Source organism: Streptomyces sp. NPDC031064 (assembly GCF_055570965.1).
This window is the reverse complement of the sequence record NZ_JBVIGF010000007.1, coordinates 51,455-103,769: the sequence shown is the minus strand read 5'-3', so window position 1 is coordinate 103,769 and position 52,315 is coordinate 51,455. Positions and strand designations below refer to the sequence as shown.

The 52,315-nt window shown below is 72.5% G+C and carries 49 protein-coding genes and 1 riboswitch; of the genes, 31 read left to right on the top strand and 18 right to left on the bottom strand.

Going from position 1 to position 52,315, the window contains the following annotated elements; genetic code table 11:
• Positions 1-222 precede the first annotated feature (222 nt).
• From ACZ46W_RS24765 to ACZ46W_RS24735, 7 genes are all read left to right on the top strand, one after another.
• The gene (locus tag ACZ46W_RS24765) at positions 223-678 is read left to right on the top strand and encodes a hypothetical protein (RefSeq protein ID WP_468341400.1); all 456 of its coding nucleotides are present in this window, start codon (positions 223-225) and stop codon (positions 676-678) included.
• Positions 679-684: 6 nt separating this feature from the next.
• Complete coding sequence (locus ACZ46W_RS24760; RefSeq protein ID WP_468341397.1) at positions 685-2,070, top strand: hypothetical protein; 1,386 nt, start codon at positions 685-687, stop codon at positions 2,068-2,070.
• Between the two features lie 26 nt (positions 2,071-2,096).
• Positions 2,097-2,378: a hypothetical protein gene (locus ACZ46W_RS24755; RefSeq protein ID WP_468341394.1), complete on the top strand. Its 282-nt coding sequence runs from the start codon at positions 2,097-2,099 to the stop codon at positions 2,376-2,378.
• 301 nt (positions 2,379-2,679) lie between these two features.
• The gene (gene rpe, locus ACZ46W_RS24750) at positions 2,680-3,363 is read left to right on the top strand and encodes a ribulose-phosphate 3-epimerase (RefSeq protein ID WP_366130747.1); all 684 of its coding nucleotides are present in this window, start codon (positions 2,680-2,682) and stop codon (positions 3,361-3,363) included.
• Between the two features lie 85 nt (positions 3,364-3,448).
• Positions 3,449-4,495, top strand: a complete 1,047-nt coding sequence (locus ACZ46W_RS24745) for a sugar-binding transcriptional regulator (protein ID WP_366130748.1) — start codon at positions 3,449-3,451, stop codon at positions 4,493-4,495.
• A gap of 235 nt (positions 4,496-4,730) precedes the next feature.
• Positions 4,731-6,173: a GuaB1 family IMP dehydrogenase-related protein gene (locus ACZ46W_RS24740; RefSeq protein WP_468341390.1), complete on the top strand. Its 1,443-nt coding sequence runs from the start codon at positions 4,731-4,733 to the stop codon at positions 6,171-6,173.
• Positions 6,174-6,332: 159 nt separating this feature from the next.
• Positions 6,333-7,181: an RNA polymerase sigma factor SigF gene (locus tag ACZ46W_RS24735; protein ID WP_468341387.1), complete on the top strand. Its 849-nt coding sequence runs from the start codon at positions 6,333-6,335 to the stop codon at positions 7,179-7,181.
• A gap of 634 nt (positions 7,182-7,815) precedes the next feature.
• Here ACZ46W_RS24735 and ACZ46W_RS24730 read toward each other — a convergent pair.
• The 8 genes from ACZ46W_RS24730 to ACZ46W_RS24695 form a co-directional block, all read right to left on the bottom strand.
• Positions 7,816-8,187, bottom strand: coding sequence for an ATP-binding protein (locus tag ACZ46W_RS24730; protein WP_468341385.1), 372 nt, complete (start codon positions 8,185-8,187; stop codon positions 7,816-7,818).
• 69 nt (positions 8,188-8,256) lie between these two features.
• Positions 8,257-9,531, bottom strand: coding sequence for a PP2C family protein-serine/threonine phosphatase (locus tag ACZ46W_RS24725; protein WP_468341382.1), 1,275 nt, complete (start codon positions 9,529-9,531; stop codon positions 8,257-8,259).
• A complete protein-coding gene (locus ACZ46W_RS24720; protein WP_468341379.1) occupies positions 9,528-10,562 on the bottom strand; it encodes a SpoIIE family protein phosphatase in 1,035 nt (344 codons plus the stop codon). The genes ACZ46W_RS24725 and ACZ46W_RS24720 overlap by 4 nt, the downstream gene beginning before the upstream one ends.
• Positions 10,547-11,146, bottom strand: coding sequence for an ATP-binding protein (locus tag ACZ46W_RS24715; RefSeq protein WP_468341376.1), 600 nt, complete (start codon positions 11,144-11,146; stop codon positions 10,547-10,549). Before ACZ46W_RS24715 ends, ACZ46W_RS24720 begins: the two co-directional genes overlap by 16 nt.
• Positions 11,130-11,540 carry an STAS domain-containing protein gene (locus tag ACZ46W_RS24710; protein ID WP_468341373.1) on the bottom strand — a complete coding sequence of 137 codons (411 nt, stop codon included), beginning with the start codon at positions 11,538-11,540 and terminating at the stop codon, positions 11,130-11,132. Before ACZ46W_RS24710 ends, ACZ46W_RS24715 begins: the two co-directional genes overlap by 17 nt.
• The gene (locus tag ACZ46W_RS24705; protein ID WP_468341370.1) at positions 11,537-12,421 is read right to left on the bottom strand and encodes an STAS domain-containing protein; all 885 of its coding nucleotides are present in this window, start codon (positions 12,419-12,421) and stop codon (positions 11,537-11,539) included. Before ACZ46W_RS24705 ends, ACZ46W_RS24710 begins: the two co-directional genes overlap by 4 nt.
• Before the next feature lie 216 nt (positions 12,422-12,637).
• Positions 12,638-12,868: a DUF5133 domain-containing protein gene (locus ACZ46W_RS24700; RefSeq protein WP_468342320.1), complete on the bottom strand. Its 231-nt coding sequence runs from the start codon at positions 12,866-12,868 to the stop codon at positions 12,638-12,640.
• 126 nt (positions 12,869-12,994) lie between these two features.
• The gene (locus tag ACZ46W_RS24695) at positions 12,995-14,011 is read right to left on the bottom strand and encodes a GDSL-type esterase/lipase family protein (RefSeq protein WP_468341368.1); all 1,017 of its coding nucleotides are present in this window, start codon (positions 14,009-14,011) and stop codon (positions 12,995-12,997) included.
• A gap of 292 nt (positions 14,012-14,303) precedes the next feature.
• On the opposite strand from ACZ46W_RS24695, the gene ACZ46W_RS24690 reads away from it, so the two are divergent.
• Together ACZ46W_RS24690 and ACZ46W_RS24685 are read left to right on the top strand one after the other, a co-directional pair.
• A complete protein-coding gene (locus tag ACZ46W_RS24690) occupies positions 14,304-15,767 on the top strand; it encodes an amino acid permease (protein WP_468341366.1) in 1,464 nt (487 codons plus the stop codon).
• A gap of 10 nt (positions 15,768-15,777) precedes the next feature.
• A complete protein-coding gene (locus ACZ46W_RS24685) occupies positions 15,778-16,233 on the top strand; it encodes an Lrp/AsnC family transcriptional regulator (RefSeq protein ID WP_064067061.1) in 456 nt (151 codons plus the stop codon).
• Positions 16,234-16,244: 11 nt separating this feature from the next.
• Here the strand turns inward: ACZ46W_RS24685 and ACZ46W_RS24680 are convergent, their stop codons facing one another.
• The gene (locus tag ACZ46W_RS24680; protein WP_468341363.1) at positions 16,245-16,814 is read right to left on the bottom strand and encodes a Repetin; all 570 of its coding nucleotides are present in this window, start codon (positions 16,812-16,814) and stop codon (positions 16,245-16,247) included.
• Positions 16,815-17,104: 290 nt separating this feature from the next.
• Between ACZ46W_RS24680 and ACZ46W_RS24675 the strand changes: the two genes are divergently transcribed.
• Positions 17,105-17,902, top strand: a complete 798-nt coding sequence (locus tag ACZ46W_RS24675; protein ID WP_468342317.1) for a carbon-nitrogen hydrolase family protein — start codon at positions 17,105-17,107, stop codon at positions 17,900-17,902.
• 50 nt (positions 17,903-17,952) lie between these two features.
• A complete protein-coding gene (locus tag ACZ46W_RS24670) occupies positions 17,953-19,647 on the top strand; it encodes a flavin monoamine oxidase family protein (RefSeq protein WP_468341360.1) in 1,695 nt (564 codons plus the stop codon).
• On the opposite strand, the gene ACZ46W_RS24665 is transcribed toward ACZ46W_RS24670, so the two are convergent.
• From ACZ46W_RS24665 to ACZ46W_RS24655, 3 genes are all read right to left on the bottom strand, one after another.
• Entirely contained in the window at positions 19,608-20,357 is a 750-nt protein-coding gene (locus tag ACZ46W_RS24665) for a DUF5995 family protein (RefSeq protein ID WP_468341357.1), read from the bottom strand. The genes ACZ46W_RS24670 and ACZ46W_RS24665 overlap by 40 nt on opposite strands.
• A gap of 76 nt (positions 20,358-20,433) precedes the next feature.
• Positions 20,434-21,825: a uracil-xanthine permease family protein gene (locus ACZ46W_RS24660; RefSeq protein ID WP_468341354.1), complete on the bottom strand. Its 1,392-nt coding sequence runs from the start codon at positions 21,823-21,825 to the stop codon at positions 20,434-20,436.
• Positions 21,826-22,011: 186 nt separating this feature from the next.
• Positions 22,012-23,220, bottom strand: coding sequence for an MFS transporter (locus ACZ46W_RS24655; protein ID WP_468341352.1), 1,209 nt, complete (start codon positions 23,218-23,220; stop codon positions 22,012-22,014).
• Between the two features lie 110 nt (positions 23,221-23,330).
• Here ACZ46W_RS24655 and ACZ46W_RS24650 point away from each other — a divergent pair, with 110 nt between their 5' ends.
• Positions 23,331-24,500, top strand: a complete 1,170-nt coding sequence (locus tag ACZ46W_RS24650) for an ROK family transcriptional regulator (RefSeq protein WP_468341349.1) — start codon at positions 23,331-23,333, stop codon at positions 24,498-24,500.
• A 189-nt stretch (positions 24,501-24,689) separates the two neighbouring features.
• On the opposite strand, the gene ACZ46W_RS24645 is transcribed toward ACZ46W_RS24650, so the two are convergent.
• The 3 genes from ACZ46W_RS24645 to ACZ46W_RS24635 form a co-directional block, all read right to left on the bottom strand.
• The gene (locus tag ACZ46W_RS24645) at positions 24,690-25,436 is read right to left on the bottom strand and encodes an SDR family oxidoreductase (protein WP_468341346.1); all 747 of its coding nucleotides are present in this window, start codon (positions 25,434-25,436) and stop codon (positions 24,690-24,692) included.
• A gap of 43 nt (positions 25,437-25,479) precedes the next feature.
• Positions 25,480-26,370 (bottom strand): RNA polymerase sigma-70 factor, encoded by an 891-nt coding sequence (locus ACZ46W_RS24640; protein WP_468341343.1) that lies wholly within the window; start codon positions 26,368-26,370, stop codon positions 25,480-25,482.
• 83 nt (positions 26,371-26,453) lie between these two features.
• Entirely contained in the window at positions 26,454-28,811 is a 2,358-nt protein-coding gene (locus tag ACZ46W_RS24635; RefSeq protein WP_468341341.1) for a chitinase C-terminal domain-containing protein, read from the bottom strand.
• A 242-nt stretch (positions 28,812-29,053) separates the two neighbouring features.
• A riboswitch (FMN riboswitch) is annotated at positions 29,054-29,184 on the top strand.
• A gap of 215 nt (positions 29,185-29,399) precedes the next feature.
• Here ACZ46W_RS24635 and ribD point away from each other — a divergent pair.
• From ribD to ACZ46W_RS24585, 10 genes are all read left to right on the top strand, one after another.
• Entirely contained in the window at positions 29,400-30,482 is a 1,083-nt protein-coding gene (gene ribD / locus ACZ46W_RS24630; RefSeq protein ID WP_468342314.1) for a bifunctional diaminohydroxyphosphoribosylaminopyrimidine deaminase/5-amino-6-(5-phosphoribosylamino)uracil reductase RibD, read from the top strand.
• A 2-nt stretch (positions 30,483-30,484) separates the two neighbouring features.
• Positions 30,485-31,093, top strand: a complete 609-nt coding sequence (locus ACZ46W_RS24625) for a riboflavin synthase (protein WP_468341338.1) — start codon at positions 30,485-30,487, stop codon at positions 31,091-31,093.
• Between the two features lie 62 nt (positions 31,094-31,155).
• Positions 31,156-31,743 (top strand): nicotinamide mononucleotide transporter family protein, encoded by a 588-nt coding sequence (locus ACZ46W_RS24620; RefSeq protein ID WP_468342311.1) that lies wholly within the window; start codon positions 31,156-31,158, stop codon positions 31,741-31,743.
• Between the two features lie 91 nt (positions 31,744-31,834).
• Positions 31,835-33,115, top strand: a complete 1,281-nt coding sequence (locus ACZ46W_RS24615; protein WP_468341335.1) for a bifunctional 3,4-dihydroxy-2-butanone-4-phosphate synthase/GTP cyclohydrolase II — start codon at positions 31,835-31,837, stop codon at positions 33,113-33,115.
• A 33-nt stretch (positions 33,116-33,148) separates the two neighbouring features.
• Entirely contained in the window at positions 33,149-33,634 is a 486-nt protein-coding gene (ribH, locus tag ACZ46W_RS24610; RefSeq protein ID WP_468341332.1) for a 6,7-dimethyl-8-ribityllumazine synthase, read from the top strand.
• Positions 33,635-33,668: 34 nt separating this feature from the next.
• Complete coding sequence (locus tag ACZ46W_RS24605; protein WP_031078175.1) at positions 33,669-33,941, top strand: phosphoribosyl-ATP diphosphatase; 273 nt, start codon at positions 33,669-33,671, stop codon at positions 33,939-33,941.
• 48 nt (positions 33,942-33,989) lie between these two features.
• On the top strand, positions 33,990-34,838 hold the full coding sequence (gene hisG / locus ACZ46W_RS24600) for an ATP phosphoribosyltransferase (protein ID WP_468341329.1): 849 nt from the start codon (positions 33,990-33,992) through the stop codon (positions 34,836-34,838).
• 16 nt (positions 34,839-34,854) lie between these two features.
• On the top strand, positions 34,855-35,307 hold the full coding sequence (locus ACZ46W_RS24595; protein WP_468341326.1) for a PH domain-containing protein: 453 nt from the start codon (positions 34,855-34,857) through the stop codon (positions 35,305-35,307).
• A 233-nt stretch (positions 35,308-35,540) separates the two neighbouring features.
• A complete protein-coding gene (locus tag ACZ46W_RS24590) occupies positions 35,541-36,875 on the top strand; it encodes a hemolysin family protein (RefSeq protein WP_468341323.1) in 1,335 nt (444 codons plus the stop codon).
• Positions 36,872-38,059 (top strand): hemolysin family protein, encoded by a 1,188-nt coding sequence (locus ACZ46W_RS24585; RefSeq protein WP_468341320.1) that lies wholly within the window; start codon positions 36,872-36,874, stop codon positions 38,057-38,059. The genes ACZ46W_RS24590 and ACZ46W_RS24585 overlap by 4 nt, the downstream gene beginning before the upstream one ends.
• Positions 38,060-38,084: 25 nt before the next feature.
• On the opposite strand, the gene ACZ46W_RS24580 is transcribed toward ACZ46W_RS24585, so the two are convergent.
• Entirely contained in the window at positions 38,085-40,055 is a 1,971-nt protein-coding gene (locus ACZ46W_RS24580) for an AAA family ATPase (protein ID WP_468341317.1), read from the bottom strand.
• A 432-nt stretch (positions 40,056-40,487) separates the two neighbouring features.
• Complete coding sequence (locus tag ACZ46W_RS24575) at positions 40,488-41,099, bottom strand: uridine kinase family protein (RefSeq protein WP_468341314.1); 612 nt, start codon at positions 41,097-41,099, stop codon at positions 40,488-40,490.
• Between the two features lie 154 nt (positions 41,100-41,253).
• Here ACZ46W_RS24575 and ACZ46W_RS24570 point away from each other — a divergent pair, with 154 nt between their 5' ends.
• The 5 genes from ACZ46W_RS24570 (at position 41,254) to ACZ46W_RS24550 (ending at position 47,147) form a co-directional block, all read left to right on the top strand.
• Complete coding sequence (locus ACZ46W_RS24570; protein ID WP_468341311.1) at positions 41,254-42,714, top strand: peptidase C39 family protein; 1,461 nt, start codon at positions 41,254-41,256, stop codon at positions 42,712-42,714.
• Positions 42,715-42,843: 129 nt separating this feature from the next.
• On the top strand, positions 42,844-42,990 hold the full coding sequence (locus ACZ46W_RS24565; protein WP_366130778.1) for an SCO1431 family membrane protein: 147 nt from the start codon (positions 42,844-42,846) through the stop codon (positions 42,988-42,990).
• 219 nt (positions 42,991-43,209) lie between these two features.
• The gene (locus tag ACZ46W_RS24560) at positions 43,210-44,382 is read left to right on the top strand and encodes an acyl-CoA dehydrogenase family protein (RefSeq protein WP_468341308.1); all 1,173 of its coding nucleotides are present in this window, start codon (positions 43,210-43,212) and stop codon (positions 44,380-44,382) included.
• A gap of 399 nt (positions 44,383-44,781) precedes the next feature.
• Positions 44,782-45,891, top strand: coding sequence for an Rv3169 family protein (locus tag ACZ46W_RS24555; RefSeq protein WP_468341305.1), 1,110 nt, complete (start codon positions 44,782-44,784; stop codon positions 45,889-45,891).
• A 155-nt stretch (positions 45,892-46,046) separates the two neighbouring features.
• The gene (locus ACZ46W_RS24550; RefSeq protein ID WP_468341302.1) at positions 46,047-47,147 is read left to right on the top strand and encodes a phosphotransferase family protein; all 1,101 of its coding nucleotides are present in this window, start codon (positions 46,047-46,049) and stop codon (positions 47,145-47,147) included.
• 33 nt (positions 47,148-47,180) lie between these two features.
• Here the strand turns inward: ACZ46W_RS24550 and ACZ46W_RS24545 are convergent, their stop codons facing one another.
• Positions 47,181-47,579, bottom strand: a complete 399-nt coding sequence (locus ACZ46W_RS24545) for a hypothetical protein (protein WP_468341299.1) — start codon at positions 47,577-47,579, stop codon at positions 47,181-47,183.
• Positions 47,580-47,782: 203 nt separating this feature from the next.
• On the opposite strand from ACZ46W_RS24545, the gene ACZ46W_RS24540 reads away from it, so the two are divergent.
• The 4 genes from ACZ46W_RS24540 (at position 47,783) to fxsA (ending at position 51,803) form a co-directional block, all read left to right on the top strand.
• The gene (locus ACZ46W_RS24540; protein WP_236239047.1) at positions 47,783-48,223 is read left to right on the top strand and encodes an Lrp/AsnC family transcriptional regulator; all 441 of its coding nucleotides are present in this window, start codon (positions 47,783-47,785) and stop codon (positions 48,221-48,223) included.
• A 22-nt stretch (positions 48,224-48,245) separates the two neighbouring features.
• On the top strand, positions 48,246-49,871 hold the full coding sequence (locus ACZ46W_RS24535; RefSeq protein WP_468341296.1) for an amidohydrolase: 1,626 nt from the start codon (positions 48,246-48,248) through the stop codon (positions 49,869-49,871).
• Between the two features lie 539 nt (positions 49,872-50,410).
• Entirely contained in the window at positions 50,411-51,175 is a 765-nt protein-coding gene (locus ACZ46W_RS24530; protein ID WP_468341293.1) for a polyprenol monophosphomannose synthase, read from the top strand.
• Between the two features lie 76 nt (positions 51,176-51,251).
• The gene (fxsA, locus tag ACZ46W_RS24525; RefSeq protein WP_468341290.1) at positions 51,252-51,803 is read left to right on the top strand and encodes an FxsA family membrane protein; all 552 of its coding nucleotides are present in this window, start codon (positions 51,252-51,254) and stop codon (positions 51,801-51,803) included.
• Positions 51,804-52,315 lie beyond the last annotated feature (512 nt).

Genomic DNA, 52,315 nt, shown 5'->3' with positions numbered 1-52,315 from the left:
CGGAGGGGGAGGGGAGGGGGGGGGGGGCCCAAAGGGGAGGAGGGGGGTGGACCCTGCCACCCGGCCAACGTGGCGGGGGGGTGGGACCCCCCCCCGCCCCCGTGGCCGGAGGCATGCCCGTACGGGCCACGCTCAGCCGATCGAGACTCCGCTACAGTCGGATTGATCATGGAATCCGCGCAGCGGTACGCACCGAGCGGAGTGCAGGGGGACGAGGGACGTATGGCGTGGGACGAGTGGGAGCAGTTGAAGGCCCAGGCGGCGGAGCGGCACTCGACGCAGATGCGGCTCAACGAATATCCCGCCGATGCCGGTGGAGGAGGGGGCAGCGGCCCAGGGGCCGAGGGCGATGTGCTCGGCGTCAGCCACAGCTCACTTAACGGGAACGCGAACGCCTTGATCGAGCTGGCGGGGCTCCTCTACGAGGGACGGCCCGACGGTGACCTCTGCACGATGGCGCGCGCGCCGCGCTCACACCCGGACGTGGCGGCGAAGGTCGACCGGTTCGCCCGTTTCGCGGACGACCAGTACCAGGACGTGACGTCACTGCTCGCCGCGTTGTCCACGCGGCTGCGGGCGGCGAACGGCACGTTCGTCAGTTACGACGGTGAGGTGGCCGGGAGCATGATGAACGCCATTCTCGAGCTGGGGCAGTACACAGCCCCGGAAAACAGGTGAGCCCCCATGGCCTACACCTACCGACAGGACGTCAGCTTCCTGGAGGACTGCAACCCTCCGCTCGTGGAGCGCAATGCCCTGGAGTTCAAGAGGCTCCGTGATCTGCTGCTCGCCGTCGAACCCGGCGCGAAGCGGGCCGCCACTCAGACCCAATGGGTGAGCCAGAACCGCAAGCCGTACGACAACCGCCTCCGAGAGGCACGTGACCTCATCACGCATCTGGCCGACGGCTATGACAAGGCTCAGAGCGCGCTGCTGCACTACGCGTCGGCGCTCGAGACCGCCAGGTCCCACTACTCGGACGGCAAGGCGGCGGAGCAGACGCTGGCCGGGCTCATCTCCCAGGTCGCGGAGGCCGAGACCCGTAAGGCGCAAGAAGCCGGGCCGATGCGTCAGTGGGAGGACCTGCGGGGTACGACGGGCTTCCTGGACTGGGCCGCCGAGCTCACGGTGGACATCGACGACATCAAGGATGAGGCGAACCGCGCCCACGATCAGGCCAGTGCGGCCTATCACCGCGCCAAGACGGTGGAGAGTGAGGCCCGGGACGCGTGCACGGCGGCGCTGGACAAGGCGTACAAGGCCCTGCCCGACTTCCGCGGTGGCGACTTCGTCGACGCGAAGAGCCTGATCGACTCCATTCCCGCACTCCGGACCGAAGCCGCGGAAGCGAGCAAGGACTCGCTCACCCATCTTCCCGGCAGCGGATCAAAGGCGGAGTTCACCAAGGCGGTGGGGAAGGACGACGTCTCGCCGGCCCTCATGGACATCAGGATGCGCCTCACCGAGCTTCCCGAGGCCACCGATGCCTACTGGGCCGTGCCGAGGAACGCCGAGGAGCGTCGCGAGTGGATCGCGGCGAACAAGGACATCATCGCCGCGGCGGCGAAACGATCCGACCTGCCGCCCGACATGGTCGCGGGCATCGCCTGGCAGGAGGTGGGCGGACAGTGGGGCTGGATGGACGATGGTGTCGACACCGTCCGTGAACTGGCCAGGGACGGCTGGCTGGAGGACAGCCCGGAGAGCTTGCCCTGGCGGCTCGGAGGCTCCCCGGACGAGACGTCCTTCGGCCCCATCGCCATCCAGGTGCGGAGGGCGGCGGAGGTCCTCGGATACGATCCGGCGCACCTCACCGAGGGGCAACGGGACACCATCGAGGCATCGCTCCAAGATCCCGGGCAGAACATCTTCATCGCCTCCGAGTATCTGGCGATGCTCAAGGAAGAGAGCGACTTCGCCGACGTCCCGGCGGACGAGATGACGCGGGAGCAGCGCCAGGAACTCGCCGCCCGCTACAACGGTGGCCCCTACTGGCAGTCCGACAAGGCCCAGGACTACGGCCGTGGCTTCGACAAGAATCTGGACGACGCGAGGAGCGCCCTGAAGTGAACGCCCTGCTGCGAGGGCCATGGGGAGTGATCCTCATACTGGCGAACCTGCTCACTGCCTACGTCGCCTACGGGGCCCTTGTGACTCAGCCGCAAGGGGCCTGGGACGAGCACACGCTGACGGGTATCGAGTTCGCGTCGGCGCTGCTGGCCGTGCTCGGGGTCAGTACGTCCCTGCTCGCCCTGTTCCCCGTGCGGCGGGGGACCCTCAGCCGCTGGTGGCTGGCGCCGTCGCTGGTCTTTCTGGTGGTGGGCGCGGCGCGCTGGGCGTACATCGTGCACACCTATCCGCAGGGTCCCGGCGGCTGAGTGGTGCCGCGGCCTGCGGGTGCCAGCGGCCTTCCGGCCGGCACCCGCGGGCCCGGTCCGCCTTCGGGCCCGTCACGCCCTCGCCCCGAGACCGGCACCTCGAAACCCGCGTCGAACGCGGCCCTCGCCGCGGCCGGGCGGAGAACGTGGCCGGGCGGAGAACGTGGCCGACCGCGGCCGTGACGGCCGGGGGCCGGAGCGGGTGCTGATACGCCGGGATTGCGGTAAGTGTGCCGGGTCACGCCAAGGTCACCTGGGCATCGGGTAAAAGAAACCCCATGGGACATGGCAGGCTTGGCACATGGCCCAGATCAACCCCAGCATTCTGTCCGCCGATTTCGCCCGGCTCGCCGAGGAGGCGAAGGCCGTCGAAGGCGCCGACTGGCTCCATGTCGATGTCATGGACAACCACTTCGTGCCCAACCTCACCCTGGGCGTGCCCGTCGTGGAGTCGCTCGCGCGGGCGACGGACACCCCGCTGGACTGCCACCTGATGATCGAGGACCCGGACCGCTGGGCCCCGCAGTACGTGGAGGCGGGGGCCGGCTCGGTCACCTTCCACGTGGAGGCGGCCGCCGCCCCGGTCCGGCTGGCCCGCGAGATCCGGGCCAAGGGAGCGCGGGCGTCGATGGCGCTGAAGCCCGCCACCCCCATCGAGCCGTTCGAGGACCTGCTGCCCGAGCTCGACATGCTGCTGATCATGACCGTGGAGCCGGGCTTCGGCGGCCAGGCGTTCCTGGACATCATGCTGCCGAAGATCCGCCGCACCCGGGAGCTGATCTCCAAGCACGGCCTCCAGCTCTGGCTCCAGGTCGACGGCGGTGTCTCGGCGAGCACGATCGAGCGGTGCGCCGAGGCGGGCGCCGACGTCTTCGTCGCCGGTTCCGCCGTGTACGGGGCGGAGGACCCGGCCGCGGCGGTGCGGGCCCTGCGCGAACAGGCCACCGCGGCGACCGCCACGGCCGCGTGGGCGTGCGGCCACTGAGCCACGGGTGAACCACGGGCAGATGAACGCAGCCCAACAGGACCGATCACGGACCGCCGGATCTGCAAGGATGGCGATCCGAAGTGTGAACAGCAGTGAGGAGATCGCGGTGTCTGCTATGTCGGCGGGACGGCCAGCCCTGCGGATGGGACCCGCGGAGCTGGTGCAGGCGGCGGCCATGGCCCGTCGCTTCTATCTCGAGGGCAAGTCCAAGATCCAGATCGCGGAGGAGTTCGGCGTCAGCCGCTTCAAGGTCGCGCGGGTTCTGGAGACCGCTCTGGAGCGTGACCTCGTACGCATCGAGATCCGCGTACCCGCCGAGCTCGACGCGGAGCGCTCCGACGCGCTGCGCGCCCGGTACGGCCTGCGTCACGCCGTGGTCGTGGAGTCCCCGCCGGAGGGCGAGGACGCCTCGCCCGACCCGGAGAACCTGGGCGAGACCGCGGCCGACCTGCTCGGCGAGCTCGTGGCGGAGGGCGACGTCCTGGGCCTCGCGTGGGGCCGCTCCACCATCCACATGGCGGCCGCCCTCGACCGGCTGCCGCCCTGCACGGTCGTCCAGCTCACCGGCGTGTACGACGCGGGCACGGCCGAGCGCGGCTCGGTGGAGGCGGTACGGCGTGCCGCCCAGGTCTCCGGCGGCGAGGCGCACCCGATCTACGCGCCGATGCTGCTGCCCGACCCGGCGACCGCGGCGGCGCTGCGCAGCCAGACCGGGATCGCCCGCGCCTTCGAGTACTTCGACAAGGTGACGGTCGCGGCCGTGTCCATCGGCTCCTGGGAGCCGGGCATCTCGACCGTCCACGACATGCTGACGGACGAGGAGCGGGCGCACTACGCCTCGCTGGGCGTCGCGGCCGAGATGTCCGCCCACCTCTTCGACGCGAACGGGCGCCGGGTGGGACGTGACCTCGGCGAGCGGTGCATCACCGTCGAGGCCGACCGGCTCCGCCGTATCCCCGAGGTCGTGGCCATCGCGGGTGGCGCGCGCAAGGCGGCGGCGATCGGGGCGGTACTGCGGTCCGGGCTGGTGACCAGCCTGGTCACGGACACCACGGCGGCGGACTACCTGCTCACCGAGTTCACGCCCGGTCCCCGCCCGGCCCTGGACCGCGCGGACCCGGACGAGTAAGCCCCGGAGGAGGAGGCCCGGAGGGGTAGGCGCCACGCGTAGGCCCCGGACACGTAGGCCCCGGACACGTAGGCCCCGCCCGGCCGGTTGGAGGATCCTACGAGCGGCTTCCCCAGGGCCTGTGCCTTTCGCCCGGGGCGTACGCCTGTGCGGACATGGGAGAATGAAGTACGTGCGTTTTCCCCCCGGCTGAAATGCCCGGGGGCCAACTCCGAACGACTGGGATGTTCAGCACGTGCGTTTCCTCAATGACCTGAAGCCGCCGTACGACCTCACGTACGACGACGTATTCATGGTGCCTAGCCGCTCGGCCGTGGGCTCCCGCCAGGGCGTCGACCTGTCCTCCCCCGACGGCACCGGGACCACCATTCCGCTGGTCGTCGCCAACATGACCGCCATCGCGGGCCGCCGGATGGCCGAGACCGTCGCCCGGCGCGGTGGCCTCGTCGTCATCCCGCAGGACATTCCGATCGAGGTCGTCACCGACGTCATCACCTGGGTCAAGAGCCGCCACCACGTGCTCGACACCCCGATCGTGCTCGACCCGCACCAGACCGTCGCCGACGCGCTGTCGCTGCTGCCCAAGCGCGCGCACAACGCCGGTGTCGTCGTGGACGCCGACCAGCGCCCGATCGGTGTCGTCACCGACGCGGACCTGAACGGCGTGGACCGCTTCACCCAGCTCTCCGAGATCATGTCCACGGACCTGCTTCTCCTCGACGCGGACATGGACCCGCGCGAGGCGTTCAACACCCTGGACCACCACAACCGCCGGTACGCCCCCGCCGTGGACGCCGACGGCCGCCTCGCCGGCATCCTGACCCGCAAGGGCGCGCTGCGCGCCACCCTCTACACCCCGGCCGTCGACGCCAACGGCCGACTGCGCATCGCCGCCGCCGTCGGCATCAACGGCGACGTGGCGGGCAAGGCCAAGCAGCTCCTCGACGCGGGCGTGGACACGCTCGTCATCGACACCGCGCACGGCCACCAGGAGTCGATGATCAGCGCGATCCGGACCGTCCGCGGTCTGGACCCGCAGGTGCCCATCGTCGCCGGCAACATCGTGGCCGCCGAGGGCGTGCGCGACCTCATCGAGGCCGGCGCGGACATCATCAAGGTCGGTGTGGGTCCCGGCGCCATGTGCACCACCCGCATGATGACCGGCGTGGGCCGGCCGCAGTTCTCCGCCGTCCTCGAGTGCGCCGCCGAGGCCAAGAAGTACGGCAAGCACGTCTGGGCCGACGGCGGTGTCCGCCACCCGCGCGACGTCGCCATGGCGCTCGCCGCCGGCGCGTCGAACGTCATGATCGGCTCCTGGTTCGCCGGCACGTACGAGTCCCCGGGTGACCTCCAGCAGGACGCCAACGGGCGGCTGTACAAGGAGTCCTTCGGCATGGCCTCCGCGCGCGCCGTGCGCAACCGGACGAGCGAGGAGTCCGCGTACGACCGGGCCCGCAAGGCGATCTTCGAGGAGGGCATCTCGCACTCCCGGATGTTCCTGGACCCGACGCGCCCGGGCGTCGAGGACCTGATCGACTCGATCATCGCGGGCGTCCGCTCGTCCTGCACGTACGCCGGTGCGGGCTCGCTGGAGGAGTTCGCCGAGAAGGCCATCGTCGGCATCCAGAGCGCCGCCGGTTACGCCGAGGGCAAGCCGCTGCACGCGAGCTGGAGCTGACGCGCTGTCAGGCCCACTGGAGGGGCCGTTTCTCGCCACGCGCGAGAGGCGGCCCCTCCGCTTTTTCCTTTCGGGCAAGGGTTCGTATGCGTGCTCCGGACTTGGAGGGGTACACGCGCCATGCGAACGCACGCAGAGAAAAGGGAGGGTGCAGAGTCCATGGCGACCACGATCTCGACCGGTACCGCCCCGCAGACGACGAGTGATCTGCCGGAGGTCCGGAACCCCGGCGAGGTGGCTCCGAAGGACGCGAAGGAGCTCTCGAAGCTCTTCTTCGACCGGCTGGCAGTCCTTGAGGAGGGCACCGAGGAATACCAGTACGCACGCAACACCCTCATCGAGCTGAACCTCTCCCTGGTCAAGTACGCGGCCACGCGCTTCCGCAACCGGTCCGACCAGATGGAGGACATCATCCAGGTCGGCACCATCGGCCTGATCAAGGCGATCGACCGCTTCGACCTGAGCCGAGAGGTGGAGTTCACCACCTTCGCCATGCCGTGCGTGATCGGTGAGATCAAGCGGTTCTTCCGCGACACGAGCTGGTCGGTGCACGTGCCCCGGCGGCTCCAGGAACTGCGCATCGACATCGCCCGCGCCACCGACGAGCTGTTCCAGCGCCTCGACCGCTCCCCGACGCCGGCCGAACTGGCCGAGCACCTCGGGATGGAGGAGGACGAGATTCTCGAAGGGCTCGTCGCCTCCAACGGGTACACCGCCGGCTCCATCGACCTGCCCCTGGACGACAGCGGGGACAACTCCTCCGAGACCCTCGGCGACCGGCTCGGCGAGCCGGACCGCGAGATGGAGATCGTCGAGAACGTCCAGGCGCTGAAGCCGCTCATCGAGGAGTTCGACGAGCGGGACCGGCGCATTCTCCAGATGCGGTACGTGGAGGAGATGACCCAGTCCGAGATCGGCGCCGAGCTGGGCGTGTCCCAGATGCACGTCTCCCGGCTGCTGTCGCGGATCACGAAGCGGCTGAGGGAGGGCTTGCTGGCCGTGGAGTGACGGCGACGCGGAGCTACGGAAGAAGCAGGACAGGACGGTCCGTCCGGCGCCCGGGGCACACAGCCCCGGGCGCCGGACGGCGTGGGACGCGGCGTGGGGACGGAGCATAGGGACGGGGTGAGGGCCGCCGCCTGGAGGGCCGCATGAGGGCGCCGCGCGGCCAGGATCGGTGTGGTGAAGGCCGCTGCGGGGCCGGGGACGATGGCGTGAAGGGCGTTGCACGGCCGGGGACGGCGGTGTGAGGCCCGCGCGGGGCCGGGGACGATGGCGTGAAGGGCGTTGCACGGCCGGGGACGGCGGTGTGAGGCTCGTGCGGGGCCGGGGATGGCGGCGTGAATGGCCGCCCGTCGCCAGGGATTGCGGAACGAAGGCTTTGCGGCCGGGGACGGCGGCGTAAGGGTCGCGCGGGGCGGGGGATGGCGGCGGAAGGCCGTCCTTCCGCGGCCGGGCATGCGGCGGGGAGGTCTCGCGGGGCAGGGACGGCGGCCACGGGCGGCGGAACGGAGGCCCTGCGAGGCCACGCGAGGAATGGCGGCCAAGAAGGCCTGCGTGGTCACGCGCGTCCGATGCAACCCTCAGCCGGCCCCGTCCGCCAGTCGGCCCCCGCCGGGCTGGCTGTTGCTGAGAGGGCTGCTCAGGCCGCTTCGGGTTCGCGGGACCAGACCGCGCGGATGGTCTTGCCCTCGGCGCGGGGCTGGACCTCCACCCGGCCGGCGAGGTTCAGCACCATGGGCCAGCCGAAGCCGCCGCCGCCCGCGAAGTCCGGCGCACGCGCCTCGGGCATGGCCGGGCTGGAGTCGTCCAGCTCCACGGTCAGCTCGCCGCGCTCCGCGCGCAGCCGCAGCCGCCACCAGCCACCGGTGTGGCGCAGCGCGTTGGCCGTCAGCTCGGTGACGACGAGCTGCACCGCGTCCAGGTCGGCCCACGGGCAGTGCTCGGCCACGAAGCGCGCGGCCGTGTCACGGGCCGAGGCACAGTCGGCGTACGGCGAAATCACGACAACCACGAGCGGCTCCTTCAGTCATCACCGCTCGCATACCCAGCCCTCGTGCATTAACCACGGACATGGCGTGGATCAGCCCCGCACCCGCCGAACGGTGAGGGCGACGGTGTCGTCCGGGTGCAGGATGACCGTGTGCATTTCGGCCGCGATGGCCGCCGGGACCTCCTCTATCGGCCGGTGCCGGTGTCGGCGGGCCGCCCGTGCCAGCCGCTGCTCGCCCTCCCGGGGGTCGCGGCGGCTCTCGGTCAGCCCGTCCGTGTAGAGCAGCAGCAGGTCCCCGGGGCCGAGGCGGTCGCGCAGCAGCCGCTCGCTGCCGGGCAGCGGGAAGCCGATGCCCCTGCCGCGTACCTCCAGCAGGGACGACTCCCCGCCCTCCCGTACCAGCAGGGCCGGCGGGTGACTGCCGTTGGCCAGCACCAGCTCCCCGCTGGCGGGGTCCAGCCGGACGAGCTGCACGGTGGCCATCAGCTCGTGGTCGAAGGTGGCCAGCACCTCGTCCGTCCTGGCGACGATCGACTCCAGCGGGTGGCCCTCCAGGGCGAGGGTGCGTACGGCGTGGGTGACGTTGAGCGCGCTGCGCGTGCTGGTCAGCCCGTGCCCCAGGGCGTCCACCACCGTGATGTGCACGGTGCCGTCCGGCAGGACGAACCAGTCGTACAGGTCGCCGCCCGTCGGGGCGTGCTTCTCCGCCGGCTCGTAGTGGACGGCCATTTCCAGCCCCGGCACCCTCACCGGCGGCGGGCGCAGCGCGTCCTCCAACTGGCGCAGTATCCGGCCGTGGGCCTGGCGCAACTGCTCGTCGCGCTCCTCCAACTGCACGTACAGGGCCAGCACGCCGCTGTTGGTCTCGGCCAGCTCGTGCTTGAGCCGCTGGTGGTCGTCCGCGAGCGCGTCCACCCGGTCGACCGCCGCGCTCAGCTCCTCCTCCAGCAGCTCGACCAGGCCCGGCGGATCGTCGCCCGCCGTGGCCGACGGGACCGGTGCGGGGACCCGCCACACGATGTCCGTGCCGGGCAGCCGCTCCGCCGGGAGCGGGAGCCCGTCCAGCGACGGGCGGCGCGGCGCGTGGGGAAGGTGGAGCCGCACGGTCAGCCGCCCGTCGGCCCGCCCGTCGGTCCGCCCGTCCGCCCGTCCGTCGGCCTGACCGTCACCCCGGCCGGCCGGCTGGGGCGGCACCGTCTCCAGCAGCACGGGCCGGCCGGCGGTGAGCTCGGCGCGGGCCACCCGGGTCGCCGACAGTGCGAGCCGGTAGCGCAGCTCGACGGGCAGACCCGCCCGGTGGGCGAGGCGGCGCAGGGCGCTGCGCAGTCCCGCGAGCGAGTGCAGGGTGGTGATCTGCGGCTTCATGGTTGCCTCCGCGCCGGTCCGAGGGTGAGGACGGTCGCGTCGTCCCTGCTGCGGCGGTGTTCGTGGACGAGGGCTCCGGCGAGCAGCGGCGCCGGCAGCCCGGTGAGGAAGGGGGCCGGGGCGTGCGTCCAGCGGGTGTCGATGCCGTCGCTGTGCAGCAGGGCGATCGTGCCCGGCTCGGCGGGGACGCGCTGCACGCGCGGCTCGGGCATGTTCCAGCCGACGACCCCCGGCTGGCCGGCGAAGCGCTGGCGGATGCCGTCGTGCGCCAGCAGCAGCGTGCGTACGTTGCCCACCGCGCACTGCTCGATGCCGTCGGCCGACAGCCGCAGCAGCCCGACCGCCGCGCCCCGGCTGCGCCGCAGCGCCCGGTTCATCGCGCGGAGCAGGTGCGGCAGCGGCTGCCCGGGGTCCCGGTGGAAGGCGCGCACCGCCAGCTCGGCCGCCTCGGAGGCGGGCTTGCCGTGCCCGAGTCCGTCCACGACGAGCGCGGTGCGTACGTCCCCGGTGACGGCGAGGCCCCAGGAGTCCCCGCACAGGCTCTCCCCGTCCGCGGGCACGCGCACCGCGCCGACGCCGGGCGTCCCCTCGGCGGGGCCGTCGCCCGGTTCGCCCAGGCGCGCGGAGACCACGGTGCCCGCGCCCTCCTTGGTCCGTACGGTGAACTCGTCGGCGATCCGGCGCACCGCGCCCAGGCCGGAGCCCAGCGTGTTGCTGGTGGTGTACCCGTCGGTGAGGCACCGCTCCAGGTCCGCCATGCCCGGCCCCCGGTCCACGGCGATGATCTCCACGCCGGAGCGCAGCGGCTGCGGCTGGATGTAGAGCGAGCCGTGCAGGGCGTGCTTGGCGACGTTGCCCGCCAGCTCGCTGGCCAGCACCGCGGCCTGGTCGGGCAGGGCCCCCGACAGCCCCTGGTCCAGCGCCGTCCGGCGCGCGGTCGTGGCCGCGAGCTGGACGGCGCTGTAGTGGTCCACCGGGACGTGGACGGTGACGGACGCGGACATCACCGGGCCCATCAGCGGTCGTTCCACCGGGTGACGACCACGGTGGTGCCCTGTCCGGGGCCGCTGTGCACCTGGAACTCGTGCATCAGCCGCCGCGCCCCGCCCAGGCCGTGACCGAGCCCCGTGCCCGTGGTGTACCCGTCGGTGAGCGCCTCCTCGACGTCCGGGATGCCGGGGCCGTCGTCCTGGACCGTCAGCCGCAGCCCCTTTCGGCCGGACCGCGCCAGGATCTGGATCTCCAGGGTGCCGCCGCCTCCGTGGACGTAGGCGTTGCGGGCCAGCTCACTGGCGGCGGTGACGATCCTGGTCTGGTCGACGAGCCCGAAGCCGGCCTCCACGGTGGCGGCCCGCACGGCGTGCCGTACCGTCAGCAGGTCCTCCTCCGAGGCGACGTCGTAACGGGACCCCCTGCCCTGCCGCCCGTCGGGCCACCCGCACTCCGCGGACGTACCGGACGTACCGGACATGCCGCCGGACGTGACCGACGCGCCGGACCCACCGGCGGACGTGACCGACGCGCCGGGGGAGGCGTGTGTGCCGCCGCCCGCCGGGGAGCGCTGGGCGATCAGCTCGGGACCCGGCGTCGCCACCCGTTCACCGCGGAGCGTCACGTCGGACCTCCCCCGGGGGGTGGGGCATACGGTGCCAGCCGAGCGCGGTCAGGCCCTGCTCCGCGTTGAGGGCCGTCTCCACGCCGGTCAGTTGCAGCCCCAGCTCGACGAGGGTGATGGCGACCGCGGGCCGCATCCCGGCCACGATGACCCGGGCCCCCAGGAGCCGCGCCATGGTGGTCAGCTCCATCAGGGTGCGTGCCACGAACGAGTCGATGATCTCCAGCCGGGAGATGTCGATCAGGACGCCCCGGGCGCCGTCCGCCGCGATCCGCTCGGTCAGCTCGTCGGTGAAGGCCACCGCCGACTGGTCGTCCAGCTCGTTGAGCAGCCCGGTGACCAGCACGTCGCCGAGCCGCAGAATGGGTACGCCGGTGGCGTGAGGCGCCGTCACGCGGTCACCGGCCGGACGGCGCCCGCGTCGACGGCGGGCTGGTCGATGAGCTGGATGGCCGCGCCCAGCGCGTCCGCCAGGGTCGCCCGGGTCAGGATGGTCGACAAGTCGATGCCGAGCTGTGCGATGGTCTGGGCGATGGGCGGCCGGATGCCGCTGATCACACAGTCCGCGCCCATCAGCCGTACCGCGTTGACGGTGTGCATCAGGTGCTGGGCGACGGCGGTGTCGACCGCCGGCACGCCGGTGATGTCGATGATGGCGACCTGCGCCTCGTCGTCCTGGATGGCCTGGAGCAGGCTCTCCATCACGACCTGCGTACGGGCGGTGTCCAGCGTGCCGATCAGCGGTACGGCGAGGACGTGCCGCCACAGCCGGACCACGGGCGTGGACACTTCGAGGAGCTGACGGCTCTGCCGCTGGATGATCTCCTCGCGCCCCTCCACGAACGTCTCGAACGAGAGCACCCCGGCGGCGTCCAGCAGCCGGTTGACGAGGATGGCGGCGGAGAACAGCTCGGCCGAGTCGCGGGTGGTGTGCTGTACGGCGGAGAGCAGCGCCTCCTTGAGCGACAGCACGGCCAGCGACGTGGCGGTCGGCGAGGCGCCCGCCCGCGCGCGGCGCAGCGAAAGCTCTATCACCGTCTGGCGCAGTTCATTGCGGGAGGTCACCAGCCGCTCCACCGGCACATCGCTCGCGAGGCCCGCGGCGAGGGCGGAGATCAGCAGGTCGGCCTCCTCGCGCACCTCGTGCTCACTCATGTCGGTGCTGAGTACCGCCTGCTCCAACTGGAGCCGGACCCACCGGTCGGCGATCTCCTCCTCGCGCTCCCGCAGGGCCTCGCAGAGGCGGTCCCGCACGCTCGATTCGCTGGTGTTCACAAGCACCTCTCGCAATCGGAAACGGAACGGGCGGGTTTCCGTGGCAAGGCGCCGGAAACATCGACGAGTTGGCCGCCCGGCCGGTTTCTCATGTTCAACGGCGGTTGGATCGTAATGGCCGCACGGCGCCCGGAAGAAACGTGACTCCGGGCTCTTCGCCGTGCGGACGCCGAGGGCGGCGACCGGAGAGTGCCGGTCGCCGCCCTCCCCGTCCGCTCAGGCCGAGGCCGACGTCGTTGAGACGGCGGCCGGTTCACCGGCGGCCGCGATCACCTGTCTGGCCACCCGCAGCGCGTCGCGTATGTCACGCGTACCGGTGGACACGCAAAGGGTGTAGGCGGTGTCCTCCCGTTGACGCACGAGCCTCGGGTCCCCCGACTCCGCGGCGGGCGCGGCCAGTTCCTCGTATCTGGCCACGAGCTTGCGCAGCATCGACGGGTGCGCCATCAGCACGACAGAACCTCCTTGGGCACTCGATTCGAAAGTCACCGACCGGGATCGAAATTCACCGACCGAGGCCGCCCCTACCCCGCTTTCGCCAGGTCATTCCCCTCGGATGCGAAGCCTGTCCGGTCAAGTACGGGCCAGCGCACGGCCCGTGGCCGGCCACGCGCCCCGCACGGCCGCCACCACCGCCGCCGCGACCCGCGCGTGGCCCGCGTCGTCGGGGTGCAGGCCGTCCGCGAGGTGGCCGGGCTCCAGCAGGTCCCGCCCGGGCAGCAGCACGAGCCGCCCGTCACCGGCCGCGATCAGGTCCCGTACGGCCTCCTCCATGGCCGTGCGCAGCTCGGCGAGCGTCGCGCCCAGCGCGTTGGCCGTGGACTCGGCCTCGGGGCGCAGCAGCGGCGAGAGCAGCAGCAGGGGCGTGTCCGGATGGCCCCGCCGTACGAGCGTGAGGAACGCCCGTGTCGTCTCGTACAGCAGCGGGGCGGAGTGGGGGACGCCGGACCAGCAGTTCGTGCCGAACGCGAGCGTGACGAGCCCGGCGGGCAGGGCGGCGAGCTGCTCGGCGATGGCCGGCTCGCCACGCGCCGAGCCCGCGTACCCGAGGTTGACCGTGTCGACCCCGAGGGCCCGTCCCGCGACGGCGGGCCAGGAGTGGGCGGGGCGGGTGGACCACCAGCCCTCCGTGATCGAGTCGCCGTGCACCAGCCAGCGCGGCCGTGGGGGAGCGGGGGTCAGGGCGCCGCCGACGCCCCGCAGCCCGAGGATCACGGGTCCCTGGCTCTCCGGCGGGTGGACGGTGAACGGTCCCGGGCGTCCGGGCAGGGGGATGGTGACGGTCGTCTCCTCGGCGGGACGGGTGAGCGCCTCGTGGACGCAGGTGTCGCCCTCCCACAGCGCGAAGCAGTGCGCCAGCTCGCGCAGCGCCTGGCTCGGGTCCGGCACTGCCGCGCGGTAGCGGATCTCCACGGCGCGGGTGCCCGGGGACGCCGTGAACTCCAGCCGTACGCCGATGGGCAGCGCGGCCCGCTCGGCGGTGTCCCACGGCAACCGGGCCAGGTCGGCCGGGTCGGCGCGCACCGCGCGGCCGCGGGCGTCCAGCCAGGCCGTACCGCGCAGGAAGGGCACCGGATCGTGCCAGGTCATACGGGTCTCCTCCGGTCGGTGAAAGTCCTGCTCCGGGCCCTCAATGTGTCGATTCGTGCGGCGGGGCGCAATGTTTCCCCGTCTGTGCCCCAAGTGCGCAATGATCATTCGCGTATGCGCAACAACCCTGCATTACAAGAGCGAAGCGCTGCCCTTTAGGCTCGTGCCCCGTACCAGGAGTGGCGGTGACCGCCTGCTCGGCGGTCTCCCTTCCCCCGTGGGCTCCCCCCACGCCCACGAGGCCGCCGCAGGTCGCCCTCCACCGACCCGCAGCGATGAAGGAGCCTCCGCAGTGCTGGACCAAGGCACAGCCCCTCCCGCCACCGAGCCAACCGCGCCCAAGGCGTCCGGGCTCTCCGCCCTCACCCGGCGCAAGCCGGTAGAAGTGCTGGTCGCAGAGGGTGGGCAGGGTGAGGGCGGTTCGCTCCGCCGCTCGCTCTCCATGTGGCAGCTCACCATGATCAGCATCGGTGCCACGCTCGGCACCGGCATTTTCGTCGTCCTCGGTGAGGCCGTCCCGCTGGCCGGTCCCGCGGTCACGCTGGCCTTCGTCTTCGCGGGTCTCACGGCGCTCTTCTCGGCCCTGTCGTACGCGGAACTGGCCGGCACCATCCCCGTCGCGGGCTCGTCCTACTCGTACGCGTACGCAACGATGGGCGAACTCGTCGCCTGGGTCTGCGGCTGGTGCCTGCTCCTGGAGTACGGCGTGTCGGTCGCCGCCGTGGCGGTCGGCTGGGGTGACTACCTCAATGAGCTCCTCGACGGCACCATCGGCGTGACCCTGCCCGCGGCGCTCACCGCGCCGCCCGGCGACGGCGGCATATTCAACCTGCCGGCCCTGATCGTCGTGATGCTCGCGATGGTGTTCCTGCTCGGCGGTGCCAAGGAGTCCGCGCGCGCCAACACGATCATGGTGGTCGTCAAGATCGCCGCGCTCGTCCTGTTCTGCGCCATCGGCTTCATGGGCTTCACGTCCGGCAACTACTCCGACTTCATGCCGCTCGGCGTCAGCAGCGTCGGTGCGGCGGGCGCCATCCTGTTCTTCTCGTACATCGGCTTCGACGCCGCCTCCACCGCGGGTGAGGAGGCCAAGAACCCCAAGAAGGACCTGCCGCGGGCGATCATGCTGTCGCTGGTCATCGTCACGGCGCTGTACGTCCTCGTCGCCGCCGTCGCCGTCGGCGCCTGGGACTGGAAGAAGTTCGAGGGCTCCGAGGCGTCCCTGGCCGCGATCATGAACGATGTCACCGGTCAGAGCTTCTGGGGCACCCTGCTCGCCGCCGGCGCGGTCATCTCCATCGCCAGCGTCGTCCTCACCGTGCTCTACGGCCAGACCCGCATCCTCTTCGCGATGTCCCGCGACGGCCTGGTGCCCAAGGTCTTCGGCAAGGTGAACCCCAAGACCGGCACCCCCCGCGTCAACACGGTCATCGTCTCGCTGTTCTGCGGCATCCTCGCCGCGGCCGTCCCGCTCGGCGAGCTGGTCAACGCCACCAGCATCGGCACGCTGTTCGCCTTCGCGCTGGTCAACATCGCCGTCATCGTGCTGCGGGTCACCAAGCCGGACCTCCAGCGCAGCTTCAAGGTGCCGTTCGGGCCGGTCTTCCCGGTGCTGGGCTTCCTGTTCTGCGGCTACAGCATGTACAGCCTCGACATGATCACCTGGGTGGTCTTCGGTGTCTGGATGGCCGTGGGTCTCGTGTTCTACTTCCTGTACGGCATGAGCCGCTCCCGATTGGCCACCGCAGAGAAGTGACCCACCCGCAGTGCGACTGAACGACCTCGACGAACGCATCGTCCACGCCCTGGCGGAGGACGCCCGCCGTTCCTACGCCGACATCGGCTCGCTCGTCGGTCTGTCCGCGCCCGCCGTCAAGCGGCGCGTGGACCGGCTGCGGGCCGAGGGCGCCATCACCGGGTTCACCGTCCGGGTGGACCCGGCGGCGCTCGGCTGGGAGACGGAGGGGTTCATCGAGATCTACGCACGCGGCAACACCTCGCCCGAGACCATCCAGCGTGGCCTCGAGCGGTACCCGGAGGTCGCGGCCGCGTCCACCGTCACCGGTGACGCGGACGCGATCGTCCAGGTCTTCGCCTCCGACATGCGGCACTTCGAGCGCGTGCTGGAGCGCATCGCGGGCGAGCCGTTCGTGGAGCGCACCAAGTCGGTGCTGGTGCTCTCGCCGCTGCTGCGGCGCTTCTCGTCGGGCTCGCCGGCCTGATCCAGAACGCCCTAGCTCTCCGGGTACTCCGGCTGCCAGGGCAGTACACGGAAGGTCCCGGACCCCGGCTTCGTCTTCTCGAAGGGGGCCGAGCTGATGCACTTCGGCAGGTCGTCCGGGGTGTTCTGGGGCAGGCCCAGGGCCGCCCAGCTGTAGCCGAACCGGTCCTGCCCGCCCAGGTCGTGCACGGAGACGCCGACCCGCTTGCCGACCGCGGCCCTCAGGTCGCCGTCGGCCTGGGTGATGACTCCGGACACGACGGCGACCTTGCCACCGGTGATCAGGCAGTCGACCTTGGCCTCCCCCTTGCCGCCCCAGTCGCCCATGTAGTGGCTGAACCGGAACGTGCCGTGGGCCTTCAGCGGATCGTTGTTGTCCTTGGCATCGAGGTGGGCGTCGAAGGAGAAGGTCACGTTGTCGCCGGCGGGCCGCGCGAGCATCGCCGTGCCGGTCAGCGCCGCCGCCTCCCGGGCGACGCCGGACCGGGCCGGGCCGTCGTCGGTGGCCAGGGCGGGGCCCGTGGCTCCGGCGGCGAGCAGCACCGCCACCCCGACAGCGACGATCTTCATACGACGGTTCATGGTGAAAGCCCTTCCGGCTGGTGATCGGACGCCCCCCACTGTTCCGGCCGGCCCCCTCCCGCCACATCGCGCGCCGGTCGCGACCCTCCTCCGCCGGGTGGGGGAGGCGTCCTCCGACCCCGGTAGCAGTGGCGCGCAATGAATCACCGCCGAAGGCGGTACCCGCGCAACGGATCGATCGCCGGTCCGCAACGGTCACGCCTTGTCCCGGATGAACGCCGGACCGTACCGTTTTGAACGTCTTCTCGACGCCCTCCCCGCCCTCACCGCACCCCGACAGAGGTCTGCCGATGCCGCCGCTGCGCACCGCCCTGCTCCAGAGCTCCGGACAGCCCGGTGACGTCGCCGCCAACCTCAAGGTCCTCGACGAGGCGGCCGCCCGCGCCGCCGCCACCGGTGCCGGCCTGCTGGTCGCCCCCGAGATGTTCCTGACCGGGTACGCGATCGGGGACGACGTCGCCAGGCTGGCCGAGCCCGCCGACGGCGACTGCGCCGACGCGGTCGCCGAGATCGCCGCACGCCACGGCCTCGGCATCGCCTACGGCTACCCGGAACGCGACGGCGAGACGGTCTACAACGCGGCGCAGCTCATCGGGCCCGACGGCGCCCGGCTGGCCAACTACCGCAAGACGCACCTCTACGGCGGTTTCGAGACCGACTCGTTCACGCCCGGCGACCAGCCGGTCGTCCAGGCGGAGCTGGGCGGGCTGCGCGTGGGCCTGATGATCTGCTACGACGTGGAGTTCCCCGAGAACGTCCGCGCGCACGCCCTGGCCGGCACCCAGCTCCTGCTGGTGCCCACCGCGCTGATGCACCCCGCCGAGGTCGTCGCCGAGTCGGTCGTACTGGTGCGCGCCTTCGAGAACCAGATCTACGTCGCCTACGCCAACCGGACCGGCCCGGAGGGCGACTTCGAGTTCGTCGGCCTGTCCGCCCTCGCCGGCCCCGACGGCACCGTCCGCGCCCGCGCCGGACGCGGCGAGGAACTGGTCGTCGGCGACGCCGACCCGGAGCTGCTGACCGCCTCGCGTGAGGCCAACCCGTACCTGCGCGACCGCCGCCCCGGCCTGTACACCTCCCTGACCTGAGCCTCCCCGCTCCACCCCTCTCTTCACCCCGTGCAAGGAGTCCGTACCCCATGACGTCCACGGTGCCCACCGCCGTCCAGCACACCGACGCGCAGCCGCCGATCACCATGTTCGGTCCGGATTTCCCGTACGCGTACGACGACTACCTGGCCCACCCGGCCGGGCTCGGCCAGATACCCGCGACCGAGCACGGCACCGAGGTCGCCGTCATCGGCGGCGGGCTCTCCGGCATCGTGGCCGCGTACGAGCTGATGAAGATGGGTCTCAAGCCCGTCGTGTACGAGGCCGACCAGATCGGCGGCCGGCTGCGCACCGTCGGCTTCGAGGGCACCGGCACGGACGGGCTGACCGCCGAGATGGGCGCCATGCGCTTCCCGCCCTCCTCGACCGCGCTCCAGCACTACATCGACCTCGTGGGCCTTCAGACCCGGCCGTTCCCCAACCCGCTGGCCGAGTCCACCCCGTCGACCGTCGTCGACCTCAAGGGCGAGTCGCACTACGCCGAGACCATCGACGACCTGCCGCAGGTCTACCGCGACGTCGCCAAGGCCTGGAACGACTGCCTGGAGGAGGGCGCGGACTTCTCCGACATGAACCGCGCCATGCGCGAGCGCGACGTCCCGCGCATCCGCGAGATCTGGGCCAAGCTCGTCGAGAAACTCGACAACCAGACCTTCTACGGCTTCCTGTGCGAGTCCGAGGCGTTCAAGTCCTTCCGGCACCGCGAGATCTTCGGCCAGGTCGGCTTCGGCACCGGTGGCTGGGACACCGACTTCCCCAACTCCATCCTGGAGATCCTCCGCGTCGTCTACACCGAGGCCGACGACCACCACCGCGGCATCGTCGGCGGCTCCCAGCAGCTCCCGCTGCGGCTGTGGGAGCGCGAGCCGGAGAAGATCGTCCACTGGGAGCAGGGCACCTCGCTCGCGAAACTGCACGGCGGCGAGCCCAAGCCCGCCGTGACGCGCCTGCACCGCACGGCCGGCAACCGCATCACCGTCACCGACGCGAACGGCGACATCCGCACGTACCAGGCGGCGATCTTCACCGCCCAGTCCTGGATGCTGCTGTCCAAGATCGCCTGCGACGACTCGCTGTTCCCCATCGACCACTGGACGGCGATGGAGCGCACCCACTACATGGAGAGCTCCAAGCTCTTCGTCCCGGTCGACCGGCCCTTCTGGCTGGACAAGGACGAGGAGACCGGCCGTGACGTCATGTCGATGACGCTCACCGACCGGATGACCCGCGGCACGTACCTGCTGGACGACGGCCCGGACAAGCCGGCCGTCATCTGCCTCTCGTACACGTGGTGCGACGACAGCCTGAAGTGGCTGCCGCTGTCCGCCAACGAGCGCATGGAGGTCATGCTCAAGTCGCTCGGCGAGATCTACCCGAAGGTCGACATCCGCAAGCACATCATCGGCAACCCGGTGACCGTGTCCTGGGAGAACGAGCCCTACTTCATGGGCGCGTTCAAGGCCAACCTGCCGGGTCACTACCGCTACCAGCGCCGCCTGTTCACGCACTTCATGCAGGACCGGCTGCCCGAGGACAAGCGGGGCATCTTCCTCGCCGGTGACGACATCTCCTGGACGGCCGGCTGGGCCGAGGGCGCCGTACAGACCGCGCTGAACGCCGTGTGGGGCGTGATGCACCACTTCGGCGGCGGGACGGACGCGTCGAACCCCGGCCCGGGTGACGTCTACGACGAGATCGCGCCGGTCGAGCTGCCGGAGGACTGAGCCCGCGGGGACAGGGGCGTGAGCAGCATCCGGCCCACCAGGCCGACGGAGCGGTCGAGGCGTTCGGTGAACTCCTCGGCCAGCTCCGGAAGCCGGCCCCCCAGCCGGTGCAACTGCCACAGCGAGCGGGCCGCGAGCCACGCCCCGTCCCGGGCCCGCTCCAGGCTCCAGCAGCCCAGCAGGTGCGTCAGCGGGTCGGCGATCTCCAGCAGGTCGGGCCCGGGCATCAGCTCTTCGCGGATGCGCTCCTCCAGCAGCGTGAGGACGTCGCCCACCCGGTCGAACTCGCCCTCCACGTCGGCCGGTTCGCAGCCGAGCGTGCGGCAGGTGTCCACCACCGCCAGTGCCAGATCGTGCCCGATGTGCGCGTTGATCCCGGCCAGGGCGAACTGGAGCGGCCGTACGCCGGGATGGCGCCGGTACTGGAACAGCGGCCGCCAGCACGCCGGCGGGCGCCCGCCGGCCGCGACCGCGTCGACCGCCGCCAGGTAGCGCTCGGCGAAGCGGACGTCCAGCGTGGCGGCGGCCCGCCGGTCGGCGAACTCGCCCGCGTCGATACGCCGGTCGATCTCCTCCGTGACGGTGAGGTAGACCCGGTTGAAGACCGCCACCCCGTCCGTCGCCGGCCACAGCTCGCGCAGCGCGCGCATCCGCGTCACGACCGGGTCGACCGCCACCGGGGCCGGCGGGAACTGTTCGATCTGCGCCATGGGGGCAGCGTCCCAGCAGCCGGGCTCCCGGTGGTGTCATCGCGCCGCGCTTCCCCGAAACGGGGGAACGGTCCGTCTAGGACCTGGGGGCGTCGCTCCCGGTGTCGTACGCGGAGGTGCCCGCGTCCAGCAGCGGCTCCTGCTCCTTGAGGTGGGCGGGGGCGAAGGCGCGCAGCACGTGGTAGCCGGTGATGACGACGATCGTGCCGAGCGCGATGCCGCCCAGCTCGAAGTTGTCGGTGATCTTCAGGCTCACGCCGCCGACGCCGATGATGATGCCCGCGGCGGCCGGGACGAGGTTGAGGGGGTTGCGCAGGTCGACCTTGGCGTTGATCCAGATCTGCGCGCCGAGCAGGCCGATCATCCCGTACAGGATGACCGTGATGCCGCCGAGCACGCCGCCGGGGATGGCGGCGACCACCGCGCCGAACTTGGGGCACAGGCCGAACAGGAGCGCGAAGCCGGCGGCGGCCCAGTAAGCGGCCGTCGAGTAGACGCGGGTGGCGGCCATGACGCCGATGTTCTCGGAGTACGTGGTGTTCGGCGGGCCGCCCACGGCGGTGGACAGGATGGAGGCGGCGCCGTCGGCGGCGATGGCGGTGCCGAGCTGGTCGTCGAGCGGGTCGCCGGTCATCTCGCCGACGGCCTTGACGTGCCCGGCGTTCTCGGCGACGAGCGCGATGACGACGGGGAGCGCGACGAGGATCGCCGACCACTCGAAGGCCGGGGCGTGGAAGGACGGCAGCCCGATCCAGTCGGCCTTGGCCACGCCGGACAGGTCCAGGCGCCAGTGGTCGACGGCCTCGGCGCCGCCGACCGGGGAGTGGATCCTGCCGAAGGCCAGGTCGGAGAGCCAGGAGACGGCGTACCCGAAGATCAGCCCCAGGAAGATCGCCACCCGTGACCAGAAACCGCGCAGGCAGACGACGGCGAGCCCGGTGAACAGCATCACCAGCAGCGCGGTCCACTGGTCCTGCGGCCAGTACGTCGACGCCGTCACCGGCGCCAGGTTGAACCCGATCAGCATGACCACGGCGCCGGTCACGATCGGCGGCATCGCCGCGTGGATGATCCGCGCGCCGAACCGCCGCACCGCGAGGCCCACCAGGAACAGCGCGGCACCGACCGCCAGGACCGCGCCGGTGACGGTGGCGCTGTCGCCGCCGCCGGCCCGGATGGTCGCCGCCACGCCCACGAACGACAGCGAGCAGCCCAGGTAGCTGGGCACCCGGCCGCGCGTGGCCAGCAGGAAGATCATCGTGGCGACGCCGGACATCATGATCGCCAGGTTGGGGTCGAGCCCCATCAGGACCGGCGCCACGAACGACGCGCCGAACATCGCCACCACGTGCTGCGCGCCGAGCCCGGCCGTACGCGGCCAGGACAGCCGCTCGTCGGGACGGACGACGGCGCCGGGCGCGGGCGTCCGTCCGTCGCCGTGCAGGGACCAGCGCACGCCGAGGTTCATGGGGGGTGGCTCCACTTCTCCGGTTCGGGGGCCGCGCCGCACGGCCGGGTCCCGGCCGGGGTGGCGGCCGAAAAAGACCAGCCGCCATGGTAATCGCACGCCAGTACGCTGCCGCCCGGTCGCCGGTGGGGTGCGGACGGGCACGGCCGGATGCCGAGCACGGGGTGCGGGTACGGCCGCGCCCGGTCAGCGCGGGGTCCGCTCCACCCTCGCCGGGCGCGACGCGCCGGCCGTGCGGTCGCCCGTGCGCAGCACGCCCGCCCCGAGGACGAGGCCGAAGGCCAGGAGGGTGACCAGGCCGAACGAGACCGTGAGTGACGTCGCGTCGGCGACGCCGCCGATCGCCGAGGGGGCGATGAGGCCCGAGGTGTACGTGATCGTGGCGACGCCCGCGATCGCCTGGCTCGGGTTCGGGCCGCTGCGCCCGGCGGCCGCGAAGGCCAGCGGGACGACCACGGCCACGCCCAGCCCGAGCAGCCCGAAGCCCGCCATCGCGACCGCCGGGTGAGGTGCGGCCACCACCAGGACGCCGCCCGCCGTCGCCGCGACGCCCCCGACCCGTACCGTCCGCACCGCGCCGAACCGGTCCACCACCCGGTCGCCCACCAGCCGCGCGACCGCCATGGTCAGGGCGAACGCGGTGGTCGACGCGGCCGCGAGCCCCGCCGACGTACCCAGCTCGTCGCGCAGGTAGACCGCTGACCAGTCCAGGCTCGCGCCCTCGGCGAACACCCCGCAGAACCCGATCGCGCCGATCACCAGTGCCGACCTGGGCGGCAGGGTGAACCGGGGCGGCGGCTCCTCGTCCGGCGCGCTGCGCAGGTCCAGCACGCCCTGGCAGAAGAGCAGGCCCAGGGCGGTGAGCACCAGCGCGGCGATCACGTGGTGCAGCCGGGCGTCGCTGCCCAGGTGCGCGGCGAGCGTGCCGGAGGCCGAGCCGATCAGCGCGCCCGCGCTCCACATGCCGTGCAGGCCGGACATGATCGACTTGTCGAGCCGGTTCTCGACGTCGACGCCCAGCGCGTTCATGGCCACGTCGGACATGCCGGCGGTCGCCCCGTACACGAAGAGCGCGGCGCACAGGGTGTAGACGTTCGGCGCGAGGGCGGGCAGGACCAGCGACATCGTCCACAGCGCCAGCAGCCCGCGCAGCGCGGCCCGGGCGCCGAAGCGGTGGCTCACCGCGCCCGCCAGCGGCATCGCGACCGACGCGCCCAGCGCGGGGAAAGCGAGCGCGAGGCCCAGTTGGCCCGCGCCGACCCCGGCGTGGTCCTGGATCCAGGGGATACGGGTGGCGAAGCTGCCGGTCACCGCGCCGTGCACACAGAACACGCCGGCCACGGCGAACCGTGCCCGCCGCAGCCGCTCCTTGCCGAACACCACGTCCTGCGCCACGGGCCCTCCCCGGTCGGTTTCTGTCAGCGGTGGACTGTCAGCGGTCGGTAAATTATCAGGAACCATGCCTGATAGTAAGTTGGTATGACGAGTTCTGAGAGGATCACGGCATGCCCGCATCGCCCAGCACCGCACGGGCCATCAACGACCGGCTCGCGCTGCGATTCCTCCAGGACCAGGGCCCGTTGACGGCCGGTCAGCTCAAGAGCCTCACCGGGCTCTCCCGCCCCACCGTCGCCGACCTGGTCGAACGGCTCCAGGGGTCCGGACTCATCCAGGTGGTCGGGGAAGCGGGCGCCGAGCGGCGCGGCCCCAACGCCCGGCTGTACGGGATCGTCGCCGACCGCGCGCACCTCGCCGCCCTCGACGTCCGCACCACCAGCGTCTCCGTCGTCGTCACCGACCTGCTCGGCGCCACGCTCGCCGAGGCGTCCCTGCCCATGGCGGGCCACAGCGACGAGCCCGCCGTCGAGCGCGCGGTGGCGCTGCTGGAACGGACGGTCGCCGACGCGGGCGTACGGCGGCTGCACAGCGTCGGCATCGGGGCGCCCGGCCTGATCGACCCGGCCACGGGCGAGCTGCGCGACTCGACGGGCCTGCCCGCCTGGCACCGGCGGTTCGTCACCGTCCTCCAGGAGCGGCTGCCCGCGACCGTCCTCGTCGAGAACGAGACCAACCTCGCGGCCGTGGCGGAACAGCGCGAGGGCGCCGCACACGACCGGGACACCTTCGTGCTGCTGTGGCTCGGCCACGGCGTCGGCGCGGCGGTCGTCCTGGACGGCCGGCTGCGGCGCGGCGCGTCGGGCGGCGCCGGCGAGATCGGGTTCCTGCCCGTGCCGGGGACGGGCGGCCTGCCGTCGGCCACCGGCTGCGGCGGCGGCTTCCACGCGCTGGCCGGATCGGCGGCGATCCGCTCACTCGCTGCGGGGTACGGCATCGAGGCCGCCGACCGGGGCGAGGAGCCGGCCGGGGCGGCGGCCGTGCGGGCGGCCCTGGCCACCGGGGCGGACGGCTTCCTGGACGCCCTCGCCGACCGGCTCGCCCTCGGGGCGGCCGCCGTCAGCGCCGTGCTCGACCCCGGCTGCGTCGTCCTCGGCGGCGAGACCGGCCACGCGGGCGGCCCCGGACTGGCGGCCCGCGTCGAGACCCGGCTGGCCGCCCTGTCCCCGCTGCGCACCGAGGTCCGGGCGGGCGCGCTGGGCGGCGCGGCGGTGCTGCGCGGAGCACTGCTGACCGTCCGCGACGCGGCCCAGGACACGCTGTTCACCCCAGCGCGCTGAACCACGAGGTGTGCCGCCGCACCAGTACCGGGCCGGCACATGCTGTTCACCCCGGCCGTCCCCGCGCTCTGCCGAAGCGACCGCTTCAGGCCCCGACCGGCACATGCTGTTCACCCCGGCCGTCCCCGCGCCCTGCCGAAGCGACCGCTCCAGGGGCCGCCCTGCACGCGCTGTTCGTCCCGGCCCTCCCTACGCCCCGCTGAGGCGCCGCTGAAGGAACTCCTCGAACGTCACCTTGCCCACCGCATGCTCGGGGGCCAGGTGGCCGCCCGCCCGGAAGCCCCGGTACGCCTTGCCCGCCAGTGGCACGTTCACCACCGGGCGGCGCCGCCCCGACGCCCGCAGGTAGGCGCGGGCCAGCTCGGGGAGCGTCCGTACCTCGGGGCCGCCCATGTCCGGCACCCTCCCCGCCGGTGCGCCCGCCGCCAGTTCGGCGAGCCGGGCGGCCACCTCCGTGACCTCGACCGGCTGGTCGCGCACGCCCGCCGGGGCCGGGACCACCGGCAGCCTGGCCGCCGCCCGGACCACCGCCAGCACCATGTCGTGGAACTGCGTTGTCCGCAGCACCGTCCAGCCCAGCCCCGACTCCTCCACCAACCGCTCCACGGCGAGCTTCGAGCGGTAGTAGCCGAGCGGCACCCGGTCCACGCCCACGATCGAGATGTAGACCAGGTGACCGACCCCGGCCCGCCGCGCCGCGCCGATCAGGTTCCGCGCCGCCCCCTCGTCCCCGCCGCGCGGGCTGGACGCGCAGTGCACGACGGTGTCCACCCCCGCGAGCGCCGCGTCCAGCCCCGTACCGCCCTCGCGCAGATCGACGGCGTACGGCCGCGCGTGCCGGCTCAAGCTCCGCACCTCGTGCCCGTCCGCCCGCAGCAGTCCGACGACGTGCCTGCCGAGCGTGCCGGTCCCGCCGGTCACCAGAATCGTGGTCATCCTCAGTCCCTCCTGACGCAGTCATCCGGAGGGAACCGGCGAGCTACCCCGAATGTGACAGTTGCCGAGCCACGAACCCGAGCTTGTGCGGATTGACCACCGCCCGTACGTGCGCGACGGCCCCGTCCCGGATCTCGAACGAGGCGACGGAGACCAGCTCCCGGCCGGCCCACGCGGCCAGCGCCGGCGCGCCGTTGACCTCCACGACCGTGAGGTCGAACCCGGCCGCGAACCCCCGCATCGCGCCCCCGAGGAACCGCAGGACCTTCCCCCGCCCGAGTATCGGCCGCCGCGCCGCCGACACCACGCCACCGCCGTCGGACGACCACGTCACGTCCGCCGCCAGCAGTTTCTCCAGCCCGGCCAGATCGCCCTCGCGGGCGGCCGCGATGAACGACTCCACGAGCCCCCGGTGCTCCTCGGGCCCGGCCGCGAAACGGCCCTCCGGCGCGCCGATCCGAGCCGCCGCCCTCCGGTACACCTGCCGGCTGTTCGCCTCGGTCAGCTCCAGCACGTCCGCGATCTCACGGTGGCTGTACGCGAACGCCTCGCGCAGCACGTACACCGCCCGTTCCGTCGGCGTGAGCCGCTCCAGCAGCACCAGCAGCGCGGTCGACACGGCGTCGCGCTGCTCGGCCGACTCCAGCGGGCCGAGCGCTCCGTCCGCCGTGACCACCGGCTCCGGCAGCCACGGGCCGGGGTACTCCTCGCGGGTGGCGCGGGCGGAGGTGAGGCGGTTGAGGCACAGGTTGGTGACGACCTTGGCCAGCCAGGACGTGGGGTGCCGGATCTCCGACCGGTCGGCGCCGCTCCAGCGCAGGTAGGCGTCCTGGACCGTGTCCTCGGCCTCGTCGGCGGACCCGAGCATCCGGTAGGCCAGCCCGAACAGGCTGCGGCGGTGGCTCTCGAACTCATCGGCAAGCGCGGTCGTCACGGGCACAGCCTGGCACAACGCCAGAAGGGGCCCGGCGGCGGCAAGGGCCGTATCTCCGCCGCCGGGCCCGTCCCGTCACCGGGTCAGCAGGCGCCGAGGTCCTGCCAGACACCCCACTCGCCGGTGGTGCCGGGCTCCTCGCCCTTGGTCCACCACTTCGCCTTCCAGGTACGGGACGCATGGGACACCGTGGAACCGCCGCCGTACTCGGTCGCCGCGCTCCACGCCGGCGCGGTGCACGCACCGGGCGTCGGGGTCGGCGTCGGAGTCGGGGTCGGCGTGGGCGTCGGGGTCGGCGTGGGCGTCGGGTCCGTACCCGAGCCGGGGTCCACCACCGTCACGCCCCGCGCCAGGTCACCGGCGAGCGCGTAGGTCGTACCGCCGATGTTCACCGTCCAGTTCCACGGGGTCGACACCGGCAGGTAGTAGTTGAACGACAGGTCCACCGAGGCGCCCGGGGCCAGCGTCTGCCAGGCCGGCAGCTTCAGCGAGACGCGGTGGAAGTCGCCCTTCAAACCGCCCACGTTGGCGCCCGTGTGGTCGCTGCTGATCACCTTCGTACCGAAGCCCGACTGGTCCGAGGCATTGCCCGGCGCGGCCGTGGAGTAGTCGAACTGGAACTCCGTGCCGCCCGGCAGCGTGGTCCGGGTGTTGTTCGTGATCTTCAGCTTCGGCGTGATCGGGTAGTTGGAGTCACCGAGCTTGAACTCGCCGAACTCCACACCGATGTTCACCGCCTTGGCGGGCAGCGCCTTGTTCGACACCTTCGCGCCGTACGGCGTGGCCGCCTTGAACTTGTCGTACATCAGCGAGGTCAGCGTGGAACCCGGCTCGTACTGCCCCTTGGCCGCGTTCCAGCCGTAGTCACCGGCCAGCTCCCACACCATCGTGCCGCCGATGCCCTTGTCCACCACGTAGTCGGCCTTGCGGGCCACCGACTGCTCGTCCTCCGTGGACAGGAAGACCTTCTTCTCGGCGTTCCAGAGCCACGGCGCGACCAGCGTGGAGTCGTACTTGCGGGCGTACGTGCCGGTCAGCCGGGTGTCGGCCGGGAAGCCGTACTTCGTCAGGTAGTCGCCGACGACGCCCTTCTCCAGGTTCTTGGCGTGCCACATCGGGTTGGAGCCGGCCGGGGACTCCTTGCCGTTGTCGTCCTTGTCGTGCCAGAGGTTGTCGATGCCGACGGCGCCGTCACCGCACTTGGTCAGGCCGGAACCGGCCGGGCAGGTGGTCGCGGCCGCCTTGCCCCACAGGCCGTCCGTGCCGCCCTGCACGTTCTTGTGACCGCGCGTGTAGTAGGGCAGGCCGATGTTGATGCGGCCGGCCGGCATGGAGCCGCGGAAGTAGTGGTACGCCCAGTCGGTGTTGAGGTAGCCGATCCCCCCGTACTGCTGGCTGCCGTAGACGCCCGCCGCCGCCAGCTCCGCGTCCTTGCCGTCGTCGAACAGCGAGGCGTTCGGGCCGACGTACTCGTTCCAGGCGCCGTGCAGGTCGTAGGACATGATGTTGACGTAGTCCAGGTACTTCTGGACCTGGAAGGTCTCCATGCCGCGCAGCAGGTAGCCGGAGGAGGGGGCCGCGACGGTGAGCAGGTAGTGCTTCCCGTCGGCCGCGCCCGCCCGGTCGAGCTTCTCGCGCAGCGTCTTCATCAGCGCCGCGTAGCCCTTCACCAGGCCGGCCCGGCGGGGGTTGGATACGGAGTAGTCGAGCGGGTTGCCCGCGTCCTTCATCGAGGTCGGGTACTCGTAGTCGATGTCGACGCCGTTGAAGCCGTACTTCTTGATGAACGCGACCGCCGAGTCGGCGAAGGTGTCGATCCCCGCCTGGTTGACCGAGCCGTCGGCGTTGGTCGCCATCGAGTAGAAGCCACCGGAATTGACGCGCTTGCCGCTGTCGTCGAAGTACCCGCCGGTCTCGGCCCAGCCGCCCACCGAGATCAGCGTCTTGACGTCCGGATGCTGCTTCTTGAACTTGTTCAGCAGATTGAAATGCCCCTTGTAGGTGTACGAGGGGTCCATCTCGGCGCCCGCGACGCCGGGCCACGTCATGCCGGTGGCGGCGTTGTTCGGGCCGTCCGTGCCGACCGACAGTTGGTTGGCGGAGTCGATGTGGCCGAAGGCGTAGTTGATGTGGGTGACCTTGTCCCACGGGATGTTCGAGGCGAGGTAGGCGGGCGTGCCGTCCTTGCCGGTGCGCCAGCCGGTGAAGTAGCCGATGACGCGCCGCTGGTGGTCGGCGCCCATCTTCTCGCGGCCCTCGGTGTCGTAGACCGAGCAGTACGGGACGGTGACGCCGGGTGTGGTGTGCAGGCCGTCGGGGCGACAGGCCTGGTGGTCGGTGGCGGCGTGGGAGACGCCACCGGAGAGCGAGCCGAGCAGCAGCCCGGCGGCGGCGGCGCCGGACGCGAGCAGCGTGGCTCGTCTGTGTGTGGGGGACAGCACGGTCGGTTCCTCCTGGGGAGGGTTCGGGGCACACAACTGACTGGGTGATGGGTCGTGTTGGGCCCTGGCGTGCGCACACCGGCGGGCCGACTCCGTGGAGGTGACGCAGAGATTAAAAGGACTAGACCAGGCGGTCAATAGGTCTGGACCACTTCAACCGACCGGTCGGCCTGTGAGGCAGGACACAGCCATCGCCCGCATGGGTGACGATCAGGCGTGGCACACTGGCCCTGTATCAGCAGCAGCGCACTCCGGGGTCGGTGTAATTCCGAACCGGCGGTTACAGTCCGCGACCCGGCCGCATCCAGTGGCCGGTTGACCAGGTGAAATTCCTGGACCGACGGTGAAAGTCCGGATGGGAGGCAGTGCGCGGCGGGTGACCCCTCCATGGGGCGGCCGGCCGTATGCCGCTGGTCGCCGACGTCCGGCGACCGGTGTCGTCGGCCTCGCGTCCCCCCGTGCGGTGGTGTCGTTGCCCGCTCTTCTGTCGTCATCGACAGGCCCCGGAGTCCGCGCCCGAAGAGGCAGGAGGACCCGGTGGCCGCAGCGGACCCGACCGGCACGGCAGACCCGGCCGACGTTGCCGCCATGCGCCGAGCCGTCGCGCTCGCCTCCCGTGGACTCGGCTCCACCAGCCCCAACCCGGTCGTCGGATGCGTCGTCCACGACGCCTCCGGGCACGAGGTCGGCGCCGGCTGGCACGAGCGCGCCGGCGGCCCGCACGCCGAGGTCCACGCCCTGCGCCAGGCCGGCGTCCTCGCCCGCGGCGGCACCGCGTACGTCACGCTCGAACCCTGCAACCACACCGGCCGCACCGGCCCCTGCGCCCAGGCCCTGATCGAGGCCGGGATCGCCCGCGTCGTGTACGCGGTCGGGGACCCGAACCCCCAGGCCACCGGTGGCGCCGACACCCTCCGGGCAGCCGGCGTCGAGGTCGTCGCCGGGGTCCTGGAGGCCGAGGCCGAGGCCGGCAACGCCGCCTGGCTCACCTCCGTACGCCTCGGCCGCCCCTACGTGCTGTGGAAGTACGCCGCCACCCTCGACGGCCGCGTCGCCGCCCAGGACGGCACCAGCCGCTGGATCAGCTCGCCCGAGTCCCGCGCCGACGTCCACCGGCTGCGCGCCGAGGCCGACGCGGTCGTCGTCGGCTCCGGCACCGCCCGCGCGGACGACCCGCACCTCGCGGTACGCGTCGTCGCGGACACGGAAGCAGCCGCCGTCCAGCCGCTGCGCGTCGTCGTCGACACCGGGGCCACCGCCGTCCGCCCCGGCGCTCGCGTCCTGGACGACGCCGCGCCGACCCTGATCGCGGTCGCCGAGGACGCCGAGCCGGACCTGCCCGGCACCGACGTCGTACGCCTTCCCCGCGCGGGGAAGGGGCTGTCCGTACCGGCCCTGCTGGCCGCCCTGCACGAGCGCGGCGTCCGCTCCGTACTCCTCGAAGGCGGCCCGGCCCTCGCCGGGTCCTTCGTCGCCGCGGGAGCCGTCGACAAGGTCGTCGGCTACCTCGCCCCGGTCCTCCTCGGCGCGGGCCCCGCCGCCCTCGCCGACGCCGGGATCACCACCATCACCGAGGCGCTGCGGCTCGACGTCACCGAGATCGTGCGCATCGGCCCCGATCTTCGTGTCACCGCCGTCCCCGCCGTCCCCGCCACCCCCAAGGAGCGCTGAGCGTGTTCACCGGAATCGTCGAAGAGCTGGGTGAGGTCACCGCCGTCGAGAACCTCGGCGACTCCTCCCGCTTCCGCCTGCGCGGCCCCCTCGTCACCGAGGACGCCAAGCACGGCGACTCGATCGCCGTCAACGGCGTCTGCCTCACCGTCGTGGAGACCGCCGACGGCGAGTTCACCGCAGACGTGATGGCCGAGACGCTGGGCCGCTCCAGCCTCGGCGCGCTCGGCCCCGGCTCCCGGGTCAACCTGGAGCGGCCCATGGCGGTCGGCGACCGGCTCGGCGGCCACATCGTCCAGGGCCACGTCGACGGCACCGGCACCATCCTCGCGCGCACGCCCTCCGAGAACTGGGAGATCGTCAAGATCTCCCTCCCGGACGCCCTGCGCCGGTACGTCGTCGAGAAGGGCTCCATCACGGTCGACGGCGTCAGCCTCACCGTCGTCGACGCCGGCGCGGACCACTTCACCGTCAGCCTCATCCCGACGACCCTCGCCCTGACCACGCTCGGCATCAAGGAGCCCGGCGACCCGGTCAACCTGGAGGTCGACGTCATCGCCAAGTACGTCGAGCGCATGCTCGGCGACCGCACCGGGGGGACGGCCGAGTGAACTGGCTCAACCAGCTCGACTGGCTGAACTCCGAGGCCTTCACCGCCTTCGGCCAGCGCATCATGTGGTCCGACATGATCGGCAACACGATCGGTCTGATCGCCCTCGCGCTCGGCTGGCGGCGCTCCATCCTCACCTGGCCCGCGCAGCTCCTCTCCGGCGTCATCCTCATCGCCGCCTACGCCTCCGCCCAGCTCAGCGGTGGCGTCGGCAAGCAGCTCCTTATCATCGGCGTCGCCGCCTGGGGCTGGCACCAGTGGTCCCGGGGCCGGCAGCAGGCCCAGGACGGCTCCATCGCCGTCCGGTTCGCCACCTGGAAGGAGCGCGGACTGCTCCTCGCGGGCGCCGTCCTCGGCACCCTCGCGGTCGGCGGGCTGTTCACGCTGTACCCGTCGCTCTCCTGGAGCCCGTGGGCCGACGCCTACATCTTCGTCGGGACGCTCGTCGCGATGGTCGCCCAGGCCAGGGGCCTGGTGGAGTTCTGGTTCGCCTGGCTCCTCGTCGACCTCGTCGGTGTCCCGCTCGCCTTCAGCAGCGGCCTGGCCTTCTCCGGCCTGGTGTACGTGATCTATTTCGCCCTCGTGCTGTGGGGCATGCGCGACTGGTGGCTCCGGACGCGCACTCCCGCTCTGGAAGGAACGTTCTCGTGAGCGACGCATGCGCGGCCGCCGGGCCGCAGCCGACTCCCATGCCCGCACCTCCGCGCCGCGCAGGCGGAGAAGCTCATGAAAGGGGCACGTCATGACCGCGCTCACCGTCTGGGACGCCACGGACCTCGCCCTCGACCCCGTCGAGCAGGCCATTCGTGACATCGCCGCCGGCCGCCCCGTCGTGGTCGTCGACGACGAGGACCGCGAGAACGAGGGCGACCTCGTCATCGCCGCCGAGAAGGCGACCCCCGAGATCGTCGCCTTCATGATGAGCGAGTGCCGCGGCCTGATCTGCGCCCCCATGGAGGGCGACGAGCTGGACCGCCTCCAGCTCCCGCAGATGGTCGGCGACAACACCGAGTCCATGAAGACTGCCTTCACCGTCTCGGTCGACGCGGCCCCCGTCCATGGCGTCACCACCGGCATCTCCGCCGCCGACCGCGCCACCACCCTCCAGCTCCTGGCCGGCGGCACCGCCGGGCCGGCCGACTTCGTCCGCCCCGGCCACGTCTTCCCGCTGCGCGCCCAGCCCGGCGGCGTCCTCGTCCGCAACGGGCACACCGAGGCCGCCGTCGACCTCGCCCGGCTCGCCGGACTCCGCCCGGCCGGCGCGATCGTCGAGATCGCCGGCGAGGACGGCGTCATGCTGCGCCTGCCCGAGCTGGTCCCCTTCGCCCGCAAGCACGGCCTGACGATCATCTCGATCGAGGACCTCATCGCCTACCGCCGCAGCAACGAGCCGACCGTCCGCCGCGAGGCCGAGGTACGGCTGCCGACCGCGCACGGCGAGTACACCGCCTACGGCTACCGCTCCACCGTCGACGGCGTCGAGCACATCGCGCTCGTCCACGGCGACCTCGGCGACGGCGAGGACGTCCTGGTCAGGGTCCACTCCGAGTGCCTGACCGGCGACATCTTCCACTCGCAGCGCTGCGACTGCGGGCCCCAGCTCCAGGCCTCCATGGAGCGCGTCACCGAGGCCGGCCGAGGCGTCGTCGTCTACCTCCGCGGCCACGAGGGACGCGGCATCGGCCTGCTGTCCAAGCTGCGCGCCTACGAGCTCCAGGAGCGCGGCCACGACACCCTCGACGCCAACCTGGAACTCGGCCTGCCCGCCGACGCCCGCGACTACGCCGCCGGCGCCCAGATGCTCGCCGACCTCGGCGTACGCAGCCTCCGGCTGATGACCAACAACCCCGACAAGGTCGACGCCCTCGTCCGGTACGGGCTGACCGTCAACGGCCGCGAGCCCATGCCCGTCCAGGCGGGCGAGCACAACCTCCGGTACCTGCGCACCAAGCGCGACCGGATGGGCCACGACCTGCCCTGGCTCGACGCGGCCGCCGGCGCGTCGCCCTGCAACAACCAGTAAGACAGCCAGACCCACCAGCAAGGAGACACCGACGTGAGCGGCAAGGGCGCACCCGAACTGAGCGTGAAGAACTGCGGCGACCTCCGGGTCGCCGTGATCGCGGCCCAGTGGCACGAGAAGATCATGGACGGCCTCGTCAACGGCGCCCTGCGCGCCCTGCACGAGCTCGGCATCGACGAGCCGACCCTGCTGCGGGTCCCGGGCAGCTTCGAGCTCCCGGTCGTCGCCAAGGTCCTCGCCGGCCGCGGCTACGACGCGATCGTCGCGCTCGGCGTCGTCATCCGGGGCGGCACCCCCCACTTCGAGTACGTGTGCCAGGGCGTCACCCAGGGCCTCGTCCAGGTCTCCGTCGACACCGGCGTCCCCGTCGGCTTCGGCGTCCTGACCTGCGACACCGAGGAGCAGGCCCTGGACCGGGCCGGCCTGGAGGGCTCGAACGAGGACAAGGGCCACGAAGCGGTCACCGCCGCCGTCGCCACCGCGACCACACTGCGCACGGTCAGCGAACCCTGGCGCTGAGTGTCCCCGGGCACCCCGTACTCTTAGGACCATCATGGCGAACAAAACCTTCGAAGAGCTCTTCGCCGAGCTGGAGCTCAAGGCCAAGACCGGCGACCCCGCCACCTCCCGCACCGCAGAGCTGGTGGACAAGGGCGTCCATGCCATCGGCAAGAAGGTCGTCGAGGAGGCCGCCGAGGTCTGGATGGCCGCCGAGTACGAGGGCAAGGAAGCCGCCGCCGAGGAGATCTCGCAGCTCCTGTACCACGTCCAGGTGATGATGGTCGCCCGCGGGATCTCACTCGACGACGTCTACGCCCACCTCTGATCCCACCCCCGTTCCCCACCTCCTTTTCACAGTTAGGAAGCACGCCCCATGCTGCGCATCGCCGTCCCCAACAAGGGTTCACTGTCCGGACCTGCGTCGGCGATGCTCCATGAGGCCGGCTACCAGCAGCGCAAGGAGTCCAAGGAACTGGTGATGGTCGACCCGGAGAACGAGGTCGAGTTCTTCTACCTCCGCCCCCGCGACATCGCCATCTACGTCAGCTCCGGCAAGCTCGACATCGGCATCACCGGCCGCGACCTGCTGCTGGACTCCGGCGCCAACGCCGAGGAGATCCTCCAGCTCGGCTTCGCCCGCTCCACCTTCCGGTACGCCACCAAGCCCGGCACGGCGACCGGCCCCGCCGACTTCGGCGGCATGACGATCGCCACCTCCTACGAGGGCATCGTCGCCAAGCACCTCGCCGACCAGGGCATCGACGCCTCCGTCGTTCACCTCGACGGCGCGGTCGAGACCGCCATCGAGCTCGGCGTCGCCCAGATCATCGCCGACGTCGTGGAGACCGGCACCTCGCTGCGCAACGCCGGCCTGGAGGTCATCGGCGAGCCGATCCTCAAGTCCGAGGCCGTCGTCATCCGCCGCACCGGCGCCCCCACCGACGACCCGAAGGTGCAGCAGTTCCTGCGCCGCCTCCAGGGCGTCCTGGTGGCCCGCAGTTACGTGATGATGGACTACGACTGCCGGGTGGAGCACCTGGAACAGGCCGTCGCCCTCACGCCGGGCCTGGAGTCGCCGACCGTCTCGCCGCTCCACCACGAGGGCTGGGTCGCCGTCCGCGCCATGGTCCCCGCCAGGGAAGCGCAGCGGATCATGGACGATCTGTACGCGCTCGGCGCACGCGCCATCCTGACCACCGAGATCCATGCCTGCCGCCTCTGACGTGACCAGGACCCACATGTCCGACACCCAGCTCCCCGTGCTCCCGGTCACCTTCCGGCCCACCCGCACCCGGGTGGTTCTGCTGACCGTGGGCGCGGTGATGTTCGCCGTCATCACGGCCGTCGCCCTGATGCTGGAGAAGCTCGGGGCGGGGGAGCGCGCGAGCTTCATCTTCGTCGCCGCGCTCTTCTTCGCCGTCCTGGCGCTCCTCAGCCGCCCCAAGGTCGTCGCCGACGACGAGGGCGTCACGGTCGTCAACCTCACCAGGACACGCCGGCTGGCGTGGGCGGAGATCCTCCAGGTGAACCTGCGCGAGGGCGACCCCTGGGTCTTCCTCGACCTCAGCGACGGCACCAGCATGCCCGCCCTGGGCATCCAGCCCGGCATCGGCAAGCAGCGGGCCATCCGCGACGCGCGCGCCCTGCGTCTGCTCGCCGAGACCCGCGGCACAGGAGTGGACGGCACCTGACCAGGGCGAACCCGCCCGTGTCGCTCGTATGGGCGGCAGCCCCCTGCCCCATCGGGGGCCGACGTGATTACTCTTATGGCGGTGGCGCCGAGCGCGCCACCGCCTCGCGCGTACGGCCGAAAAACACGCACCACCCGGCCGGCGGGGCACCTGCGACCCGAGGAGTGATTCCCTCCAGCAATGGACGGATCGTCCGGTAGTACCTGCGCCGCCCCCTCCGAGGAGGCGGCGGCATGACCATCCCCCTCCTGCTGCTCGCCGCGGCATTCCTTCTCATCCTCGCCAACGGCTTCTTCGTGGCGGCCGAGTTCGGCCTCGTCACCGTGGAGCGGGCGGACGCCGAACGCGCCGCCGCCGAGGGCGACCGGCGGGCCCGTACCGTCGTCAAGGCGCTGAAGGAGCTGTCCTTCCAGCTCTCCGGCACCCAGCTCGGCATCACCATCACCTCGCTCGTCGTCGGCATGCTCGCCGAGCCCGCGCTCGCCCAGCTCCTCGACGGGCCGCTCACCGCGACCGGACTGCCCGAAGGGGCCGTCTCCGGCGTCGCGGTGGTCATCGGCATGCTGGGCGCCTCCGCCGTCCAGATGGTGATCGGCGAACTCGTCCCCAAGAACTGGGCCGTCTCCCGGCCCTTGCAGGTCGCGCGGTTCGTCGCCGGCCCGCAGCACCTGTTCTCGGCCGCCTTCCGGCCGGTCATCGCCCTGCTGAACGCCGTCGCCAACCGGCTCGTGCGGCTGCTGGGCGTCGAACCCACCGAGGAGCTCGCCTCCGCCCGCACGCCCGGCGAGCTGGTCTCGCTCGCCCGGCACTCCGCGCGGGCCGGCGCCCTCGAACAGGACACGGCCGACCTCTTCGTCCGGACCCTGACGCTGGGCGGGCTCACCGCCCAGCACGTGATGACCCCGCGCGTGAAGGTCAACGCGCTGCGGACCGACGCCACCGCGGCCGACGTCGTCAACCTGACCCGGGCCACCGGCCTTTCCCGCTTCCCCGTCTACCGCGAGCGCATCGACGAGATCGTCGGCATGGTCCACCTCAAGGACGCGCTCGCCGTGCCCGCGCACGAGCGGCTGCGCACCCCGGTGGGCCGGGTCGCCGTCCCGCCGCTGCTCGTCCCCGAGACGCTGCCCGCCCAAGCGCTGCTGGAGCGGCTGCGCAGCGAGCAGCCGATCGCCGTCGTCGTCGACGAGTACGGCGGCACCGCCGGAGTGGTGACCCTGGAGGACATCGTCGAGGAACTCGTCGGCGAGGTCCGCGACGAGCACGACGCCGAGGGCGACGACCTGCCCGAACTGGCCGCCGTCCCGGCCGAGGACGGCCACCCCGCGTGGGAGGCCGACGGCAGTTGCCGTGTCCACACCCTGAAGCGGATAGGCCTCGACGTCCCCGACGGGCCGTACGAGACGGTCGCCGGGCTCGTCGCCGACCTGCTCGGCCGCATCCCGGCCCCCGGCGACCGCGCCGAACTGCCCGGCTGGCGCCTGTCCGTGCGCCAGGTGGACCGGTACCGCGCCGAGCGCGTCAAGCTGGTCCGCACGGCCGACGCCCTGGCGGAGGCCGCCCGATGAGCGTCCTCCAACTGCTCTTCGCGGGCCTGCTCGTGCTCGCGAACGGCTTCTTCGTGGGCGCCGAGTTCGCCCTCGTGTCCGTGCGCCGCAGCCAGATCGAACCGCTCGGCCCCGGCTCCAAGCGGGCCCGCCAGGTCCTGTACGGCCTGGAGAACCTGCCACAGATGATGGCCGCCGCGCAGTTCGGCATCACCGTCTGCTCGCTCACCCTCGGCGCGGTCGCCGAACCGACCGTGGCGCACCTGCTGGAGCCGGTCTTCCACGCCGTGCACCTGCCCGAGGGCCTGATCCATCCGCTCGGTTACGTCATCGCGCTGGCCGTGGTGGTCTTCCTGCACCTCGTCATCGGCGAGATGCTCCCGAAGAACCTCGCCATGGCCGCCCCCGAGAAGACCGCGCTGTGGCTGAGCCCCGCCCTGGTCGGCTTCGCCCGGCTGTGCCGCCCCGTGACGGCGGCCCTCGGCGCCTGCTCCCGCCTGGTGCTGCGGGCGTTCCGGGTCGAGCCGAAGGACGAGGTGGAGGCGGTGTTCACCAGCGCCCAGCTCGGCCGGCTCGTCGAGGACGCCGGCCAGGCCGGGCTGCTCGACCCGGCCGAGCAGGAACGGCTGGAGGACGCGTTGGAGCTGGGCAGCCGCCCGGTGTCCGACGTCCTCATCCCGCGTTCGTCCCTGGTGACGGTCTCCCCGTCGGTCACCCCGGCCGAGGTCGAGGAGCTGACCGTCCGCACCGGGTACTCCCGGTTCCCGGTGTGCGCGGAGGGCGGCGGCGGTGTCTTCATGGGATTCGTGCACGTCAAGGACGTACTGGACCTGGAGGACGCCGACCGGGCCGTACCGCAGCACGTGTGGCGCCCGATGGCGACGCTCCGTTCGGAGCTGCCGCTCGACGACGCCCTCACCGTGATGCGCCGCGCCGCCACGCACCTGGCCCAGGTCGCCGACGCGTCCGGCCGGGTGCTGGGCCTGGTCGCGCTGGAGGACGTCCTCGAAATGCTGGTCGGCGAGGTCCGCGACCCGGCGCACCGCTCGGCGACCCCCCTGGTCCCGGCGGTCGCGCCCCCGGCGGCGCCCCCCGCTCCGCTCGACGCCCCGCCACCGGCCGACCCGACCGCCGACTCCGGCCTCGACCCGGGTCCGGGCCCGGCCGCGGGCCCGGGTCAGGCGCAGGGCGTCCTGACGGCCTGAGTGCCGCGGGACCCGGGCCCAGCGGTCAGTAACCCGTCGGCCCCGGTCCGCCGGGGGAGGCCGGCGGGTCCTGGGGGCCCCGGGGTGCGGGGCCGCGGCCCGAGAGGACCTCGCCGTACGCCTGCATCAGGTCCGGCAGGCGGAGCGTGGCGAGGTCCTCCCGGGTGGGCGTGCCGGAGTAGCCGGACAGCCGCAGGTCGCGGTACGCGCACGACTTCTCGTACAGCGTGCGCAGGAACCGGCCGTTGCCCAGCTCGTCGATCCAGCCCTGTTCGACGACGTGGCCGCTGATCGAGCGCAGCTCGTCCAGGGCCTCCTCGTCCCACACGTCGTCGTTCGCCGCCGCCAGCACCTCGCCGATCGCGGTGAGTTCCAGTGGCCGGTACGAGGGGAAGTCGACCCGCGTGGTGAAGCGGGACGACAGGCCCGGGTTGGTGGCGAGGAGCCGGTCCATGCCCTCCGGGTAGCCGGCCAGGATGACCACCAGGTGGTCACGGTTGTCCTCGGCGCGCTTGAGGAGCACCTGGAGCGCCTCGTCGCCGTACGCGTCGCCCTTGCTGTACCCGGAGTTGGACAGGGAGTACGCCTCGTCCACGAACAGCACCCCGCCCAGCGCCGAGTCGATCAGCTCGTTCGCCTTCACGGCGGTCTGTCCGAGGAACTCGCCGACGAGGTCGGACCGCTGGGCCTCCACGAGGTGGTCGCCGCCCAGCAGCCCGAGCGCGTAGAAGACCCGGCCGAGAATTCTGGCGACCGTGGTCTTCCCCGTGCCGGAGGGACCCGAAAAGACAAAGTGACGTTTCGGCGGCTGCACCGGAAGGCCCTGCTCGGCCCGCAGCCGCGCCATTTCGAGCTGCGCCGAGAGCGCCTTGACCTGCCGCTTCACCGGCTCCAGGCCCACCATGCGCTCCAGCTCTGCGAGCGCCTCGGCCAGCAGTGCCGGGTCCGTGGGGCTCGCGGGGAACGCCGGGCGGCGCGACCGCCCGGGCGAGGGGGCCTGCTCGCGTGCGCCGTGGGCGGGCCCCGGGGGCTGGGCCGGCGGCTGGGACCCAAGCTGACCGGGCGGCGGACCGGGTGCCTGACCGGGCGGCTGGGACTGCGGGTCGCCGCCGCGACGGAGCCCGTCGCCGGGCGGGGCGTCCGGGGCGTCGGGGAGGTCCACGGTGTCCTGCCCGACGCCCGCCAGCGACACGGCCGCCAGGTCGGCGGCCGGGTCGTCGGAGCCGTCGAACCCGTCGTACTCGGCGATCGCCGCCAGCCGCGCGGCGGTGTCCATGAAGGCCGGGTCGATCCGGTGCACGGCCCGGTACAGGGGGAGCGCGGCGGCGCTGCGGCCCGTTCCCTCGCGGGCGCGGGCCAGCCAGTAGCGCAGTTCCTTGCGCTGCGGCTGCTCGCTGCGGCAGCGCATCAGGGCGGCGGACAGCATGGGCTCGGCCTGCCCGTACATCTCCAGGCGGACCCGCGCCATGCCGCCGAACAGCCCGGCCTCGATGCCCAGCAGCGGATCGTTCACCAGCGGTTCGGTGTGGCGGACGAGCTGGTCCCAGTCCTTGACCAGGTAGGCCCGGCAGGCGTGCAGGAAGCGCACCTGCGGGTCGGTGTCGACGGGCGGCAGCCCGGCCAGCGCCCGGTCCAGCTCCGGCACGTGGCGGCCGTCCAGCCAGTGCGAAGCGTGCGCGAGGAGCAGGTCGCGCGGGCTCTCCAGCACGGGCTGGACCCACCAGCCGAGCCAGTACCAGGAGTTCAGCGTGCGGCGGTGGCGGGCGCGCTGCTCACCGAAGCGGTCCCGGTTGCGGTACATCCGCAGCAGCGCGGTCGTCGTGTCGACCCGCAGCGCGTGCAGTCCGAGCCAGGCGTCGGCCATTCCGGGATCGATCCGCACCGCCGCCCGGAACTCCTCCTCCGCCTGCGGATACGCACCCATGGTGTAGGCGTCCACGCCGCGCAGCCAGGCGAGGTCGGCCGGGGCCTGCGTGCCCTGCGTGCCGATGTCCATCGGGTCCCCCACAAACCGTGTCCCCGTACCGGTCCGCCGGGCGGCCGCCCGCCGGAAGCCTTCCCAATCGCCCTCTCATGAACGGGATTTGACCGCACCGAGGGGCATCGTACCGGCACGGGGAGTGTGCGCTTAAGGGCGCGTGAGGGTTCCGCGAGCGGCGCGGGCGCCGTCCGGCGCCTCGTGAGGGCCGTCGCCGGCCCGCCGGGAATGGTCACCGACGGTGAGCGCCGGGGTCGTCGAGCGGCGCCGACGCGGGAAGGTGGGGGCAGAACGAAGCCCCCGATCACGGGGGAACAACCGGGGGCTTCGCGTCTGCGACGGCTTCGGAAAGCCGCACATTGAGAACGTAAGACCTGTACGGCTCGTCGGTCAAGCGAAGTTGGGGCACTCTCGAGGCTGATTTCCGACTGCTCAGTACGGCTGCGAAAGTCAGTCACGCTCCGTGACGGTCTGGTTCGCAACTGCTGTCACAGCAGGTCCCGGCAGCCACTCGTACCCCACCGCACACTCCCGTACCAGCGCATGGGCGTAGGGCCGGGACGGGTCCACCGCGAAGTGCTCCTTCTCCGCCGCCGTCCACCCCTCCCAGAACGCGTACTGCGCCGGTCCGTCCCGGTGGCGGCCCCGTTCCCAGGACTCCTCGGCGCCCCGCTCCATCCACAGCAGCCTCGCCAGGTACGGCCGCAGGGCGCGCCGCCCGGCGCCCACGCCCTCGATGAGGACGACCGGGGCCGGGGGGAGGAGCCGGGGCGGGCCGAAGCGGCGAAGATTCCAGTCGTACGGGTGAACGTGCGCGACCTCGCCACGGGTCAGCGGTTCGAGTACCTCGGTCCGGAGCCGCTCCGTCCAGGCGAAGAGCTCCTCGTGCGTGGCGATGTCGTCCAGGTGGAGCACCGGGGCGCCGCCGAGCGCCGCCGCGAGCCGGCCGGCGAACGTGGACTTGCCCGAACCGGCGTGGCCGTCGACCGCGACCAGCCGGACGGGCCCGCAGGAGGGCGGCAGCGCGCGCAGCGCGGCGGCGGGGCGGTCGAGGTCGTCCATGCCGACCACCCTACAAAGCCACAGGTGGAGACCAATATTGGTGCCGCGACGCGATGCCGCGTTGCTGGCCGAGCCCTGCCCGAAACGGGATAGTGGGCGCATCTGTCGTGTACTTGTCGCCCCGTCCGTACACCTGTCTGGGGGTCATACCGCCATGACCGACGCCACCGCGCCGCCCGCACTCCCGCCGGCCGTCCCGTCCGCACCCTCCTCGGCGCCCTCGGGCGCGCCGCGGCGGACCGTCCTCGCCGCCGCGCTGGCCGTGGCCGGGAGCGCGGTGGCGACCTCCGCCTCGGCCGCCTCCGCCGCGCCCGCCCCGGCCTCCCTCACGTCCGGGCCGGCGCCCGCCACCGTTCCGCCCGCGTCCGCCGGGGAGGCGGCGCACGGCCTCGTCGACAACCGCTTCTGGACCTCGTGCACCGACTGGCGTTCCGGCACCGGCACGGGCACCCGCGCCCTCGCCGGCCGCCGCCCCGCGCTGGTGATCGACGCCCCCGCCGGGCGCACCGAGTACACCGATCCGCACACCGGAACGAAGGCGACCTGGGAGTACGCCACCTGGATCTCGCCCGAGCACGTCTCCACGGTTCCGGCGACCGAGGTCGTCGCCTCGTGGAACGCCGACACCCCGGCCGGCACCTGGATCGCGGTCGAGCTGAAGGGCCGTTACTCGGACGGCTCCGAGACGCCCTGGTACGTGATGGGCCGATGGGCGGCTGGCGACGGCGACATCCGGCGCACCTCGGTCGACGGCCAGAAGGACGGCAGGAGCAGCGTCTGGACCGACACCTTCGCGATCGACGCCCCCGCGAGCGGTCTGCGCCTGGCCTCGTACCGGCTGCGGCTCACGCTGCACCGGAGGCCCGGCACGAAGCTGACCCCGACCGTCTGGCGGGTGGGCGCCATGGCGTCGGACATCCCCGACCGCTTCACCGTGCCCGCCTCCGAGCCGGGCCTGGCCCGTGAGCTGGTGGTCCCGCGCTACTCGCAGAACACCCATATCGGGCAGTACCCGGAGTACGACAACGGCGGCGAGGCCTGGTGCAGCCCCACCTCCTCCCAGATGATCATCGAGTACTGGGGCCGCAAGCCCACCGCGGAGGACCTGGCCTGGGTGAACCCCGCCTTCGCCGACCCACAGGTCTGCCACGCCGCCCGCTTCACCTACGACCACCAGTACGAGGGCTGCGGCAACTGGCCCTTCAACGCCGCCTACGCCGCCACGTACGACGACATGAGCGCGGTGGTCACCCGGCTGCGGTCGCTGACCGAGCTGGAGACGCTGATCCGGGCCGGCATCCCGGCCATCACCTCGCAGTCGTTCCTCAAGGAGGAGCTGACGGGCGCGGGCTACGGCACGGCGGGCCACCTGATGACCGTGATCGGGTTCACGGCCTCCGGCGACGTGATCGCCAACGACCCGGCGTCCCCGACCAACGAGGCGGTACGCCGGGTCTACCGGCGCCGGGAGTGGGAGAACATCTGGCTGCGGACCAAGCGTTACAACGCGACCGGGAAGGTGGTCTCCGGCACCGGCGGCGTCTGCTACCTGTACTGGCCCGCCCACCCCACGACCGCGCAGCGCGAGGCCCTGGAGGCGGTCGGCGTCCGCTGAGCGCCCGCCGGGGGTGTGCGCACGGCCGGGTGGGACGGCGGCCGGGCAGTGATGAACGTCTCTACCCCGGAGGCCGTCCGCGCTGGCACTGTGGGGAGGTCCCCACATCGGTCGAAAGAGCGGGAAACCATGACCACGAACGCCGCCGCCGTCGCCGCCCCCCGTGCCCGTACCGGAGGCCCCAAGGACGACGGCCCCCAGCTCCTGGAGCACGTCCTGGGCTGGGTGCTCGTCGTCGTCTTCGCCATGCTGGTCACGCGGGTCGGCCTGCTGTGACGGGTGCCGAGGTCGCGCCGGGTTCGGGAGCCGGTGGAGCGCTCACGGCCACCCCGTGACGGGAGGCCCCCGATCGGGCATACTCAACCCGCCACAGCCGCTGGTCAGCCGATTCCGTGATCCGGGAGGGCAGCATCGGCAAGGCAGTGAGACCCGGCGGCGCCGCCCAACCCTTCGCGCGCGCCCGCCGCAGCGCCCGACAGGGAGGAGAGCGCCCCCATGCCCGACCGCGCCCCGCAGCCGGTGGAACGTGAGCTGCCCACCGAGGAATCCAGGGATCTGATCGCCCTGGTCCGTGAGATCGTCCAGCGGGAGATCGCTCCGCGCGCGGCCGAGGAGGAGGACGCCGGGCACTTCCCGCGTGAGATCTTCGCCCTCCTCTCCGAATCCGGACTGCTCGGCCTGCCGTACGACTCCGGCTTCGGCGGCGGCGACCAGCCGTACGCGGTCTACCTCCAGGTGCTCGAGGAACTCGCCGCCGCCCGCCTCACCGTGGGCCTCGGCGTCAGCGTCCACTCGCTCGCCTGCCACGCCCTGGCCAACTACGGCACCAAGGAGCAGAAGGCCGACCACCTGCCCGCCATGCTGGGCGGCGGCCTCCTCGGCGCGTACTGCCTGTCCGAGCCCTCGTCCGGCTCCGACGCGGCCTCACTGCGTACGAAGGCGGTCCGCGACGGTGACGACTGGATCATCACCGGCACCAAGGCGTGGATCACGCATGGCGGGGTCGCCGACTTCTACACGGTGCTGGCCCGCACGGGCGGTGAGGGGGCGCGCGGCATCACCGCGTTCCTGGTCCCCGGTGACGCCGAGGGGCTCTCGGCCGCGGCGCCCGAGAAGAAGATGGGCATGAAGGGCTCGCCCACCGCCCAGCTCCACTTCGACGGCGTACGCGTCCCCGACGCGCGCCGGATCGGGGAGGAGGGGCAGGGCTTCGCCATCGCCCTCTCGGCGCTGGACTCCGGTCGCCTCGGCATCGCCGCGTGCGCCATCGGCGTCGCCCAGGCGGCGCTGGACGAGGCGGTCGCCTACGCCACCGGGCGGCAGCAGTTCGGGCGCCCCATCGCCGACTTCCAGGGGCTGCGGTTCATGCTGGCCGACATGGCCACCCAGATCGAGGCCGGGCGCGCGCTGTACCTGGCCGCCGCCCGGCTGCGGGACGCCGGCCGGCCCTTCTCCCGCGAGGCGGCCATGGCCAAGCTGTTCTGCACGGACGCGGCGATGAGGGTCACCACCGACGCGGTCCAGGTGCTCGGCGGGTACGGCTACACCGCGGACTTCCCGGTCGAGCGCTATATGCGCGAGGCGAAGGTGCTCCAGATCGTCGAGGGCACCAACCAGATCCAGCGGATGGTCATCGCCCGTCACGTCGTGGGCCCCGAGAGCCGCTGACCTCCCCGGGGAACGCCGGGGATCGCCACACCGGTGCCGCCGTGAGCCTGGTCCACTCCTGGTCGCGGCGGCCCGGGACGGTTCTGCCGCTGTCGGCCCAGTGACGGATCAACGCCCGGTAGATGGGCGGATCGGCGGGCTGCGGAACCGTTTCTTCCGGCCTCAGGACCACGCGGCTCACGCCGTAGCCGCTCGTCGGGTACGTCGAGTACAGCGAGTTCATGCCCGGCCAACGCCGCGCGGTCCCGCCTGGTCACCGCCCGCCCGATTCGGGCGCCAGTTCGCCCCCCGCCCGCCGCTGAGGCGCGTGGCGGGGTGCGGTCCGGGGCCGGCACGCGTCTGGCCACGGCACGGGAGCTGACGTACCGTCAAATCCCGTTGCCGTCACCGGAGGTCAGCGTGTCGTCCGACGACCGACCGATCGCGCTCGACGAGTACCCCGTCCACCAGGCGCCGCTGTCGATGAAGCACCACGTCAGCGGCGACCGCAACGCCTACGACCGGTGCATCTTCCACGTCCTCGACCACCGGGGGCGCGCCCTGCTGATCGCCGGCCTCGGCGTCTACCCCAACACCGGGGTCATCGACGCCTACGCGACCCTCCGCACCGGGGACCGGCTGCGCGCCGTCCGGGCCTCCGACGCCCTGACCGACGACCGCCTCGACCTCTCGGTCGGCCCGCTGCGCATCACCGTCGACGAACCGCTGCGCCGGCTGACCCTCCACTGCGCCCCCGACCCCGCCGACCCCGACTCCTTCTCCTACGACATCACCTGGACCGCGGACTTCCCCGCCGTCTGGGAGCCGCACCACACCCAGCGCCGCGGCGGCCGGCTCGTCCTCGAAGGCCGCCGCTTCGTCCAGGCCGGTCAGTGCACGGGCGTCATCAGGGTCGCCGGCGAGGAGATACCGGTGACGGCGGGGGAGTGGACCGGGACGCGCGACCGGAGCTGGGGAGTGCGCCCCATCCCCGGCGAGGAGGCGGGCCGCGCGGACGAGTTCCGCCCCGAGGGCTTCCACTGGCTCTGGATCCCCATGCGGTTCGACGACCGCTTCCTGATGGTCATCGCCCAGGAGGACGCGGATGGGTACCGCACCCTCAACGAAGCCCTCCTCGTCCGCGACGGCCACCGCGACACCCAGCTCGGCTGGCCCCACACCGACATCACGTACCGCCCCGGGACCCGCCACCCCGAGCGTGCCGTCATCCACCTCACCGACCCCGCGCGCGGGTCCCTGGAGATCGGCGTCGACGTCCTCACCTCCTCCCCGCTCGCCCTCGGCGCCGGCTATCCCCCCGCGACCGACTGGCAGCACGGCACCTGGCGGGGACGGGGCTGGACCGACCGGTGCGGGTACGACCTGTCCGATCCGGACGCCCACCCCATGGCCGCCTACGGCGTCACCGACCACGCCGCCCGCTTCACCCTCGACGGTCGTACCGGCTACGGCATCTTCGAGCACGGCAGCTTCGGCCGTCACGACCCGAGCGGCTTCACCGGCTACTGAAACGCCGCGTCCGGCTTCGCGAGCTGCTGGAACGCCTTGTTCCGGTTCGGGCCCGTGAGGTCGCACCGGCCACTGAACGCGCGCCCCGCCCGGGCCCGCGCGGTCCCACGGCCACCGAACACCGCCCCCGGCGCCGACCCGCGAGGAGCACCACCATGACCACGGCACCGCGCCCCCGCACCACCACCCGCGACCCCGAGGAACTCGCCGCCCGCCTCACCACCTGGCTGGGCACCCGCCTGCCCGGCGCACGCGTCGCCGACGTCGCCGTGCCCACGTCGAACGGCATGTCCAGCGAGACGCTCCTGTTCACCGTCGACCACCCCGACGCGCCCGTCCGCGCGTGCGCGCTGCGCCTGGCGGCCGACCCCGCCGCGTACACGGTCTTCCCCGTGTACGACATGGCGCGGCAGTACCGCGTGATGCGCCTGGTGGCCGAACACACCGACGTCCCCGTGCCCCGCGTGCTGTGGCTGGAGCGGGACCCGGCGCCGCTCGGCGCGCCCTTCTTCGTCATGGCCCGCGCCGAGGGCCGCGTACCGCCGGACGTCATGCCGTACACGTACGAAGGGAACTGGCTGCACGCCGCCACCGACGCCGAGCGCGCCCACCTCGAAGCCGCCACCGTCTCGGTCCTGGCGCGCCTGCACGACCAGTTCCCGCCCGGCGAGGCGGAGTTCCTCCTGCCCGCCGGGAAGGGCAGCCCCCTGCGTCGCCACGTCGACGCCCAACGCGCCTACTACGCCTGGGTGACCGACGGGCTGCCCCGCTCACCGCTGATCGAGACGGCCTTCGACCGGCTGGAGACCACCTGGCCCGCCGACGAAGGGCCGGCCGTGCTCACCTGGGGCGACGCGCGCATCGGCAACATCGTCTACGACGGCTTCGAACCCGCCGCCGTGCTCGACTGGGAGATGGCCGGCTGCGCCCCGCGCGAGGTCGACCTCGGCTGGACCGTGTACCTGCACCGGTTCTTCCAGGACCTGACCGTGAGCTTCGGCCAGCCGGGGCTGCCCGACTTCCTCCGCCGGGACGCCGTGGAGCGGCGCTATGCCGAACTCACCGGCCACACGCCGCGCGACATGGACTTCCACACCCTGTACGCGGCCCTGCGCCACGCCATCGTGATGCTCCGTATCGCCTACCGCCAGGCGCACTTCGGCGAAGTGGAGGTGCCCGAGGACCCGGACAGCCTGATCCTGCACCACGCCACACTCAGGGCGATGGTGCAGGACCGTTACTGGAAGGAGGTCTGAACGGCGATTGGGGCCGCAGGGGCTGACGTGACGTCAGGCGGCGCGCCGCATCGGCGGCACGTGGCGGTGGGCCGGGCGCGGCACCTTGATGGGGCGCGAGCCGGGCCCGCCCACGTGCGAGAAGGGCTGCGTACGCCAGTCGAGGCCCTGCGGGAGGGTCAGCAGCAGGGCGGTGTCCTGCTCCTGGAGCTCCAGGGACTCGTCGGCGGGGCGCGCGTCGGACGCCGCCCGGCCGGTGCCGGTGCACACCGTCAGCACGAACGGGTTCCACGGCGTGGGACACAGCGCGTGCTCCGGCAGCACGTCCTCGTCCGCCAGCAGTGCGATGGGCTGTGAGCAGTCCGGACAGATGACCCGGACCATCTCGAAAGTGTCATATGCGTCGACGTCGTCGTCCTCGTGGGATGCGACCGAATCAACAGGCTCCTGCATGGAGAATCTCCCCCTCGGGTGGGCCGACCAGGCTCTTGCGGCCTCGACCACAGCAAGCAATTCCCTTCCGCTCGCGCGAATAACCATCCGGTCACGAAGGACCCCGCCGCAAACCTGTGGTCTTCGTCACATGCCGCCCGCAGGTGCCCCCACGAGGTGCCTCCGACTGTGCCGCGAGGCACCAGGGGCAATAGGTTGACCGCATGGAGGAGCTGGATCGTCAGATCGTCGAGTTGCTCGTCAAGGACGGGCGCATGAGCTACACCGATCTGGGCAAGGCCACGGGCCTGTCCACCTCGGCGGTGCATCAGCGCGTCCGACGCCTCGAGCAGCGCGGAGTCATCCGCGGCTATGCCGCCGTCGTCGACCCCGAGGCGGTCGGCCTGCCGCTGACCGCGTTCATCTCGGTCAAACCGTTCGACCCCAGCGCCCCCGACGACATCGCGGACCGGCTCGCCGACATCCCCGAGATCGAGGCCTGCCACAGCGTCGCCGGCGACGAGAACTACATCCTCAAGGTGCGGGTGGCCACCCCCCTGGAGCTGGAGCACCTGCTCACCCGGATCCGTTCGCAGTCCGGCGTCTCCACCCGTACCACCGTGGTGCTCTCCACCCCCTACGAGGCCCGGCCACCCCGCGTATAGCCGCGTACTTAGGCTGGTCACCATGACCGAGAGCGAACACCGCACCGTGCTCCTGCGCGGTGGAGACGTCCACAGCCCCGCCGACCCCTTCGCCACCGCGATGGTCGTCGAACGCGGCCATGTCGCCTGGGTGGGATCCGAGGGCGCCGCCGACGCCTTCGCCTCCGGCGTGGACGAGGTGATCGACCTCGACGGCGCCCTGGTGACCCCCGCCTTCACCGACGCGCACGTCCACACCACGGCCACCGGGCTCGCCCTCACCGGCCTCGACCTGTCGGACACCCGTACCCTCGCCGAGGCCCTGGAGCGCGTACGGGCGCACAGCGCCGCCCGCCCCGCCGACCGGGTGCTCCTCGGCCAGGGCTGGGACGCCGCCCGCTGGCCGGAACAGCGCCCCCCGTCCCGTACCGAACTCGACGAGGCCACCGGCGGCCGGCCGCTCTACCTGCCGCGCGTCGACGTCCACTCCGCGGTCGTCACCACCGCCCTCCTCGACCTCGTGCCCGGCGTCACCGAGCTGCCCGGGTACCACCCCGACCAGCCGCTCACCGCCGCCGCGCACCACGCCGTACGGGCCGCCGCCCACGCCGCCGTCACCCCCGGCCAGCGCGCCGAGGCCCAGCGCGCCGCGCTGCGCCGGGCCGCCTCCCTCGGCATCGGCACCGTCCACGAGTGCGCGGGCCCCGAGATCTCCGACGAGGACGACTTCACCGCCCTGCTGGCCCTGGCGGCGGCGGAACCCGGCCCCCGGGTGGTCGGCTACTGGGCCGAGGCCGTGGCGGGCGAGAAGGACGCCCGGCGCGTCCGCGAACTGGGCGCCCTCGGCGCGGCCGGAGACCTCTTCGTGGACGGCTCCCTCGGCTCCCACACCGCGTGCCTGCACGAGCCGTACGCCGACGCGGGCCACACCGGTACCGCCCACCTCGACGCGGCCGCCGTCGCCGCGCACGTCACCGCCTGCACCGAGGCCGGGCTCCAGGCGGGCTTCCACGCCATCGGGGACGCCGCCGTCAGCACGGTCGTCGAAGGCGTACGCGCCGCCGCCGAGACGGTCGGCCTGGCACGCGTGCGTGCCGCCCGCCACCGGGTCGAGCACGCCGAGATGCTCACTCCCGAGACGATCGCCGCCTTCGCCGAGCTCGGCCTCACCGCCTCCGTACAGCCCGCCTTCGACGCCGCCTGGGGCGGTGAGGACGGCATGTACGCCCAGCGCCTGGGCGCCGAGCGGGCGCGCACGCTCAACCCCTACGCCGCGCTGCTGCGCGCCGGTGTCCCCCTGGCCTTCGGCTCCGACAGCCCCGTCACCCCGCTGGACCCCTGGGGCACCGTCCGGGCCGCCGCCTTCCACCGCACCCCGGAGCACCGGATCTCGGTCCGCGCGGGCTTCACGGCCCACACCCGGGGCGGCTGGCGCGCCACCGGCCGGGACGACGCCGGGATCCTGGTGCCCGGGGCCCCCGCCGACTACGCGGTCTGGCGCACCGGCGAGCTGGTCGTCCAGGCGCCCGACGACCGCGTGGCCCGCTGGTCCACCGACCCGCGCTCCGGAACGCCCGGCCTGCCCGATCTCACCCCCGGCGCCGCCCTGCCCGTCTGCCTGCGGACCGTCGTCGCCGGACGCACGGTCTTCCTGCGACCGAACGAGTGACGTAAAGGCGGCGCGCGCCCGCGCCGCCGCTGTCCAAAGGCCGTCCGCGACCTGCGGATCTTCCCCTCTGACCTGCTGTTTCCGTCAATCGCCGCAGGTCGGGCGGGTGTTGACAGCGAGCGGTCGGCGGCGGGTAGGTTCGGCCGGGTCCACCACAGGACGTCCGACCGGTCGACCTCCACGCAGTCGTCGAACGCCGCTGGGCCACGGGGTGGTGTGCCGCACCGGCGCACCACCACTGGGAGCCAGGTCCAGCGCCCGCGCCTCGGGGGCGAGGGAAGGTTTTCGCCGGCTGGAGGTCCCCCCTGCTCTCCGGGAGCTCGGGGGAGGTGCGACCCGGGTGGGGCCCGGACGTTCAGTAGACAACGGCTCTCGGTCGACCCGCAGCCAGCGGGCCCCAGGTCGGCCCGAAGGACGTCGGGGCCCACTCGCGCCCGCCCCGATCCCACCCGCCGGATTCCCTTTCGCACCGCCGCCGCGACGGGTCCCGCCGGGGGCTCGCTATGGTGGTGATCCGTGTACGGACGTAAGGGGCAGCAGTGAACGACGGTGGCCAGAGGCGCTACGGCCCGCTCGGCAGAGCCTTGGTGATCATCCCGACCTACAACGAGGCCGAGAACATCAAGCCGATCGTGTCCCGGGTGCGCGCCGCCGTGCCCGACGCCGACATCCTCGTCGCCGACGACAACAGCCCGGACGGCACCGGCAAGCTGGCCGACGAGCTGGCCGCCGAGGACGGGCAGGTCCACGTCCTGCACCGGAAGGGCAAGGAAGGGCTCGGAGCGGCCTACCTGGCGGGCTTCCGCTGGGGCATCGAGCACGGTTACGGCGTCCTGGTGGAGATGGACGCCGACGGCTCCCACCAGCCCGAGGAGCTGCCCCGGCTGCTGACCGCCCTCAAGGGCGCGGACCTCGTCCTCGGCTCCCGCTGGGTGCCGGGCGGCCGGGTCGTGAACTGGCCCAAGTCCCGCGAGTTCCTCTCCCGTGGCGGCAGCACGTACTCGCGCCTCCTCCTCGACGTGCCCATCCGCGACGTCACCGGCGGCTTCCGGGCCTTCCGCAAGGAGACCCTGGAGGGCCTGGGGCTCGACGAGGTCGCGTCCCAGGGGTACTGCTTCCAGGTCGACCTGGCCCGCCGCGCGGTGGCCGCCGGGTACCACGTGGTCGAGGTGCCGATCACGTTCGTCGAGCGGGAGCTCGGCGACTCCAAGATGAGCCGGGACATCGTCGTCGAGGCGCTGTGGCGGGTCACCGCCTGGGGCGTCACCTCCCGGGCCGGCCGCGTCCTGGGCCGCAAGCGCTGATCGGTCCTTGCTGATCGGGTCCTTGCCGATCGGTCCTTTACGCCGTCCTGGCAGGCTGCCAGGCACACTGGGGGGCATGATGAACGGCGCACCGCCTCCTCTCGCCCGCAAGCCGCGCTCACGCGCCCGCAGCCTCGTTCCCCTCGGCATCGCCGCCTGGCTGGTGCTGGAGGTCTGGCTGCTCACCCTCGTGGCCGCCGAGGCCGGCGGGCTCGCCGTGCTCGCCCTGCTCGTCGGCGGCGGCGTGCTCGGCGCGGCGGTGATCAAGCGTGCCGGGCGGCAGGCGTTCCGTACGCTGACCGAAACGCTCCAGCAGCAGGGAGCGGGTCCCGGCGCGGGCCCCGCCGCCGACCGGGCGAGCACCGGAAACGGCTTCCTGATGCTCGGCGGGCTGCTGCTGATGCTGCCGGGCCTCATCTCCGACGCGGCGGGTCTGCTCCTCCTCGTCCCGCGCGTCCGCACCATGGCCGGGCGGTACGCGGAGAAGGCCCTGGAGCGCCGCTTGGGGGCCGTCGTGCCCGGCGGCTACGGCATGCACCGCCCCGACGGCAAGGTCGTCCAGGGCGAGGTCATCCACCGCGACACGCCCCACAACGACGAAACCCCCCGTCCGCCCCTGCCTCACTGACGCGTGCGGGCCTGGAACCACGGCCACCAAGGCGCCCGGCGCAGGGCCGCCCGCCCCGGGCGCGTGCGCCCCGGCGCCAGAACCGGTGCCGCAGGCGGTGCCGCGCCGCTGCGGGCGCGGGTACGGCGGAAGGCGTCCACCAGGCGGCCCGGCGCGGGGCGGCCCGCTACATGCGGCGCGGGGCCCGGCGGGGCGGCTGCCTCATGCGGCGCGGGGTACGGCGGCGGGCGGTGCCCAGCCGGTGGGGGCGCCGCGGGCCACCGGTTCGGCGCACGTCGATGGGGGTGCCCAGCCGGTTAGGGCGCTGCGGGGCACCCGTTCGGGGCGCACGCCGACGGGGTGCCCAGCCGGTGGGGGCGCCGTGGGGCACCCGTTCGGGGGCGCACGGCAAAGCCGCGGGGGGGGGGGGGGGGGGGGGGGGGGGGGGGCCGGGGGGGTTTCTGTTGGGGTTGGTGTGTGTGTTTTTTTCGGGCTCTTGCTCTTTTCTCGGGGCGCACAGATATCTCTTTGCG

What these genes read in the sequence shown, in the direction of transcription:
- ACZ46W_RS24535 (WP_468341296.1), top strand. Translation starts at nt 48,246, where the DNA reads ATGACCGAGAGCGAACACCGCACCGTGCTCCTGCGCGGTGGAGACGTC.
- ribD (WP_468342314.1), top strand. Translation starts at nt 29,400, where the DNA reads ATGCGCCGAGCCGTCGCGCTCGCCTCCCGTGGACTCGGCTCCACCAGC.
- ACZ46W_RS24695 (WP_468341368.1), bottom strand. Translation starts at nt 14,011, where the DNA reads ATGACCTGGCACGATCCGGTGCCCTTCCTGCGCGGTACGGCCTGGCTG.
- ACZ46W_RS24700 (WP_468342320.1), bottom strand. Translation starts at nt 12,868, where the DNA reads ATGGCGCACCCGTCGATGCTGCGCAAGCTCGTGGCCAGATACGAGGAA.
- ACZ46W_RS24615 (WP_468341335.1), top strand. Translation starts at nt 31,835, where the DNA reads ATGACCGCGCTCACCGTCTGGGACGCCACGGACCTCGCCCTCGACCCC.
- ACZ46W_RS24760 (WP_468341397.1), top strand. Translation starts at nt 685, where the DNA reads ATGGCCTACACCTACCGACAGGACGTCAGCTTCCTGGAGGACTGCAAC.
- ACZ46W_RS24735 (WP_468341387.1), top strand. Translation starts at nt 6,333, where the DNA reads ATGGCGACCACGATCTCGACCGGTACCGCCCCGCAGACGACGAGTGAT.
- ACZ46W_RS24645 (WP_468341346.1), bottom strand. Translation starts at nt 25,436, where the DNA reads ATGACCACGATTCTGGTGACCGGCGGGACCGGCACGCTCGGCAGGCAC.
- fxsA (WP_468341290.1), top strand. Translation starts at nt 51,252, where the DNA reads ATGATGAACGGCGCACCGCCTCCTCTCGCCCGCAAGCCGCGCTCACGC.
- ACZ46W_RS24765 (WP_468341400.1), top strand. Translation starts at nt 223, where the DNA reads ATGGCGTGGGACGAGTGGGAGCAGTTGAAGGCCCAGGCGGCGGAGCGG.
- ACZ46W_RS24620 (WP_468342311.1), top strand. Translation starts at nt 31,156, where the DNA reads ATGTGGTCCGACATGATCGGCAACACGATCGGTCTGATCGCCCTCGCG.
- ACZ46W_RS24580 (WP_468341317.1), bottom strand. Translation starts at nt 40,055, where the DNA reads ATGGACATCGGCACGCAGGGCACGCAGGCCCCGGCCGACCTCGCCTGG.
- ACZ46W_RS24560 (WP_468341308.1), top strand. Translation starts at nt 43,210, where the DNA reads ATGCCCGACCGCGCCCCGCAGCCGGTGGAACGTGAGCTGCCCACCGAG.
- ACZ46W_RS24660 (WP_468341354.1), bottom strand. Translation starts at nt 21,825, where the DNA reads ATGAACCTCGGCGTGCGCTGGTCCCTGCACGGCGACGGACGGACGCCC.
- ACZ46W_RS24670 (WP_468341360.1), top strand. Translation starts at nt 17,953, where the DNA reads ATGACGTCCACGGTGCCCACCGCCGTCCAGCACACCGACGCGCAGCCG.
- ACZ46W_RS24565 (WP_366130778.1), top strand. Translation starts at nt 42,844, where the DNA reads ATGACCACGAACGCCGCCGCCGTCGCCGCCCCCCGTGCCCGTACCGGA.
- ACZ46W_RS24675 (WP_468342317.1), top strand. Translation starts at nt 17,105, where the DNA reads ATGCCGCCGCTGCGCACCGCCCTGCTCCAGAGCTCCGGACAGCCCGGT.
- ACZ46W_RS24665 (WP_468341357.1), bottom strand. Translation starts at nt 20,357, where the DNA reads ATGGCGCAGATCGAACAGTTCCCGCCGGCCCCGGTGGCGGTCGACCCG.
- ACZ46W_RS24595 (WP_468341326.1), top strand. Translation starts at nt 34,855, where the DNA reads ATGTCCGACACCCAGCTCCCCGTGCTCCCGGTCACCTTCCGGCCCACC.
- ACZ46W_RS24680 (WP_468341363.1), bottom strand. Translation starts at nt 16,814, where the DNA reads ATGAACCGTCGTATGAAGATCGTCGCTGTCGGGGTGGCGGTGCTGCTC.
- ACZ46W_RS24540 (WP_236239047.1), top strand. Translation starts at nt 47,783, where the DNA reads ATGGAGGAGCTGGATCGTCAGATCGTCGAGTTGCTCGTCAAGGACGGG.
- ACZ46W_RS24575 (WP_468341314.1), bottom strand. Translation starts at nt 41,099, where the DNA reads ATGGACGACCTCGACCGCCCCGCCGCCGCGCTGCGCGCGCTGCCGCCC.
- hisG (WP_468341329.1), top strand. Translation starts at nt 33,990, where the DNA reads ATGCTGCGCATCGCCGTCCCCAACAAGGGTTCACTGTCCGGACCTGCG.
- ACZ46W_RS24650 (WP_468341349.1), top strand. Translation starts at nt 23,331, where the DNA reads ATGCCCGCATCGCCCAGCACCGCACGGGCCATCAACGACCGGCTCGCG.
- rpe (WP_366130747.1), top strand. Translation starts at nt 2,680, where the DNA reads ATGGCCCAGATCAACCCCAGCATTCTGTCCGCCGATTTCGCCCGGCTC.
- ACZ46W_RS24605 (WP_031078175.1), top strand. Translation starts at nt 33,669, where the DNA reads ATGGCGAACAAAACCTTCGAAGAGCTCTTCGCCGAGCTGGAGCTCAAG.
- ACZ46W_RS24570 (WP_468341311.1), top strand. Translation starts at nt 41,254, where the DNA reads ATGACCGACGCCACCGCGCCGCCCGCACTCCCGCCGGCCGTCCCGTCC.
- ACZ46W_RS24725 (WP_468341382.1), bottom strand. Translation starts at nt 9,531, where the DNA reads ATGAAGCCGCAGATCACCACCCTGCACTCGCTCGCGGGACTGCGCAGC.
- ACZ46W_RS24590 (WP_468341323.1), top strand. Translation starts at nt 35,541, where the DNA reads ATGACCATCCCCCTCCTGCTGCTCGCCGCGGCATTCCTTCTCATCCTC.
- ACZ46W_RS24585 (WP_468341320.1), top strand. Translation starts at nt 36,872, where the DNA reads ATGAGCGTCCTCCAACTGCTCTTCGCGGGCCTGCTCGTGCTCGCGAAC.
- ACZ46W_RS24550 (WP_468341302.1), top strand. Translation starts at nt 46,047, where the DNA reads ATGACCACGGCACCGCGCCCCCGCACCACCACCCGCGACCCCGAGGAA.
- ACZ46W_RS24545 (WP_468341299.1), bottom strand. Translation starts at nt 47,579, where the DNA reads ATGCAGGAGCCTGTTGATTCGGTCGCATCCCACGAGGACGACGACGTC.